The organism is Azospirillum sp. TSH64, assembly GCF_003116035.1.
Classification (GTDB): domain Bacteria; phylum Pseudomonadota; class Alphaproteobacteria; order Azospirillales; family Azospirillaceae; genus Azospirillum.
The window spans coordinates 2,028,289-2,082,891 of record NZ_LGQW01000015.1; the positions used below are offsets into that span (position 1 = coordinate 2,028,289).

Sequence of the window (54,603 nt, forward strand, 5' to 3'; positions counted from 1 at the left end):
CACCGCGACCCGTGAGCCGGCAAGCGTCAACCCAACTTTCTCCAGCTGGGCCTCGACCTTCGCGATCATCGCCGCGGCGGTGGTGTAGGCGCCGGACGGATCGGCGAAGACCGAGATCTCGAACGGCGGGACCATGGCCCGGCGCGCCGCCTCCAGCATGTCCAGCGCCGTCAGGATGTCGCGGCCGGCGATGAACAGACCGGTCCGCTTGGCGTCGCCCGGAGCGCGGGAAAAAATCATATCCTGGACAAGACCCGGCACTTCGCCAGTCTCGACATGGGTATAAGGCACGATGACGCCATAGCCGGCGTCACACGCCATGTTGATGTCGAATGGACTGACCGCCTTTACCGGAGTAATGGCGTGCATGACATAGGGCTTTTCCATGAAACGAAGTCCTCGGTTCGCTTCATGGCACTGTCTTTCACCTCATGGGTTCAAGCTGTCTTTTTTGCGACTGTTTCGTATCCGGCAGCGACTGCTTTCTGACCGGAGAAGGTCTCCACCACCGCCCCGTGATTCCGCCCCCGGCAGACGACGAAACGCAGGTTGGGCCGCGTCCGCCAGCGCGCCTGCGCGCCCTCCGCCGCCCGCTCCGCCGATGCCGCATCGCCGAAGACGGCAAAGCCGGTCGGCCCCCAGGAACTCTGCCCAACTCCCGCGGCGCCGGCCACTGGGAGCCACCGCAGAACCTCAGCCACATCCAGGCTGCTGAAGCGCCCGCCCTGGGCCGGGGCGAAATGGTCGCCGACCACGCTCTGGAGTTCGGTCACGGCGGCGCCGAACCGCATGGCATCCCCTTCCGCCAGCGCCGGCAGCCCGACCATCAACGCCAGCCGGCACAGATAGGCCGCCTTGTCCGCCGGAAAGGGGGGCAGATCGCGGAAGGCGACCGTCTCAGCCGTGCCGGACAGGCCGCGGTTGGCATCGTCGAACACCAGCAGCATGCGCCACGCCTCCGGCAGAGCCATGCGGCTGATGACGGGAGGCGGCTCGTCGAGCGCACCCTTGCCGCCGTCCAGAATGACGCCGCCCTGTTCGAACGCACCGACGCCGATGCCCGACCGCGCCCCCCGGTCCAGCAGGTTGGCGACCCGGCGCGGCGGCAGCGGCCGGCCGGTCATCGCCGACAGGGCCGCCCCGACGGCCAGCGCCAGCTGGGTGCCCGACCCCAGCCCGGAATGGGACGGGATGGTCCGGCCCAGCCGCAGGGAAAAGCGGTTTTCCACGCCCAGCGCCCCGCACAGCCGGTCGAGATACCCCGCCGCCCGGCAGTCCGGACCGACAGGAACATCGCTTCCGGATTTCCCGCGCATCAACATCAGGTCCGTTCCCAGCCCGTCGAGCGTCAGGCCCAGGCTGCCGAAGCGCCGGCCCAGCCCGCCCTCCATGTCGAGAAACCCAAGATGCAGCCGGGCGGGCACCTCCACCCGCACCGTGTCGACTGTCATGCGCTGTTCGCCGCAAATCATGGCCTACCTGTCGCAAAAGCCAAGGCGACCAGCCGCCTTTCGCACATAATAAAATTGGCGGCGGCAAAATCAATGAGAACATCAAAATAAAACAGATTATAATTCAATAATTTTCAAATATCCGCTCTGATTTGCTCGTCTCCGCAAAAGAGATAAACTGACATTTCGTGCTCAATATTATTTAATACAACTTTCTACACTCGACTTCATGCGCGGGGTTTGGGATATGGACTACGGACTCGGCGGGAGCGACCTCACACTGCCCATGAGCGATATCGTTTGCCCGTTCTGCGCAATGGCCTGTGATGACCTTGCAATCGCACACGATGGCACCGGACAGCTCAGGGTGACCGCCAACGGCTGCGCACGGGCACGCACCCTGTTCGCCCTTCCGGCATTGCCGGCCCACTGTTTCATCAAGGGTCGCGCCGCTCCGCTCGACGAAGCGCTGGACGCGGCGGCGGGTTTGCTGAGGGATGCGGTGTCGCCCGCCGTCGGAGGACTGTCCGCCGACACCGAAGGAGTCTCTGCGGCTCTGGTGCTGGCCGAACGGCTGGGTGCGGTGGTCGACCACGCCGCGTCCGACAGCCTGTTCCACGGCCTGCGCGCGCTCCAAGTGACCGGCGCCATGACCGCCACCTTCGGCGAAATTCGCAACCGTGCCGACCTGTTCGTCCTGTTCGGAACCGAGTTCGAGCGCCATGCCCCCCGCCTGTTCGACCGCATCGTCCGTCCGCCGACAGCCCTGTTCCGCGATGCCGGCGCGGCGCGCGGCTTCCTGATCGGTCCCAACGACGGACCGGTACCGGACGGGTTCGAGCGGCTTAGCGCCGACCTGACGCACGCCTCTGCCATCGCCGCCGCCCTGTCTCAGCTGGTGGCCGGCGAAACACCCCGCGGCGGCCGGGTGGGCTCCATCGCTATGGAGGAACTCGCCCGCGTCGCCGTGGCGCTGCGGGAGGCGCGCTTCGGCGTCGTCGGCTGGGTCGCCGCCACGCTGGACCCGGCGGCAGGCGATGTCGCCATCGAGGCCTTCAACCGATTGGTGGTGACCGCCAACGCCTCCACCCGCTGCGCCGGCTTGCCCCTGGGCGGCAAGGGCAACGCGCTGGGCGCCAACTACGTGTGCGCCTGGCAATATGGCGTGCCGCTGCGCTCCCGCCTGGGGGCCGGCCCGCCGGAACACGATCCGCTGCGCTATCGGCTGAAAAGCCTGCTGGCCGGGGGCGAGGTCGATGCGCTGGTATGGCTTTCGGCCCTGAACGGCGCGGAACTGCCGGACACCCGCACGCCGATGATCGTGCTGGCCCGCCCCGGACAGCCGTTGCCCCGCGACCCGGAGGTGCTGATCCCGGTCGCCATCCCCGGCCTCGACCATTCCGGCAGCATCCACCGCGGCGACGGCGTCGCCGCCCTGCCGCTGCGCCGCTTGCGAACGACCGCCATGACGCTTCCATCGGCCGCGTCGGTGCTGAGCGCCCTGCTCGACCGCCTCCCCTCCTCCCATCTCCCCATTCGGCTTCGGAAGACAGCGCATGTCTGACGCCTACACCCTGCTGCGCGGCGGTCGCGTCTGCGATCCGACCGAGAGCACCGACGGTGGCAGGTTGCGTGACCTGTACCTGAAGGACGGCCGCATCGCTGCGACGCCTCCGCAGGAAGCCCGCATCGGCGAGGTGATCGATCTGGAAGGTCGCATCGTCATGGCCGGGGCTATCGACATCCACAGCCACATCGGCGGCGGCAAGGTGAACCTCGCCCGCCTGCTTCTCCCGGAGGAGCATCGCGAGCATGCCAGCGGCCCCGACGGGCTGCGCCGCTCCGGCAGCGGCCTGTTCACCCCATCCAGCTTCGTCACCGGCTACCGCTATGCCGAGATGGGCTACACCGCAGCCTTCGAGCCTGCGATGCTGCCCTCCAATGCGCGCCACACCCATCTGGAACTGGCCGACATTCCGATCATCGACAAGGGCTGCTACGCCGTCCTCGGCAACGACGATTTCCTGCTGGAGCGGCTGGCCGCCGGGGCGACGCAGTCGGAGGTCAACGACTATGTCGCCTGGATCCTCCACGCCACCCAGGCGGTCGGCGTCAAAGTGGTGAATCCCGGCGGCATCAGCGCCTTCAAGTTCAACCAGCGCCGCCTGGATCTGGACGAGGCACATCCCCATTACGGCATCACGCCACGCCGCATCCTGACCACGCTGGCCACATCGCTGTCCGACCTCGGAGTGCCTCATCCGCTGCACATCCACTGCAACAATCTGGGCATCCCCGGCAATGAAGCGGTGACGCGCGAGACCATCGCCGCACTGGACGGGCTGCCCGCCCACCTGACCCACCTGCAATTCCACAGTTACGGGACGGAAGGCGACCGCCGCTTCTCCTCGGCCGCCGCCGAGATCGCGGAGGCGGTGAACCGCAACCCGAACATCTCTGTCGATGTCGGCCAGATCATCTTCGGCCAGACCATCACCGCCTCGGCCGACATCATGTCGCAGTTCCGCAACAGCGGCCTCGCCAGCCCGCGCAAATGGGTGTGCACCGATATCGAATGCGACGGCGGCTGCGGGCTGGTGCCGTTCCGCTACCGCGACAAGGCCTTCGTCAACGCCTTGCAATGGGCGATCGGGCTGGAGCTGTTCCTGCTGATCGAGGACCCCTGGCGGGCCTATCTGACCACCGACCATCCGAACGGCGGCCCCTTCACCAGCTATCCGCATTTGATCCGGTTGCTGATGGACCGCAGCTTCCGCAACGAGCAGCTGGCGCGGATCAATCCCGATGTCGCCGCGCACAGCCGGCTCGGTTCCATCGAGCGCGAATACACGCTCGACGAGATCGCCATCATGACCCGCGCCGGCCCAGCCCGCGTGCTGGGGCTGCGCGACCGCGGCCACCTGCGCCCCGGCGCCGTCGCCGACGTGGTGGTCTATGACGATTTGCCCGACCGCGAGGCTATGTTCGCGGCCCCCGCCTGGGTGTTCAAGAACGGTCGGCCGGTGGCACGGAACGGGGAGCTGACTGCGACCGGCTGGGGCGACACCATCGTTGTCCGGCCGGACTTCGACCCCGCCATCGAACGGCGGCTGAAACCATGGTTCGAAGATCACCAGACCGTGCGGCTCGGCAACTTCCGCATCGCGGACGGCGAGATCCTCGACCATGGCCGCGGCGGCCTGTCCATCGTTCCGATCCTGACGGCGTCCGACCCATGCTTCTGAACGGCATCCACATCGAAAACAGCTATGCCGAGGCCTTCGACATGAAGGCGACCCGGCTGATCGTGACCGCCGACACACCGGCCTGGGCGCGCCATGCCGGCATGGCTGCCACCGGTTTCGCCACCTCGGTCATCGCCTGCGGCTGCGAGGCCGGGATCGAGCGGGAACTGGCGCCGGAGGAAACCCCCGACGGGCGCCCCGGTGTCGCCCTGCTGTTCTTCGCCACCGGGCGCAGCGTGCTGGGAAAGCAGGTGGAGACCCGCGTCGGCCAATGCATCCTGACCTGCCCCGGCACCGCCTGCTTCGCCGGCGTGCCGCGCGGGGTGAAGGAGGATCTGATCCCGCTGGGCCGGAAGCTGCGCTATTTCGGCGACGGCCAGCAGATGTCGAAACTGCTCGGCGGCCGGCGCTACTGGCGCATCCCGGTGATGGACGGCGAGTTCCTGTGCGAGGAATCGAGCTGGAGCGTGCCCGCGGTCGGCGGCGGCAACCTGCTGATCCTCGCCGATGCACGGATGGCCGCGCTGGAGGCAGCGGAAGCGGCGGCGGATGCCATGCGCGCAGTGCCCAATGTGGTGCTGCCCTTCCCCGGCGGGGTCGTCCGCTCCGGCTCCAAGATCGGAGCGAAGTACAAGGGGATGCCGGCCTCCACCAACGATGCCTATTGCCCGACGCTGCGCGGCCTGCCGCGCTCCCTCCTGCCGGCCGAGGTCGAATCGGTGCTGGAGATCGTCATCGACGGGCTGACCGCCGCCGACGTCGCCGCCGCCACCACGGCTGGGCTGAAATGCCTGATCGAACGCGGCCGCGGCTCAGGCGTCTGGGGCGTCACCGCCGGCAATTACGGCGGCAAGCTGGGCCGCCATCATTTCCATCTTCACGAGCTGCTGCCATGAGCGTGCTGAGCTTCCGTCTGAAAGGCCCGCTGACCGGCCGCATCGACGCCTCCCCCCTGCTGCCGCACCGGCTGGCGGAGCTGAGTTTGGCGGAGATCGCCGGGCTGCCGTTGCGTCTCGGCCGGGGCCATGTCGCGGTGGGCGATGTGTTCGACCTGTCGGGCAGCCCCGGTGACACCGTCGAACTGGAGGGCGACGGGCGGCTCGATTTCGTCGGGGCGGGGCTGGCCGGCGGCACCATCCGGGTCGCCGGACCGGTCGGCCACCGCGCCGGCACCGGCATGAGCGGCGGCTCCCTGCTGGTGGAGGGGTCGGCAGGGCTGGCAGCGGGTGCCTCCATGCGCGGCGGCGAGTTGATCGTCCGGGGCGACGCCGGTAGCGAGCTGGGCGGCGCCCTCCCCGGCGAGCGGGCGGGGATGACCGGCGGGCGGATCCTGGTCCATGGCGCGTGCGGCGACCGCGCCGGCGCGCGCATGCGTCGCGGGCTGATCGCCGTCGGCGGCGATGCCGGCGCCTACGCCGCCCTGCACATGACTGCCGGCAGCCTGGTGATCGGAGGCAGGCCGGGTGTCTTCACTGGCCATGGCATGCGAAACGGCACCATCCTGTTCCGCGGCGAGATCGATCCGCTGCCGGGGTTCGCCGATTGCGGCCTCAACCGGCTGCCTTTCCTGTCGCTTCTGGACAATCACCTGTCAGGGCTTAACGAAGCGCCGCCCACCTGCCGGGGCCTGACCGGACAGGTACGTCGCTGGCTGGGCGACCGTGGATTCGGTGGGCGCGGCGAGATTCTGGCCTGCCTGTGAAGGCTCGCTCGCCGATGGTCGGCAAGCGGCGGCAGTCCACGCCAAGAGGGGCTACCTCATAGAGAGTGAGTGGTTGCTCCGCCGGACGGTGCTATTGTTCGTTTCACCGGATTATTTGCATGAAAAACAATCCCGACTCGGTCAACGTCGCGCTCCTTCAAGGATTATGTCCGCTTTGTTCAATGTCGCAGGGCCCCGACCTGCGTAGGCTGCTTGTCATAAAAACTTGATGGTGCGCAAAGGGATCGATCCCCGCCCATCCGAACGCGGCCGCCACTGCAAACAAGGCCGCGGGTAAACAGCGTGTTCGCCGACCATTCGCGACCCACGATACGAACAGGAAAGCGGAAGAGGGGCACGGGACAATGAAGTGCAGCGAGCAGCAATCCGGCGTTTCCCAGGCCGACACGGTCGGTTTTCTCCTGGTTCCCGATTTTTCCATGATCGCGTTCACCGCGGCGGTTGAGCCTCTCCGCCTCGCCAATCACATCAGCGGAAAGGAGTTGTATCGCTGGGTGCTGCTCTCGCCGACCGGCGGCGTTCAGCGGGCCAGCAACGGCATCGGCATCTGCGTCGACCATGCCATCGCAGACGCCATCGCCGACTGCCCGCCGTTGTCCACGGTGATGGTGTGCAGCGGCATCGGCGGCCACTGGTACGAGGATCGGGCGATGTTCTCATGGATGCGGCGTTCGGCCGCCCAGGGAATCGCCTTCGGCGCCCTCTGTACCGCCAGCCACATCCTGGCCCGCGCCGGCCTGCTGAACGGCTACCGCTGCACCATCCATTGGGAGAACATGGCCGGCTTCGCCGAAACCTTCCCGGAGATCGAAGCGACGGGCGAGCTGTTCACCATCGACCGCAACCGCTTCACCTGCGCGGGCGGCACCGCCGCCACCGACATGATGCTGCACCTGATCGCCGCCCGCCATGGCGAGAAGCTGGCGATGGACATCGCCGAGCAGCTTCTGCACACCAAGATCCGCGCGGGCAGCATCCGCCAGCAGGAAGAACTGCAAGCCAATCCGGTGCTTGACCACGAGGATCTCCACGCCGCGGTGGCGGTGATGCAGGCCAACATCGAGGAACCGCTCGATCTGCTGACGCTTGCCGCGGAACTCGGCCAATCCCGCCGTAATCTGGAACGGCTGTTCCGCAAATACATGAACTGCTCGCCGGCCAAATACTATCTCGGCCTCCGGATGAAGCGGGCGCGGCAGCTGCTGTGCCAGACCCGCATGTCGGTGATGGAGGTGTCGATCAGCTGCGGCTTCATCTCCGCCACCCATTTCAGCAAATGCTACCGCGACCATTTCGGCATCGCACCGCGCAGCGACCGGCAGAGCCAGCGGCACAGCCCGCTCGCCGCCGCGCATGAGTTCGCCGGACTGAGCTGACACCGCAGCGGGGGCGGACGGTCAAGCGGGACCGGATCGGGGGGAACGGGCATGGGGCGGCGGAAATCGCCAGATTGCTGTCGCTTTCGAGCAGATGCAGCCCTCCGGATGTCGGTAAGGTACAAATGCGGCCCGCCCGACACCAGATCCACGCTCGGCCCCGCCGGACAACAGCCAGGAGGACGGCACCGATGCTAGACGCGATTCTTTCCGCCCAATGCGCGCGTGGCCTGACCGCCGCCGGCTCCGGCCCGTCCACCATCCCCGCCGGCCTCTACGAGCTGTTCCTGGAAAACGTGGTCCTGCCTTGCCGGATCGGCGTCTTCGATTATGAGCGCGACGCGCCACAGCGGGTGCGCATCGACCTGCTGCTGCAGGTGCGCCAGGACGGCGCCCAGTTCTCCGACGACATCGGCGACGTGCTCTCCTACGACGATCTGCTGTCCGGGCTGAAGCGGATCCTGATGGACGAGCACACCAACCTTGTCGAGATGCTGGCGGAAAAGATCGCCCGCATGTGCCTTGCCCACGGACAGGTGCAGTCGGCCCGTGTGTCGGTGGCGAAACTGGACATCTATGGCGGCGTCGCGGTGCCGGGCATCCGGCTGGAGCGGACGCGTGACCAGATGCCGGGCCAACCCCTGCCGGCGTCGCGCCGCCCGCTGGCGATGGCGGACCGGCGGATCTGACCCGATGACGGCCAACGCATCGCCAGAGGACGGATCCCCACCCCCCGCGGCGCGGCCCTGGGTGATCAAGATCGGCGGCAGCCTGTCCGACTGGCACCGGCTGGGAACCTGGCTGGACCTGATCGCCCGGCCCGGCCATCTCCATCCCGTGGTCATCGTGCCGGGTGGCGGTCCCTTCGCCGACGCCGTGCGCGATGCCCAGGACAATTGGCGCTTCGACGACCGGCTCGCCCACCGCATGGCCCTGCTGGCGATGGAGCAGTTCGGGCTGATGCTGCACGGCATATGCCCGACCCTGCACACTGCGGCGACGCGCGAGCGGTTGCGCTCGCTGATCCGGGCGCGGATGCCGGCGGTGTGGCTGCCGTCCGCCATGGCGCTCGACCAGCCCGAGATTGCCGAAAGCTGGGAGGTCACCTCCGACAGCCTCGCGGCATGGCTGGCGGTGGAACTGGACGCGGCGGCGCTGGTGCTGGTCAAGTCGGGGCCCTGCCCCTGTGCGGCGACCGACGCGGCGTCGCTCGCCCGCGACGGGCTGGTCGATGCCGCTTTCCCGCTCTGGCGCGCCCGCTTCGCCGGCGAGAGCTGGTGCATCCATCGCGACAACCACCTTCTGATGGAGGAGGCGCTGGCGGGCCGCGCCGCTCCCGGCTGCGCCCTGCTGCGCTGCCCGGAGGTCGAACCCCTGCCCAGCGTGCGGGCATGAACAGCCTCGCTCCTCCGCCGGCGCCGCCGCGGCTGGCCTGGGCGCTGACCGGGTCGGGCCATTACATCAAGGAGACGCTGGACCTGATGGCGCGGCTGGCGCCGCTCGACGTCTTCCTCAGCAAGGCAGCCGAGGAGGTCATGCGGATGTACCGCCGCCGCGACGGCAACTTTCCTCCCGGCACCCGCCTGTTCCGCGACCGGGCTGCCAGCGCCCCGCAGATCGGACGGTTCTATTTCGGCGAATACCACACGCTGGTGGTGGGGCCGGCGACCTCCAACACAGTCGCCAAATGCGTGCAGGGGATTTCCGACACGCTGCCGACCAACGCCTTCGCCCAGGCCGGCAAATGCCGGGTGCCCTGCATCGTCTTCGCCTGCGACACCGCGCCGGAAATGATGACCGAGGCGCCGCACGGCATGGTGCCGGTCTATCCCCGGCGCATCGACCTGGAGAATGTCGAACGGCTGCGCGGATTCGAGGCGACCACCGTCGTCGAAACCGTTCCCGACCTCGAATCCGCGCTGAAGGCGCGCCTTGAATGTCTGACCACCTCGTCTTCGTGACCGGAAAGCTGGCGGAGCCGCGCCTGCGGGCGATGCTCGACGGGATGGCGCCCGCCCCCTTCCGCTTCGACGTGGTGCAGATCGGCGTCAGCGTCGCCGCGCTGATGACCGAGGAGCTGATCAGGCGCCGCCTGCCGCCCCCGCCCCCCGGCGCGCGCGTGCTCCTGCCCGGCCGGACGCGCTGCGATCTGGCGGCATTGTCCGCTCATTTCGGCGTCGCCTTCGAACGCGGGCCGGAGGAGCTGCGCGACATTCCCGCCTATCTCGGCGGGAGGGCGGCGCAGGCCGACCTGAGCGCCCATGCGGTGACGATCTTCGCCGAGATCGTCGACGCTCCCCGCCGTTCCGTCGACACTCTGCTGGAGACCGCCGCAAGGCTGCGCCGCGACGGCGCCGACGTCATCGATCTGGGCTGCCAGCCGGGTGAACGGTTCGAGGGGCTGGAGACCGCCGTTTCCGCCCTGGTCGCCGCCGGCCACAGCGTCAGCGTCGACAGCGCCGACCCCGACGAGCTGCTGCGCGGGGCGGCGGCCGGCGCCTCGTACCTGCTCAGCCTCAGCGAGGACACGCTGTGGGTGCTGGACCGGACGGACGCCACCCCGATCCTGGTCCCGGCCAAGCCGCGCGACCTGGAGTCGCTGTGCCGCGCCGTCGACCGCCTGCGGGCCGCCGGCCGGCGTTTCCTGGCCGACCCGGTGCTCGACCCCATCCATTACGGCTTCACGGAGTCGGTGGTGCGCTATCACGAGCTGCGCCGGCGCTATCCCGACATCGGGATGCTGATGGGCATCGGCAACCTGACCGAACTGACCGACGCCGACACCACGGGCACGACGGCGCTGCTGATGGGCATGGTGTCGGAACTGTCGATAAACGCCGTCCTCACCCTTCAGGTCAGCCCGCATGCCCGCACCGCGGTGCGCGAGGCCGACCGGGCGCGGCGGATCATGCATGCCGCATCGGAAAGCGGCAGCCTGCCGAAGGGCATCGACGACGGGCTGATGGCCCTGCGCGACCGCCGCCCCTTCGCCGTCACGCCGGCGGAGATCGCGGAGACCGCCCGCAACATCCGCGACCCCTCCTTCCGGGTCGAGGTGGCGGAGGACGGGGTCCATGTCTACAACCGCGACGGCCACCATGTGGCGACCGACCCTTACCAGCTCTATCCCCTGCTCGGGCTGGCGGACGACGGCGGACATGCCTTCTACATGGGGGTGGAGTTGCAGAAGGCCTTCCTCGCCTGGCGGCTCGGCAAGCGCTACGTCCAGGATGAGGATCTCGCCTGGGGCTGCACGGTGGAGGCGATGCCGGAAGCGGAGGCGGGCAGCGACCCCCACGGCTTCAAGGCGGCGGGCACCACCTTGCAGGAGCGGCGGCGGGCCTGTGGAAAGGCATCATGATACTCGAGACCATCGTCACCACGCTGGGCACCGACGGGACCCCGCACATCGCCCCCTTCGGGGTAACGCGGACCGCTGACGATCTGGTGATCGCGCCCTTCCGCCCGTCCGTCACGCTCAACGCGCTGGAAGCCACCGGCCGGGCCGTGATCAATTTCACCGACGATGCGCGTCTGTTCGCCGGCTGCCTGACCGGACGGCGGAACTGGCCGCTGGTGCCGGCAACCGCCATCGCCGGCGTGCGTCTGGCCGACAGCCTCGCCCACTGGGAGGTGGAGGTGGTCCGGGTCGAGCCCGACCCTGTGCGCCCGCGCTTCCATTGCCGGACCGTCCTTCGGGAGGCGCATCGCCCCTTCGAGGGCCACAACCGTGCCGCCGCCGCCGTGATCGAGGCGGCGATCCTGTGCAGCCGGTTGCACATGCTTCCCTGGGAGAAGGTGGAGCGGGAGATGGCCTACCTTGCCGTCGCCGTCGAGAAGACCGCCGGAGCCCGCGAGCGGGAGGCCTGGGGCTGGCTGTCCGACCGCGTGGCGGCCTTCAGGTCCGAAAGTCTCGCCGCGGCGGAGCCGCCCGCCGCCGGCCCCGCTGCGGACCATATGGCCAAACCACAGGTGCTCTCATGATCCGCATGCTCGCCAGCGTGACCAATCCCGTGGAAGCCGGTATCGCCGTGACGGCTGGCGCCGACCTGATCGATCTGAAGAACCCGGGCGACGGCGCGCTGGGTGCGCTGCCAGTCGGCATCATCGAGGCCTGCCTGCGAACGGTCGATGGACGCAGGCCGGTCAGCGCCACCATCGGCGATTTGGCCATGGACCCGGCAACCATAACGGCGGCGGTTTCCCGGACGGCGGCCACCGGTGTCGACATCGTGAAGATGGGCATCGGCGCCGGGGGCGATCCGCTTGCCTGCATCGCCGCGGCAGCACGGGCGCGCGGCGCCACCGCCCTGGTCGGCGTCATCCTGGCCGACCTGACCGCCCCCACCCCCGAACTGGTCCGTGCCATGGCCGATGCCGGCTTCATCGGGGTGATGCTGGACACCGGCCTGAAGGATGGCCGCACCCTGCGCGATCATCTGTCGGCCGACGCGCTGGCCGCCTTCATCGGACAGGCGCGCGGGGCCGGAGTGCTGGCCGGGCTGGCGGGGTCGCTCAGGCTTGCTGACATCGGCCCTCTGGCAGCGCTCCGCCCGTCGATCCTGGGATTCCGCGGCGCGCTTTGCCAGGGCGGCGCGCGGCGCGACGCCATCGACCCGGACAGGATCGCCGAGGTCGTCGGAAGCGTGCGCAATGCGGTTGCACCGAGCGAGTGCCTCTGACATCCGAACGTCTGCTCCGGATTTGCTGTTTTCTTGCCGCCCGTAACGGGTCCCCACGGTCGCTGGGGAGGGTTGCAGCGTGGGCGGGTTGACCCTGCGGGCAACCAATGGTCGATTGCTTGGCCCCGCCAACAAAGCCGTTCAGGTTGTTCATGACCATCGAAAGCGCCGCCGGCCGATCCGCCGATACTCCCAGCGGCGGCCCGGCGGCCACCCGGCCCGAATCCCATCGGACGGAGAAGGCCCGGACGCAACAAGCCGAGGCGAAGACTCCGGCGCTGCATAATCCGCTATTGGTCGCCGTCACCCTCGTGCTGGTGGCGCTGAACCTGCGGCCGGCGCTGTCGAGCCTTGCGCCGGTGATGGGCGATGTGGTGCGCGATGCCGGCCTGAGTTCCGGGCAGGCCGGGCTGCTGACGACCTCGCCCGTGCTTTGCCTCGGCCTGTTCGGGGTGATCGCCCCGCGTCTGGCCCAGCGCTTCGGCACGGAGCGGACGATTTTCTTCACCCTGCTGATCCTGGGCTTCGGCGTCGCGCTGCGCGGGGTCGGTAATTTCGCGGCACTGTTCGCCGGGGCGACGCTGGCGGGTGCGGGGATCGGCATCATCGGCGTGCTTCTGCCGGCCGTGGTGAAGCGCGACTTCCCCCGCAAGATCAGCCTGATGATGGGGGTCTACACCATGGCGCTCTGCGCCGGGGCGGCGATTGCCGCAGGGGCGACGGTGCCGCTGGAGCGTGCGCTCGGGCAATGGACCGGCGCCCTGGCCTTCTGGGCGGTGCCAGCGGTGGTTGCGGCGATGGCCTGGCTGCCGCTGACCCGTGGACGCCAGAGCGAGGCCGGCCCCACAAGCGCATCGGTGCGCGGCCTGTGGAGCAACCGCTTGGCCTGGCAGATCACCCTGTTCATGGGGCTGCAATCGGCTTTGGCCTACATCGTGCTCGGCTGGATGGCGCCGATGCTGCGCGACCGCGGCTTCGACCCGACGACGGCCGGACTGATCGTTTCCGGCTCGGTCATGGTCCAGGTGGTGGCGGCGCTGGTCGCCCCCATGCTGGCGACCCGCACCCCGAGCCAGAGCCTCGCCGCCGTCTCCATGCTCGGTTGCAGCCTCATCGGCATGGTCGGCTGCCTCTACGCTCCGCTCTGGACCATCGCGCTGTGGGCGGCGATCCTCGGCATCGGCCAGGGCGGGGCCTTCGCCGTCGCGCTGACCCTGATCGTGCTTCGCTCGCCCGACAGCCGCATCGCGTCGCACCTGTCGGGCATGTCGCAGAGCGTCGGCTATACCCTGGCGTCCAGCGGCCCCTTCCTGGTCGGGCTGCTGCATGGCTGGAGCGGCGACTGGCACGCCTCCGCCCTGCTCTTCGTCGTGATCGCGGTGGCGGCGGGGGTCTTCGGTTACCTTGCCGGCCGCCCGCGCCAACTCCGCCTCTGATCACGCGCTCCGCTCAGTCATACTGCGTCGGGCGGCGGCCGCGCGGTGCCGCGAAGGGCGAGATCGACCGGTGCAGGAACCGGCCATCTCCGGACTTGCCGGTCTGGACGCCCTTGTCGATGATGACGGTGCCGCGCAGCAGGACGGTTTCGGGCCAGCCCGTCACCTCCATGCCTTCATAAGGCGTGTAGTCGGCCCCGTGATGCATCAGCTCCTGGGTGATCGTCACCTTGCGGTCGGGATCCCACAGCACGAGGTCGGCGTCCGCCCCGATGGCAATGCTGCCCTTGCGCGGGGCAAGGCCGTACATCCGGGCATGGTTGGTGGATGTCAGGGCGACGAACTCCTGCAAGGAAATCCGCCCCTTCCCCACCCCTTCGGAGAACAGGATCGGCAGCCGGACCTCGACGCCGGGGATGCCGTTGGGAACCCATTTGAAGGCCGTCCGCTCGCCCTGCTTCTTCTTGCCGGCGGGGCTGTCGAAGCGGAACGGGCAATGGTCGGAGGAGAAGACCGAGAACAGCCCCGATTGCAGGCCGGTCCAGCAGGCGTCCTGGCTTTCCTTGTCGCGCGGCGGCGGGCTGCAAACGTATTTGGCGCCCTCCATGTTCAGCCCCTTCAGGTCTTCGGCCGTCAGGGTCAGATATTGGGTGCAGGTTTCGGCATAGACCTTCAGGCCGCGGCTCTGCGCCCAGCGGATCTGTTCGATGGCGTCGGCGGACGAGACGTGGACGATCATGATCGGCACGTCGACGATCTCGGCGAAGGAGATGGCACGGTGGGTCGCCTCGCGCTCCACCGGGATCGGACGGGATTCGGCGTGGTAGTAGGGATCGGTGCGGCCGGCCCGCTCCAGCCGCTCGGTCAGGAACTTGATGGCGTCGTAGCCTTCGGCATGGACCATCACCAGCGCCTTCTCGCGCCGGGCGACGTCGAACACCTCCAGCAGCTCGCGGTCGTTCAACTTCAAATCGTCATAGGTCATGAAGACCTTGAACGAGGTGTAGCCGTCCTGCACCAGCGCCGGCAGTTCCTGGCCCAGCACCTGCTCGGTGGGGTCGGAGATGATGAGGTGGAAGGAATAGTCGGTCAGGCACTGGCCTTCCGCTCGCGCATGGTAGTTCTGGACAGCAGCGCGCAGCGACTTTCCTTTGGGCTGGAGCGCGAAGGGAATGACCGTCGTGTTGCCGCCGAAGGCCGCGGACAGCGTGCCGCTGCGGAAATCGTCGGCCATGACCGTGCCGTCGTCGCCGTCCTGCGCGATGTGGACGTGACTGTCGATGCCGCCCGGCATCACCAGCCTGCCGGAAGCGTCGAGCACCTGTCCGGACGTGTCGAGCCGTTCGGCCAGCGCCACGATGCGGCCGTCCTTGATGCCAATGTCGCAGCGGCTGACATCGGCGGCCGTGACCACCGTGCCGTTGCGCACCACCAGATCGAACTCAGCCATGTGCCTGATCCTGTTCCAGATGTGATCGGTCGCTCATCCTGTGGCCGTCCTTCGGCTCACCGCCGCTGCGGCATGGCCCGGCCAAGCGCCTCGATCAGGCGGTCGACCTCGTCCAGCGTGTTGTAATGGACCAGCGACACGCGGATCACGCCGTTGACCGCGGCCAGCCCCAGCGTCTCGATCAGGCGCTTGGCATAGAAATCGCCGAAGCGGATGCCGATCATCGCCGCATCGACCGCGCCCACCACCTCGTCCGACCGGTATCCGTCCACCACGAAGCTGATGGTCGGCACCCGCAGGGAGCGGTCGGCGGCGGCATGGCCGATGACCCTCACATCGTTGCGTCCGCGCAGATAGGCGAGCAGCCGTTCGGCAAGCGCCTCCTCATGGGCGGCGATGGCGTCGAAGGCTGCCACGATTTTGGCCCGGCGCGGTCCGGCGGCACCGCAGTGCTCGCCGAGCTCGGCAAGGTAATCGACAATGCCGGTGCAGCCGACGGCGAGTTCGTAATTCACGTTGCCGGGCTGGAGCTTGTAGGGGATCACGGAACGGTCGATGAAATAATGGTTGAGGCTGGGCAGCGCCGCCAGATGCTCGTGCTTGCCGTAAAGAACGGCGAAATGGGGGCCGTAGACCTTGTAGAAGCTAAAGACATAGTAATCGACGTCCCAGCCGGCGACATCCACTGCGCGGTGCGGGGCGTAGGCGACAGCGTCGACCAGCAGCTTCGCGCCGTGCCGGTGCACCAGCCGGGCGATTTCGGCCACCGGGTTGATGGTGCCGAGGATGTTCGAGGCATGGGTGACGCAGACGAGCCGCGTGCGCCCGTTCAGCAGCGGTTCGAGATCGTCCAGCGCCAGTTCCAGGCTGTCGGGGCGGACGGCCCAGGTCCGGATCACGGCGCCCTTCTCCTCCAGCTTGCGCCAGGGGCCGATGTTGGCCTCGTGATCGGAGTTGGTGACGACGATCTCGTCGCCGGGCCGGATCTGTTCGGCCATCGCCGCCGACAGGGTGTAGAGCAGGGCCGTGGTGCTTCCGCCCATGACCACCTCGTCCGGCCGCTTGGCGCCGATCAGCTCGGCGATGTCGGCATGGGCGTCGGCGACCCGCGCGCCGGATTGCCGCGACACGGCGTAGCTGGCCCCCAGCTGCACGTTGCTGGTCAGCAGATAATCCCGGATGCGGTCGGCGACACGCGCCAGCGTCTGGGAACCCCCGGCATTGTCCATGAAGATCCAGTCACCGGCGAGCGCCGGGAACTGGGCGCGGACAAAGGACAGATCGAGCGGGGAGGTCGTCACGTTCGACACGGGTTCAATTCCTTCGGTCAGATCGCGGCGGCGTGGTCGGCGACCAGCAGCGGCACGGACAGGGAGACGACGCGGCAGTCGGCGTCGGGATCGGGGGCGCGCCACATCATCATGGCGAAGTCGGCGGTCTCGTCGAGAGCCACAAGCGGACAGTGCCAGACGCCACCGGCATAGGTAATCGCCTGATCGGGACCGGCGACGAAGGCACGGGCGGTCTCCGGATCCGGGTCGCCCCCGTCGTCGGCCAGGGCGGCCACCACCAGGAAGCGCCCGCCGGTCATCGGAACGAATGTCTGGCTGCTGAGCGGGTGCTGTTCCATCGCCGTCACGGCGAAGGGCAGCCGTGACGGGGTGATGCGGTAGAGCGCCAGCACCGGCGGCAGCGGCTCACCGGCAAAGCCCAGCCCATGCTCGGCGTCATAGCGGATGCCGCGCCCGTCATTGACCAGGGACGACCGGCCCATTCCGGCGGAAAGCACCGTGCCGAACGGGGCGAAGGTGTCGCCGGTCAGCGGCACCGCCGGGATGATCTTCGCGGCGCTCAATGGTTCAGGACCGCTTGCAGGAAGGCACGGGCGCGCTCTTCCTTGGGTGCGGAGAAGAAGGCTTCCGGCTTCGCCTCCTCGACGATCTGGCCGCGCTCCATGAAGATGACGCGGTCGGCCACGCGGCGGGCGAAGCCCATTTCGTGGGTGACCACCACCATCGTGACGCCGGTGCGGGCCAGCGACTGCATGACGTCCAGCACCTCGCCGACCATCTCCGGATCGAGTGCCGAGGTCGGCTCGTCAAACAACAGGATCTTGGGCTCCATCGCCAGCGCGCGCGCGATGGCAACGCGCTGCTGCTGGCCGCCCGACAGCTGGCCGGGGAACTTGCCGGCCTGTTCGGCGATGCCGACGCGGGTCAGCAGTTCCATGGCCCTCTCCTCGGCGGCCTTGGGCGCCAGCTTGCGCACCCGGATCGGCGCCAGCGCGACATTGCGCAGCACGGTCATGTGGGGGAACAGGTTGAAGCTCTGGAACACCATCCCGACCTCGCTGCGGACGGCAGCCAGATTGGGACCGGGCCGGACGGCGACGTCGTCCACCGTCACCGTTCCGGAATCGTAGGTCTCCAGCAGGTTGATGCAGCGGATCAGGGTCGATTTCCCCGACCCCGACGGGCCGAGCAGAACGACCACCTCGCCTTCCGCGACATCGAGGTTGATGCCGGAAAGGGCGCAGAAGCTGCCATACATCTTGCGCAGGTCGCGGATGGCGATGATCGGCCGGGCGGCCGGGCGCGCGGATGCCGCCCTGCCCGCTTTCCCCGCCTGCATATCGTTGATCTGCATGTCAACGGCGCTCCTTGGCGAAGTGTTTTTCCAGCGTGCCCACGGCGCGCACCATCGGCAGGAGCAGCAGCACATAGAGCGCGGCGGCGCCGATCAGCGGCGTCGGGTTCGCCGCCAGCGCCTGGGCCTGCGTCGCCTGCTTCAGAAGGTCCGGCATCGCGACGACGGAGGCGAGTGCGGTGTCCTTCATCACGTTGATGCAGTTGCTGGTCATCGGCGGAATGACGATGCGGACGGCCTGCGGCAGGACGATGTCCCCCATCATGCTCCAATAGGACAGGCCGAGCGCTTGGCTGGCCTCGAACTGGCCGCGAGGGATCGCCTGGATGCCGGCCCGCAGGATTTCAGCGCTGTAGGCGGCGCTGACCAGCGACAGGGCGGTGGTGGCCGATGCGAAGGGGGAAAGCCGGATGCCGACGAACGGCAGGGCGTAATAGACGATGACCAGAAGCACCAGGATGGGAATGGCGCGGAACAGGTCGATGTAGAGCACCCACAGCCCGCTCAGGGCAGGCGGGCCGTAAAGACGCAGAAGAGCGAGGACCAAACCTCCGACCAGGCCGAGCACGATGCTGAGAATCCCCAGCGACAGCGTGGTTCCCAACCCCATCAGCAGGAGCGGCAGCGAATCCCACAGCACCCTTCCATTGAAGAAGGTGTCGATCAAATCCATGAGAGAATGTCCAGGCATGGGCCGGGCACGCGCAACTCAGGCGCCGTGTGCCCGGCCATGGCATCCGATGACGGAGTTTCCAATGGCGGTAAGTCAGTCCGCGCTCAGGACTTCTTCGGGATGTCGAGAACCTTGGCGGTGCTGCCATCGGCATCCGGCTTCACGCCGAACCACTTCTCATGCAGGGCGGCCAGGGTGCCGTCCTTCTTCATCGCGGTGATCTGGTCGTTGACGGCGGGCAGCAGCGGGCTGTCCTTGGCGAACATTACGGAATAGCGCTCGCCGGTCGGGATGCGCTGGACCACTTTGAACTGCGGCTTGTCCTTGGTGTAGTAGAGCAAGGCCGGAATGTCGCTGATGTAGCCGTCCAGGCGCCCGGCCCCGAGGTCGAGCATCGCCGGTTGCAGCCCTTCATAGCGGCGGACATCGCCGAAGCTGTATTTGGCCTGGTTCTGGTTCACCCACATGTCGCCGGTGGAACCGGTATCGACGCCCAGCGACTTGCCCTTCAGATCGTCGACGCTCTTGATCGGGGTGTTCGCCCGCACGGTCAGCGACTGGTCGCTGTCATAGTAGGGCTGGGCGAAGGACACCGAGTCCAGCCGCTTGTCGGTGATGGTGATCGACGAGATCGCCATGGCGATCCGGCCCGACTGGACGGCGGAGAACAGGCCGTTGAAGGGGATGTTGACGATCTCCACGGTCTTACCCAGGCGCTTGGCCGCCTCGTTGACCACATCGATCTCGAAGCCGACGAACTTGCCGGTCGCGTCCTGGAACTCCCACGGGACGTTGCCGATGTTGGCGCCGACGGCGAGGTCGGCGGCGCGGGCCGGTGCGAAGCCGCCCCAGACGGTGGCGGAGGCCGCGGCGAAGAGAGCGAGTTTGAGGATCTGTCTGCGCATGGCTGTACCTGCGTCTCCCTGCATGGGTGGGTGAATGCCTGACGCGAATCCCTGAAAGCCGGTTTTGTCGTTTTCTTTGGTCTGAGAGGCCATACCGGTCTGACCAGTTGGATTGCACGCCCTTTCTGGGCTATTGTCAAGGCGTCGCGTGGGGCACCCCGGCAAGAGCAACGACAGACAGGGATCGGCAGGATGCGTGGACGGCTGTTGGTGCCACAGGCGGCGGTCGAGAAGATCCGCCGGATCATCGACGAACAGGGGCTGCGTCCGGGCGACCAGCTGCCGCCCCAGCGCGAGCTTGCCGAGAGGCTGAGCATCAGCCGGGCATCGCTGCGCGAGGCGCTGTCGGCGCTGGAAACGCTCGGCATGATCCGGATTGAGGTGGGGCGCGGCGTCTTTCTCACCGACGGCAAGCCGCCGGACCCGGTCGCCGCCTGGCGGTTCGCCGACCTCTACTCACCGCGTGAAGTCTACGAGGCGCGTCTGGCGTTGGAGCCCCACGCCGCCCAGCTTGCCGCCATCGCCCTGCCCGCGGCCACGCTTGAAACGCTGGCCAGCACGCTGGTGCGGATGCGCAGCGCCTTCGAGTCGCACGACTTCGCCCAGGCCGGGGTGGAGGACAGCAAGTTCCACCACCTGATCGTCGAAGGCTGCGGCAACCGTATGGTCCTGGACCTGTTCCGGACGGTCGATGCGGTGGTCACCGAGATCCAGACGCTTCCCTTCGCCCAGGAGGACCGCATCTGGGAAACCCTGGAGGAGCACGAGCGGATTTTAAAGGCCTTGCAGACACGCGACAGCGCCCGCGCAGCACAGGCGATGTCCGACCACATCACCGGTGCCGCGGGGCGCCTGGGCATCCTGCTGGGTGCCGGGAGAGCTGCCGAACCCGTGGCCGGCAGCTCCCTGTAGGGGATCGGCTCAGCCCGCGAACCAGCGGGCCGGCACCATCACCAGCGACGGGAACAGCACCAGCAGGGTCAGCACCAGAAGCTGCGCCAGCAGGAAGGGCCAGACGCCGCGCATCAGGCTGCCCATGTTCAGCTTCGCCACGCCGGCCACCACGTTCAGCACGGTGCCGACCGGCGGGGTGATCAGGCCGATGGCGTTGTTGATGATGAACAGCACGCCGAAATAGACGGGGTCGATCCCGGCCTGCTTGATCACCGGCATCAGGACCGGAGTCAGGATCAGGATGGTCGGCGTCATGTCCATCGCCGTCCCGACGATCACCACCAGCACCATGATAGCGGCCATCAGCAAGGTCGGGCTGCCCATGAAGGGCTCCAGCATCTCGCCGACCTGGGCCGGCAGATTGGCGATGGTGATCATCCAGGCCGACACCATGGCGGCGGCGACCAGGAACATCACCACCGCGGTGGTGGTGGCCGCCGAGGCGAACAGGTCGAACAGTTGCGACGGCTTCAGTTCGCGATAGACCACCACGGCGACGAACAGCGCATAAACCGCCGCGACCACAGCCGCCTCGGTGGGCGTGAAGATGCCGAACTTCAGGCCGAAGATGATGATGCCCGGCAGCATCAGCGCCCAGAAGCCATCCTTCACCGCCGCCGCGACCTCGCCCTTCGTCGCACGCGGCGGCGGGGCCAGGTCCTCGTGACGGACCACCAGCCACCAAGCGGCGACCAGCCCCAGACCCAGCATCAGGCCCGGGAAGATGCCGGCCAGGAACAACTTGGTGATCGACACGTTGGCCGCGACGCCAAACAGGATGAAGCCGATGCTGGGCGGAATGATCGGCGCGATGATGCCGCCGGCTGCGATCAGCCCGCAGGAGCGCGCCTTGTCATGGCCGGCCCGCACCATCATCGGCACCAGCAGGGCCGACAGGGCGGCGGCATCGGCCACCGCCGACCCGGACAGGCTGGCGAGGATGCAGGAGGCGAGAATCGCGACGTAGCCGAGCCCGCCGCGGATATGGCCGACCAGCGCCATCGCCACGGCGACGATGCGCCGTGACAAGCCGCCGGCATTCATCACCTCGCCCGCCAGCATGAAGAAGGGCACGGCGACCAGCGGGAAGCTGTCGGCGCCGTTGATGACGTTCTGGGCGACGATCTGGGCGTCGAACAGGTCGAGATGGAACATCAGCGCCACGCCGCACAGCAGCAGCGCGAAGGCGATCGGCGTGCCGATGGCCATGGCCCCCAGCAGCGAGCCGAGAAAGACGGTGACGGTCATGGCAGAAACTCCTTGCCGCTCGGGCTATCTGGGGATCAGGCCGGCCGGCCGGTGGGCGCATGCGTGGCGTCGGCCGTTTCCTCGGACTCCGTCACCGTGATCAGCTCGCCGTCCTTGAGGCGGCCGGTCAGAGCGCGAAGGAGGTTGAAGACCAGGATCACCAGCGCCAGGACGCCGAACACCACGCCGGAACCGTAGAAGAACCCCATCGAAAGGCCGGTGGCCGGCGCCGTCACCGACAGGTTGATCAGCGTCTGGTCCCAGCTGCCGCCGAGCAGCAGCCCGGTGGCGTAGATCATCAGCAGGTGGCTGAGGCAAAAGCAGACCAGCCGCCCCGTCCTGGGCAGCAGGGCGACCATGGTGTCCATGCCGAGATGGCCGTGCTTGTGCAGCGCCACCACCGCCCCCATGAAGGTCATCCAGACGAAGAGAAGCCGCGACAGCTCCTCCGACACCGTGATGCCGCTGTTGAAGCCGTAGCGCAGCACCACGTTGCCGAAGACCAGCACCAGCATGCCGGCCAGACAGGCCACGATCGCGACCTTCAGAACGAAGACATACCCGTCGATGAAGCGGCCCATCCGTTCCTCCCCTAAAGCTCTTTTCGTTCAGGACCCCGTCAGGTCATTCGGCCGGCAGGGCCGCGATCTTGGCGCGGAAGGCGTCGGTGCCGGCGACCACCTTGTCGAGCACCGCGTCGAGCGCCCAGAAGCGTTCGCGCACGTCATACTGGATCACGCGGCAGCGGATCGACCCGAAGGTGCCGAGGCGCTGGTGGTACATCTTGGCGAAGGCCGGATAGCCCAGGCTTTCCGACACTGCGGCCACCACCAGGAAGGTCGCCAGCTCGTCCGCCAGTTCGGGATGGCGGTCGCCATGCAGCCGCATCCAGCGGTAGAGGTCGGGGTGAATGTTGGTGAAGACGCCGGTGAAGCCCGGCGACCCGGCCCGCATGGCGTCGCGCGCGATGGCGGCGTTGGCGTTGATGATGGCGAGGCCGGAGCCCTCGGCGATCTTCAGCCGGCGCTCGACCGTCGGCAGATCGCAGCTGACGTCCTTCAGCAGGACGAAGCGGCCGCTGTCGATGCACAGCCGCAGCTCCTCGTCACTCAGCAGCCGGCGGTAGGGCGCCGGGCATTCGTACAGCCCCAGCGGCATATCGCTCGGCAGACGCTCCAGCAGATGGGACAGGTGGCGGCGGAACGCCTCGGTTCCCTCGTTCTTCGGGTCGAGGTGGTTGGTCACCAGCACCAGCGCGTCGCCGCCGGTGGCGGCCATCGCCGTCAGTTCCTCGACCTGGGTGTCGAGGTCGTCGCTGATGTGGCCCGACACCACCACCGGGACCCGGCCGGCGACGGCGGCGACGACGAACTTCGCCAGATCGACCCGCTCGGCCAGCGACAGGAACTGCATCTCGCTGGACTGGCAGACGGCGAACAGGGCATCGGCGCCGTTGGCCAGATACCACTCGATCAGGCGGGCCAGCCCCGGATAATCGATCTCGCCGGCATCGGTGAAGGGGGTCAGCATCACCGGAATGATGCCGTCAATGCGCTGCGCCATGGGAAGACTTCCAATCGGGAGGGAATGCGAAAGCAAGGGAATGGACGGGTGGCTGTCAGGCGACCGCCAGCCCGCCGAGTGCTCCGTCGGTTTCCGCCGCCGCCGGCAGGCTGGCCTGACCGCCGGCCCGCGTGCAGGACAGCGAAGCGGCGCAGGCGGCGCGGCGGATCGCCGCGGCGAGCGGCCGGCCGCGGTCCAGTTCGGCCGCCAGCACCCCGACGAAGCAATCGCCGGCTCCGGTGGTGTCGCGCACGGCGACGGTGGGAGCCGGCTGACGGCCGCTGCCCTCCACCGCGCTGCCGTCGACAGACGACCATTCGACACCGTCGCCGCCCAGCGTGCGGATCACCGTGCCGCCCAACAAGGAGCGGAGCGACGCCGCGTCGCCGGCACATCCGAGATCGCCGGCCAGCCATGCCGCCTCATCCTCGTTCACCACAAGGATGTCGACGGACTTCAGCACCGGCAGCGGCAGCGGGGCGGCCGGTGCGAGGTTCAGGATCACCCGTGCGCCCAGCCGGCGGGCGCGCAGGATCAGCGCCGCGGTCTCGCCGGGATCGGACTCCATCTGCACGATCAAAGTCGTGCCGGACGACAGAAGCGCGTCCTCGACCTGATCGGCGCGCGCCTGCAGGTTGGCCCCGCCGGCAACGACGATCTGGTTGCGGCCCGCCGCATCGGTGCAGACGGCGGCGGTGCCGGTCGCCCGGTCTGTCACCGCAACGCGGGACAGATCGACACCGGCGCCGCGCAGCCCGCTCAGCGCGGTTTCCTTCAGCCCGTCGCCGCCGACGGCCCCGACCATCGTCACCGTGGCGCCATCGCGGGCGGCGGCGACGGCCTGGTTGGCCCCCTTGCCGCCGGGATGCAAGTCCAGCGACCGCGCCAGCAGGGTCTGCCCGGCAAGGGGCAAATCCTCCATGGCGAAGATCATGTCGAGGTTGATGGATCCGAAGACGACGATCATGGCTCTGCTCCGCTGCCTTACCGCATCGTCACTGGGCGGCGCGCGCCTTGGCGATCTCGGCCTGGGCCTGCGCCATCAGGGCGGGATCGACCTTCTGCGAGAACTTCTCGACCACCGGGCGGATCTTGGCACGGAACTTCTCGACCTCCGCCGGAGCCAGTTCGGTGACGGTCATGCCCTTCGCCTTCAGCTCGTCCACGGCCTTGCTCGCCTGCTCGCGCGAGACGCGGCGCTCGTAGTCGCGGGCCTCCAGCGTGGCGTCCTGGATCAGCTTGCGCTCGTCCTCGTTCAGCTTGGCCCAGAACTTGGCGCCGACCAGCACGGCCTGCGGGTTGTACATGTGGTTGCTGAGCGTCAGGTACTTCTGCACCTCGTTCAGCTTGGCGGTCAGGATGCTGGGGGCCGGGTTCTCCTGGCCGTCCACCGTCTTGCTCTCAAGCGCGGTGTAGACCTCCGGGAAGGGCAGCGGCACGGCGTTGGCGCCCAGCGTGTTGAACAGGTCGATGTAGATCGGCGACTGCACGACGCGGATCTTCAGGCCGGCAATGTCCTCCACCGTGGCGATCGGACGGCGGCTGTTGGTCAGCTGACGGAATCCCAGTTCCCAATAGCCGAGACCGACCAGCCCCTTGGCCGACAGCTTGTCCAGCAGCGTCTTGCCCACCGGGCCGTCCATCACGGCATCGGCCACCTTCGGCGAGTCGAACTGGAACGGCAGGTCGACCATGACGAAATTGTCGTCCAGGCTGGACAGCAGCCCGGCATTCAGCACCGTCATCTCGACGATGCCGCCCTGCAGCGCGGAGATCATCTGCACGTCGCCGCCCAGCACGCCGTTGGTGAAGAGCTGGACCTTGATCTTGCCGCCGCTCCTTTCCTTCACGATCTCGGCGAACTTCGCCATGCCCAGGGCCAGCGGCGAGCCGTCGGCACCGGCGCTCGCCAGCTTCATGGTGTGCGCGCCGATCTCGGCCGCGTTGCCCATGCCGCTGAACAGCAGCATGCCTGCCGTGACGGCGCTCGCCAGAACCGACTGAAGACCGTAGCGCATACCATTCCTCCTGATGTGGCCCGTTCGTCGGCGGGCCTTCGCGGGTTGCCATGGGAAAAACGGGCCGGAAAACGTGAGAGCGTCACAGGGCCGGCACCATTGATGTAAGCGCTTACATAGATCGCATCACGGACTGATGCAACAACAAACTTGACGTAACAATGAGGATGTGTAACCGCTTTCAATGAAACGGTTCCGCACAACCTTATGGAGATGCCGGCGATGTCAGAGCGCGATCCGAAGACCGGACCTGCGCCCCGCGCTCCCCGTGCCGTGGATGTTGCCGCGGCGGCGGACGTGTCGATCGCCACCGTATCGCGCGTCTTCAACAATCCGGAAAAGGTCGCTCCGGCGATCCGCGAACGCGTGCTGGCGACCGCCAAGGCGATGGGCTGGATGCCGCATGCCGCCGGCAGCGCGCTGGCCCGCCGCCGCACCTCCATCGTCGGGGCGGTGATCCCCACCCTCGACAACGAGGTGTTCGCCGCCCAGGTCGGGGCGATGCAGAAGGCCTTCGCCGAGCGCGGCATCACTCTGCTGTTGAGCTGCTTCAACTACGACCAGGATCAGGCGGTTCACGACGTGCAGGCGATGCTGGCCCGTGGGGTGGAGGCGCTTGCCATCGTCGGCGAGGCCCACCGGCCCGATCTGTTCGCCGGCATCCAGGCCCGGCACATTCCCTATGTCGTCACCTACAGCCACCGGCCTGACAGTCCACATCCCTGCATCGGCTTCGACAACCGGCAGGCATTCCACAGCATCGCCAGCCACCTGCTCGACCTCGGCCACGAAACCATCGGGGTGATCATCCAGCCGACGGCCGGCAACGACCGCGTCGCCGCACGCCTGGACGGGGTGCGCGCGGCTTTGGCCGAACGCGGCCTCGGCATCCGCCCGCAGCATCTGTGCGAAGGGGAATGGAGCATCGATTTCGGCCGGCAGAGCGTGCGCGCCATGCTGGCGACCGATCCGCCGCCGACCGCGGTGATCTGCGGCAACGACTACCTCGCCCTCGGCGCCCTGCTGGAGGCGCGGGCGATGGGGCTGACGGTGCCGCAAGGCCTCAGCATCACAGGCTTCGACGACATCGCCATCAGCCGCCAGCTCGACCCGCCGCTGACCACCATGCACGTCGACAATCACGAGATCGGCCGGCGCGCCGCCGACTATCTGCTCGCCTGCATGGAGGGGAGCCGGCCGGCCGCGATGCCGCCGCTGGTGCCGACCCTGATCCGCCGGGGAACGACGGCGGCTCCGCACACTTAACGCGGCGCCGCTCCTCCTTGCAGGGACGCGAGGTGGCGCTCCTCCCACTGGCGGCAGGCTTCCAACTCGTCGAACAGCCAGTCGCGGAAGAGCCGGACCTTCGGCAGGTCGAAGGACGACTTCAAGGTTACGAAGCCATGCCCCTGCGCCTTGAGCGGCCGGGGCGGGAACGGGATCACCAGCCTGCCCGACTCCAGTTCCCGCCGGGCGAGCAGCAGGCTGTCCAGGCAAACCCCCATCCCGTTCACCGCGGCGTTGATCGCCATGAAGGACCGGTCGAAGCGCAGACCGCGCTCCATGTCCAGCTGCACGCCGCGATGCCGGCGGGCCCAGTCGCGCCAGCCGACGATGTTGATTTCCGAATGGATCAGGATATGGCGGCTCAGATCCTGCGGCCGGCGGATCGGGTTCAGGCCATTGGCCAGTTCCGGAGCGCACATCGGCACGATGGTGTCCTCCGGGAACTGGGCCATCACGCAGCCGGACGGCGGCGGACCGGGTTTGTAGCGGATGTCGATGTCCACCGCCCCCGTCGTCAGGTCGATGGGTGAGACCGAGGCCTGCAGCCGGATATCGATGGCCGGGTGAAGCTCCTTCACGCGGTTGAGCCGCGGCATCAGCCATTGCGTGGCAAAGCTCGGCATCGAGCGCACGGTCAGGATGGTGGTGCCGACGCCTGCGGTGGTGGCGTTGCGCGTGGCGGTGTCGATGCGGGCGAAGGCGGCGATGATTTCCGCGGCATAGGCCCGCCCCGCATCGGTCAGCGTCACCGACCGATGCACCCGGTGGAACAGCGGAAAGCCCAGTTGTTCCTCCAGAATCTTCACCTGATGGCTGATCGCCGACGGCGTCAGGCCGAGATCCTGCGCTGCGGTTGCAAAGGATTGCAGCCTCGCGGCAGCCTCGAACGCTTGCAACGCCTTGATTGAGACCCGCTTCCGCATCGCAGCATTTCGGTGAATTCAATTCATGTGATTGCGATCTTATTCGTTTGTCAGGCTCATCTCAAGAACATAGTATTTCCTCAACGGTCTGCCCAGCAAACCATCGGCTGACCACGCTAAACATCCCGATAGCCCGACCAAACCCCCTACAAATCCGATGCTCCGTCGCGGCACCCGCATGGCCGCCACGGCGGAGCCTGCTTCGAGAAGAGGAAGCGACCATGCTGCTGTCCAACAAGGTCTGCGTGATCACCGGGGCGGCGTCGCGCCGCGGCATCGGCCGGGCGACCGCCAAGCTCTTCGCGCTGCACGGCGGACGCGCGATCATCCTGGACCTCGACGGTGCCCAGGCCGCCGAAGCCGCCGCCGAACTGGGCGAGGCGCACCGCGGCTTCGCCTGCGACGTGACCGACCGCGACGCCTGCTTCGCCGTCGCCGACCGCGTGATGGAGGAGTTCGGCCGCATCGACGTGCTGGTCAACAATGCCGGCATCACCCAGCCGCTGAAGTTCATGGACATCGGCCCGAAGAATTACGAGGCGGTGACCGACGTCAGCCTGCGCGGCACGCTTTACATGAGCCAGGCGGTCGTCCCCCACATGCGGGAGCGAAAGTCCGGCTCCATCGTCTGCATCTCGTCGGTTTCGGCGCAGCGCGGCGGCGGCATCTTCGGCGGCCCGCATTACAGCGCGGCAAAGGCCGGCGTGCTGGGGCTGGCCAAGGCGATGGCGCGCGAACTGGGGCCGGACAATGTCCGCGTCAACTCGGTCACGCCCGGCCTGATCCAGACCGACATCACCGGCGACAAGCTGACCCCGGAGCTGCGGACGGAAATCCTCAAGGGCATTCCGCTGAACCGCCTGGGCGACGCCGACGATGTGGCCCGCTCCTGCCTGTTCCTGGCGTCCGAGCTGTCCTCCTACGTCACCGGGGCTACGCTCGACGTCAACGGCGGCATGCTGATCCACTGATCCCGAAATGCTGGAGACACCTCCCGTGGACACCGCACTCGACACCACTCCGCTGGGGCACAATGTGCCGCTGGCCGAACGCGCCTACCGCATCCGCCGCAACGCCCTGCTGATGGGCGAGGTGCAGGGCCAGGGCTATATCGGGCAGGCGCTGGACATCGCCGACGTGCTGGCGGTCTCCTATTTCCACGCCATGACCTACCGGCCCGAGGATCCGCACTGGGAGGGGCGCGACCGCTTCCTGCTGTCCAACGGCCATTATGCCATCGCGCTCTACGCCGCCCTGATCGAGGCCGGCATCATTCCGGCCGAAGAGCTGGAGACCTACGGCAGCGACGACAGCCGCTTGCCGATGTCGGGTATGGCCGCCTATACGCCGGGCATGGAGATGTCGGGCGGTTCGCTCGGCCTCGGCCTCGGCATCGCGGTCGGCATCGGGCTGGGGCTGAAGCGCAAGAACTCCGATGCCCGTGTCTACACCCTGTTCTCCGACGGCGAGCTGGACGAGGGCTCCGTCTGGGAAGCCATCATGTCGGCCGCCCATTACAAGCTCGACAATGTGATCGCCATCGTCGACGTCAACAACCAGCAGGCCGACGGCCCGTCGACCCAGGTGATGGCGTTCGAGCCGCTGGTGGACAAGCTGGAGGCCTTCGGCTGGTTCGTCCAGAGGGTCGACGGCAACGACATGGACGCGGTGGTCGCCGCCTTCGACGCCGCCAAGACCCACCCGGAGCCCAAGCCGCGGATGATCGTCTGCGACACCAGGATGGGCAGGGGCGTGCCCTTCCTCGAAGCCCGCGAAAAGAACCACTTCATCCGCGTCGACGCGCACGAATGGCAGCTGGCGCTGGACGCGCTCGACGCTGGGAGGACCGCATGAGCACCGCAACCGCCACTGGCACCGACACTGCCTCCAAGCCGCGCCTGAAGACCTCCGCCATGATCGCCTCCATCGCGGCGGAGGGGCAGCGGACGAAGCCGGCCCCCTTCGGCCATGCGCTGGTCGAGCTGGCGAAGCAGCGGCCGGAGATCGTCGGCATGACCGCCGACCTCGCCAAATACACCGACCTGCACATCTTCGCCCAGGCCTTCCCGGACCGCTTCTATCAGATGGGGATGGCCGAACAGCTGCTGATGGGGGCGGCGTCGGGCATGGCGCACGAGGGCATGATGCCCTTCGTCACCACCTACGCCGTCTTCGCCTCGCGCCGCGCCTACGACTTCGTTCACCAGACGATTGCGGAGGAGAACCGCAACGTCAAGATCGCCTGCGCCCTGCCGGGCCTGACCTCCGGCTATGGCCCGAGCCATCAGGCGGCCGAGGATCTGGCGCTGTTCCGCGCCATGCCGAACATGGTGGTGATCGACCCCTGCGATGCGCACGAGATCGAGCAGGTGGTGCCCGCCATGGCCGCGCACAACGGCCCGGTCTATATGCGCCTGCTGCGCGGCAACGTCCCGCTGGTGCTGGACGAGTACGACTACAAATTCGAACTCGGCAAGGCCAAGCTGCTGCGCGACGGCGCGGACGTGCTGGTCATCTCGTCCGGCATTATGACGATGCGGGCGCTGGAGGTGGCGCAGCGGCTGGAGGCCGACAAGGTCGGCGTCGGGGTGCTGCACGTTCCCACCATCAAGCCGCTCGACACCGAAACCATCCTGCGCGAGGCGGCACGCACCGGCCGCATGGTGGTGGTGGCGGAGAATCACACGGTCATCGGCGGGCTGGGCGAAGCGGTGGCCGGCACCCTGCTGCGCGCCGGCGTCGCCCCGGTCTTCCGCCAGATCGGCCTGCCCGACGAGTTCCTGAAGGCCGGCGCCCTGCCGACCCTGCACGACCTCTACGGCATCTCCACCGATGCGATGGCGGCCAGCATCAAGGGCTGGCTGTAAGGGCCTCCGGGACGCGGGGAGGCCGCCTCCCCGCCCCTGCAACCGGTCCCTGCCGCCCAAAAAGGCCAAACCCCAAAGAAGCCGAACCATAGAATTCCGGAGAGGAAACCATGCTCAAGATGCCGCCCTTCCGCGCCACCTCCTTCCGTCCCAGCCGCCGCGCCGTTCTGGCCGCCGCCGGCGCCATGCCGCTGGTCACCATCCTGAAATACCCGGCGGACGCCGCCGAGTTCCAGTTCAAGTATGCCACCGGCCAGGACCCGACCCATCCCGTCAACATCCGCGCCCAGGAAGCGATCGACCGCATCCGCGAGGCGACCTCCGGCCGGCTGGACATCAAGCTGTTCCCGGCCAACCAGCTGGGCAGCGACACCGACCTGCTGGGCCAGGTGCGCAATGGCGGGGTCGAGATCTTCAATCTCAGCTCGCTGATCCTCGCCACCTTCGTCCCGGTGTCCGGCATCACCAGCATGGGCTTCGCCTTCAACGACTACAATGCCGTCTGGCAGGCGATGGACGGCGACCTCGGCAAGCACATCCGCGCCGAGATCGCCAAGACTCCGATCATGACGCTCGGCAAGATCTGGGACAACGGCTTCCGCCACATCACCTCCTCCACCCGCGTCATCAAGACCGCCGACGATATCAAGGGCTTCAAGATGCGGGTGCCGCCGGCGCCGGCTCTGACCTCGCTGTTCAAGGCCATCGGCGCCGCTCCCGCCCCGATCAATTTCAACGAGCTGTATTCGGCACTCCAGACCGTGGTGGTGGAGGGGCAGGAAAATCCGCTGGCGATCATCGCCACCGCCCGCCTGTACGAGGTGCAGAAGACCTGCAGCCTGACCGGCCATGTCTGGGACGGCTACTGGGTGCTGGGCAACAAGCGCGCCTTCGCCAAGCTGCCGGCCGATGTCCAGGGCATCGTCGGCCGCGAACTGGACCGCTCCGCCGACGATCAGCGCGCCGACATCGCCGCCCTGAACGACAGCCTCCAGAAGGATCTGGCCGCCAAGGGGCTGACCTTCCACACCGTCGATCGCGAGCCGTTCCGCAAGGCGCTGTCCTCGACCAGCTTCTATCAGGAGTGGAAGGACAAGTACGGCGCCACCGCCTGGGAACTGCTGGAGAAGGTGTCCGGCAAGCTCGGCTGAGACCGTCCGGGCTGAGACTGCCGTCCATTGAGACTGCCGTCGATTGCGACCCGGCCGATCCGCACCCCCGCCCTCAACCCGGTCCCAATGGCACCGGCCTCAGGGGCGGCGGGTCCAGGTCGGCCGTCCCGTCCACCGATCGTCCTTCCGAAGGGCTGGCCTCATGAACACTCCCATCAATGCGGCGGCCACGGCCGCTCACGATTCCGGCGCTCACGGTTCCGGGCAGCGGTCCGGCATCCAGGCCCGCTGGCTGGGTCAGCTCGACCGGGGCATCGGCTTCCTCGTCGAACTTCCGGCGGCGCTGCTGGTGCTCGCCGAGGTCGGCGTGCTGCTGGTCGGCGTCATCTGGCGCTATCTCCTCCACAGCCCGATCATCTGGTCGGACGAGCTGGCGTCCATCCTGTTCCTCTGGCTCGCCATGTTCGGCTCGGTCGTGGCGTTGCGCCGGGGCGAGCATATGCGGATGACGGCGCTGGTCGGCATGCTGGGGCCGCGTGCCCAGGCCTTCCTCGACGTGCTCGCCGTGACGGCGGCGCTGGCCTTCCTGCTGCTGATGGCCGAACCCGCCTATGAATTCGCCTCGGAAGAGGTGTGGGTCACCACCCCGGCGCTCGACATCGCCAATTCCTGGCGCGCCTCGGCGCTGCCGGTCGGCATCGTCCTGATGATCTCGGTCGCCCTGCTGCGGCTGGCCCGGGTCGGCCGGGCCGCCGACGTGCTGTGGGCGGCGCTGGCGGTGGCCGCGACCATCGGTGCGGCGGTGCTGGCCGGTCCGGTCTTCGCCGGACTCGGCAACCTCAACCTGCTGCTCTTCTTCGTCGTCGGCGTCGGCGTGATGGTGTTCCTCGGCCTGCCCATCGCCTTCTCCTTCGGGCTCGCCACCTTCGGCTACCTGTCGCTCGCCACCTCGACCCCGGCCATCGTCATGGTCGGCCGCATGGACGAGGGGATGAGCCACCTGATCCTGCTGTCGGTTCCGCTGTTCGTCTTCCTCGGCCAGTTGATCGAGATGACGGGGATGGCCCGCGCCATGGTCGGCTTCCTCGCCAGCCTGCTCGGCCATGTGCGCGGCGGCCTGTCCTATGTGCTGATCGGTGCCATGTATCTCGTGTCCGGCATCTCAGGCTCCAAGGCGGCGGATATGGCGGCGGTGGCGCCGGTGCTGTTCCCCGAGATGAAGGCGCGCGGCGCCAAGCCCGGCGATCTGGTCGCCCTGCTGTCCGCCACCGGCGCCCAGACCGAGACCATTCCGCCGTCGCTGGTCCTGATCACCATCGGTTCCGTCACCGGCGTGTCCATCGCCGCCCTGTTCACCGGCGGACTGCTGCCCGGCATCGTTCTCGGCGTGGCGCTCGCCGCCCTGGTCTGGTGGCGCTACCGCGACGAGGATTTGTCCCATGTCCGCCGCGCCAGCCGGGGCGAGATCGGCAAGGCGTTCCTGATCGCCCTGCCCGCCATCGCCCTGCCCTTCATCATCCGCGCCGCGGTGATCGAAGGCGTGGCGACGGCGACCGAGGTGTCGACCATCGGCATCGTCTATGCCGTGATCGCCGGGCTGCTGGTCTACCGCCAGTTCGACTGGCGCCGCATCTATCCGATGCTGGTCGATACCGCGGCCCTGTCCGGCGCCATCCTGCTGATCATCGGTGCCGCCACCGGCATGGCCTGGGCGCTGACCCAGTCGGGCTTCTCCAACACCCTGGCGACGGCGATGCGCGAGCTGCCCGGCGGCGTGCCGGTGTTCATCGCGGTGTCCATCGTCGCCTTCATCATCCTGGGCAGCGTGCTGGAAGGCATCCCCGCCATCGTGCTGTTCGGACCGCTGCTGTTCCCCATCGCCCGCCAGATCGGTGTGCACGAGGTCCACTATGCGATGATCGTCATCCTGGCGATGGGCATCGGCCTGTTCGCCCCGCCCTTCGGTGTCGGCTACTACGCCGCCTGCGCCATCAGCCGCATCAGCCCGGACGAGGGCATGAAGCCCATCCTGGGATATCTGGCGGCGCTGGCGGTCGGGCTGATCGTCGTCGCGGCGTTCCCGTGGGTGTCGATCGGCTTCCTCGGCTGACCCGCTCCGGCACCGGCTTCTCCCTCCTTCATAGTCTCCGTATCCAAGGAAACCGGACAATGACGACCGTCGGATTCATCGGCCTCGGGTCCATGGGAATGCCCATGGCGAACAATTTGCTGGCCAAGGGCTTCGCCGTGCAGGGCTTCGATGTCCGCGCCGACAGCGTCGCCGCCCTGGCGTCGCGCGGCGCCCGGCCGGCGGCCAGCGCCGCGGCGGCAGCGGCCGGTGCCGATGCGCTGGTGCTGATGGTGGTGAACGCCGCCCAGGCCGAGCAGGCGCTGTTCGCCGACGGCGCGCTGGAGGCCTTGCCGGACGGATCGGCGGTGGTCCTGATGGCGACCTGCCCGCCGGGAGCGGTCGCTGCCCTGGCGGCGCGGGTGGAGGCGGCGGGCCGCCGCTTCGTCGACGCGCCGGTGTCCGGCGGCGTGGTGGGCGCGGTCGCCGGCACCCTGTCGATCATGGCGGCGGCACCGGCCGCGGTGGTGGAGCGGCTGCGTCCGGTGCTGGCGGCGATGGGGGACAAGGTCTTCCATGTCGGCGAGCGGCCGGGCCAGGGCGCCACGGTGAAGACCGTCAACCAGTTGCTGTGCGGCGTCCACATCGCCGTGGTCGCCGAAGCCTTCGCGCTCGCCGCCAAGGTCGGCGTCGATCTCGACATCCTGCTGGAGATCATGGGCGGCTCCGCGGCGTCCAGCTGGATGCTGAAGGACCGCGGCCCGCGCATGCTTCAGGCCGATCCCGGCATCACCAGCGCCGTCGACATCTTCGTCAAGGATCTCGGCATCGTGCTGGAGGCCGGCCGCGACACCAAGGCGGCCTTGCCGCTGGCTGCCGTCGCCCACCAGATGTTCCTCGCCACCTCCGGCCGCGGAGAGGGGGCGATGGACGACAGCCAGGTGATCCGCAGCTATCACGCGCTCAATGGAACAGGCCAGGCTGCGGAACCGATTGGAAATCCCGGCCAGACCGGTTGATCCCGGCGGAAAGGAATGCGATCCTGCGCCCTCATCAGCGGGCGGGCAGGATGTCATCGAACACGTCACCGAATGGCGGCAGGCGTCTGACGATCGGGATCGTCGACGACGATCCCGATGTCCTCCAGATGGTCGCCGACCTGCTCGCCGGGGAAGGGTACGAGACGGTCCGCTGTCCCGACGCGGCGACGCTGATGACGGTGCTCGGCGCTGGACGGCTCGACCTGATCGTCCTGGACCTGCGGCTGCCCGACCGCGACGGCATTTCCATCGCCGCCCAGGTGCGGGGCACGATGGATATCCCGATCATCATGCTGACCGGCCGCGGCGACGACATCGACCGCATCATGGGGCTGGAGGTCGGCGCCGACGACTACATCGTGAAGCCGTTCAACAACCGCGAGTTCATCGCGCGGGTAAAGGCGGTCCTGCGCCGCACAGCCCGCGAGAGCGTTCCCGTCCCCGCCCCCTGCAAGCGCGGCTACCGCTTCGCCGGCTTCACCCTGGACGAGGACGGGCGGCGGCTGTTCGACCCGGCCGGCAAGCCGGTGCCGCTGACGGTGGCAGAGTTCGATCTGCTGGTGGCGCTGGTCCGCGCCCATGGCCGGGTGCTCAGCCGCAACCAGATCCTCGACCTGACCCACCATGACCGGGACGACGTCTTCGACCGGACCATCGACGTGCTGATCCTGCGCTTGCGCCGCAAGATCGAACGCAACCCGCAGCAGCCCTGGCTGATCCGCACCGAGCGCGGGCTGGGATATGTCTTCGACTGCGACATCGAGGCGTTCGGTCACTGACCGCCCCTCCCAAGCCGGTCTCTGTTAACAAAGTTACAGCCACTCCCTTGAAGCGTGACATCCGCCGTTCACCCTGGCCGCTTACGCTGGGGAAGCGAACAAATGTGCGATCGTCAAAAATCAACCCGAACTCCAAGGGAGGAGTGTTCCGTGACATCCGCTGGCAACTGGATCAAGTCGGTCGGCCTCGGCATCCTGGCGGCCGGCTCCGTGATCGCCCTGACGGCGACCCCGGCCAAGGCGCAAGGCCCCCTCACCGTTCTCTGCGGCGTGCAGGAGGAATGGTGCAAGGCGATTGCGGTCGCCTTCGAGAAGAAGACCGGCACCGCCGTCGCCATGAGCCGCAAGAGCGCCGGCGAGGCGCTGGCGCAGATCCGCGCCGAGTCCGCCAACCCGAAGACCGATGTCTGGTGGGGCGGCCCCGGCGACCCGCATCTGCAGGCGGCCGAGGAAGGGCTGACGCTGGCCTACGAGAGCCCGCAGTTCGCGGACCTCCAGCCCTGGGCACAGAGCCAGTACAAGCAGTCGCAGGGGCGCAGCGTCGGCATCTATGCCGGTGCGCTCGGCTTCGTCTACAACACCGAGCTTCTGGCCAAGCGCAAGATCAGCGCGCCGAAATGCTGGGCCGACCTGCTGCGTCCGGAATTCAAGGAAGAAATCCAGATCGCGAACCCCAACGCGTCGGGCACCGCCTACACCGCGCTGGCCACCCTGGTCCAGGTTCTGGGCGAGGATGGGGCGTTCGATTACCTGAAGAAGCTGAACGACAACGTCAACCAGTACACCAAGTCGGGCAGCGCCCCGGCGGCGGCGGTCGCGCGCAGCGAAACGCTGGTGGGCATCATCTTCATGCATGACGGCATCAACCAGAAGGTGAACGGCTTCCCGGTCGACGTCGCCGCCCCCTGCGAGGGCACCGGCTACGAGATCGGCTCGGTCAGCATCATCAAGGGCACGAAGAACCTCGACACCGCCAAGGCCTTCTACGAGTTCGCCCTGTCGCCGGAAGGTCAGGCCACCGGCGCCGAGACCAAGCAGTTCCAGATGCCGTCCAACCGCAAGGCGGCGATCCCGCCCGAGGCGCCGAAGCTGGAGGCGATCCGCATGATCGACTACAATTTCCAGAAATTCGGCACCGCCGAAGAGCGCAAGCGCCTGCTGTCGCGCTGGGACGCCGAAATCAAGGCCGTCGCCAAGTAACGGTTGCCGAATGGCGGTTACAGCCTAACCGCCTCCGCGCCTTTCATCCGATCGGGACATCCGTCGTCCCCCTCCCCCGTCACGGGGGAGGGAAGGGGCGGTCATGCCCGGACCGCAAAAATTCGCAGGTGACGTGATGCGTCCTCGTTCAGCAGTCTGGCTGGCGCTGGGGTGGGTGGGCTTCGCCCTGCTGCCCTGGTTCGCCGGCAGCGGCACCCAACCCGCACTTGCACCACCGTCTCCAGGCCCGGCCGGCTCCGCCCTGATCGACGGGCTGACCAACGGGCGCTGGTGGCTCCTGGCCGCCGCCCTGCCGCTGATCCTGGCGCTCGTCGCCACCGCCCTGCCCCGCCTTCACGCCCGGCAACCGGCGATCCTGCTGGCGAGCGGAGCCTTCGGGCTGGCCTGGGTCGCCGCACAGGGCTTCGCCATCGGGCTCAACGGCTGGGCTTGGGGTTGGCTCGGCGCCCTGTTCGGCCCGCTGCCGCTGGGTCAGGGCGGCTTCGGCGCTGGCGCGGCACTGACCGCGCTGTCCTTCCTGTTCCTGATGACCAACGGCTTCGCCGGTCTGGGCTTCATGAAGGGCGACCGCTTCACGGCGGGGGCCATCGGTCTGGTGCTGGCCGCCATCGCCGCCTTCGTTTTCCTGCCGGTCGGCTATGTCCTGAGCGGGGCTGGCGACACCGGCAGCGGCGCCTTCTCGGCCGCGGCGCTGTGGTCACGCCTCGCCGCTCCCGACATCTGGCGCCTGTCCTGCCTGACCGAAGCGAAAGCCTGCGGGGTGGTGTGGAACAGCGTCTTCCTGGCGGTGATGACCGGCATCGCGACGACCCTGCTCGGGCTGGCCTTCGCCCTGGTGGCGGTGCGCACCGGCTTCCGCGCCAAGAAGCTGCTGCGCGTTCTGACCGTGCTGCCGATCATCACGCCGCCCTTCGTCATAAGCCTTGCCGTGATCCTGCTGTTCGGGCGCAACGGCACCGTCACCCTGGCGCTGGCCGACTGGTTCGGCATCCCGGTCTCGCGCTGGATCTACGGGCTTCCCGGCGTGCTGCTGACCCAGACGCTGGCCTTCACGCCGATTTCCTTCCTGGTGATGATCGGCGTCGTGCAGGGCATCGGCCCCTCGCTGGAGGAGGCGGCGCAGACCCTGCGCGCCAGCCGCTGGGTCACCTTCCGCACCGTCACCTGGCCGCTGATGCGTCCGGGCGTCGCCAATGCCTTCCTGATCAGCTTCATCGAGAGCCTGGCCGACTTCGGCAACCCGCTGATCCTCGGCGGCAATTTCGAGGTGCTGTCGACCAAGATCTATTTCGCGGTCGTCGGCGCCCAGAACGATCCCGGCCGTGCCGCAGCACTCGGCATCATCCTGCTCTGCATGTGCCTCGGCGCCTTCTGGGTGCAGCGGCAATGGCTCGGCAAGAAGTCCTACGCGACGGTCGGCGGCAAGGGCGACAACGGCATCCCGTCGCAGCTTCCGCGCGGCATCAAGATCGCCGCCTATGCCACCGCCCTGCCCTGGGCCGCCTTCACCTTCGTGCTCTACGGCCTGATCCTGTTCGGCGGCTTCACCGAGAACTGGGGCCGCAACAACAGCCTGACCCTGCGCCATTACCTGGCCGCCTTCGATCTCAGCTGGGGTCCGGGCGGGTTGATCTGGTCCGGCCGGGCCTGGGGTTCGCTGTTTACGACCATCGAGGTCGCCGCCCTGTCGGCGCCGCTGACCGCCGCCGTCGGTCTGCTGACCGCCTATCTGCTGGTCCGCCAGCGCTTCAAAGGCCAGGGCGCCTTCGAGTTCCTGACGATGCTGAGCTTCGCCATCCCCGGCACGGTGATCGGCATCAGCTACATCCTCGCCTTCAACCAGCCGCCGATCGAGCTGACCGGCACCGTCACCATCCTGATCGTCTGCTTTGTCTTCCGGAACATGCCGGTCAGCATCCGGGCCGGCGTCGCCGCCATGTCGCAGATCGACCGCAGCCTCGACGAATGCTCGCTGACGCTGGGGGCCGGCAGCGTTCAAACGATCCGCCGGGTGATCCTGCCGCTGCTGCGCCCGGCCATCGTCGCCTCGCTGGTCTACAGCTTCGTCCGGGCCATCACCTCGATCAGCGCGGTGATCTTCCTGGTCAGCCCGAAATACGAGCTGGCCACCGCCTACATCGTCGGCCGCGTCGAGCAGGGCGATTTCGGCCTCGCCATCGCCTACAGCTCGGCACTGATCGTGCTGATGTCGGTGGTCATCGCCCTCATCCAGTTGCTTGTCGGCGAACGCCGCATCGGCCGCCGCACCGCCACCCCCGTCACGCTTCAGGAGAAGCCGGTATGAGCATCGCCAGCAAGCCCGCGGGCGTCGAATTCCGCAACGTCAGCCGCCGCTACGGCAACACGGCGGCCGTCGACAATGTCAGCTTCACCATCGATCAGGGCACCCTCGTCACCCTGCTGGGCCCGTCCGGCTGCGGCAAGACCACCACGCTCCGCATGATCGCCGGGCTGGAGATGGCGAGCAGCGGGACCATCCTGATCGGCGGCAAGGACGTCACCCGGCTGTCGGCGACCGACCGCAACGTCACCATGGTGTTCCAGTCCTACGCGCTGTTCCCGCACATGAGTGTGGCCGACAACGTCGCCTACGGGCTGGTGGTCAGCGGCGTGCGCAAACGCGACGCCGCCGCCAAGGCGGCGGAGGGGCTGGAACTGGTCGGGCTTGGCGGCTACGGCCAGCGCCTGCCGAGCGAGCTGTCCGGCGGGCAGCAGCAGCGCGTCGCCGTCGCCCGCGCCCTGGTGCTGGAGCCGGAGGTTCTGCTGTTCGACGAGCCGCTGTCCAATCTCGACGCCAAGCTGCGCCGCAAGATGCGCGACGACATCCGCGAGCTTCAGCAGAAGCTCGGCCTGACCTCCGTCTACGTCACCCACGACCAGGAGGAGGCGCTGGCCGTCTCCGACCGGATCATCGTGATGAACAAGTCGGTGATCGCCCAGACCGGCACGCCGGACGAGCTGTACCGCCGGCCGAAGAACCGCTTCGTCGCCGACTTCATCGGCGGCGCCAACCTGATCGACGGCGAACTGGTGGGCCGCAGCGGCGGCATGGCCACGGTGGCGCTCGGGGCGCTGACCCTGTCGGTCCCCGACCCGGGGCTGCCGGCCGGCGAGGTGCTGCTGGCTGTCCGGCCCAACGCGATCCGCCTGCGGACCGTATCGGCCGGCGGGAGCGGTGGAGAAAATGGCGACGGCATCCCGGTGACGGTCCGCAAGGCCACATATCTCGGCTCGCACATGGAGTATGGGCTGGTCAGCGAGTTCGGCGACCTGTTCGTGGTCGATCCGAACGTCGCCAGCCCAGTGCCGGCGGGAGCGAGCGCGCTCGCGACCTTCACCGGCGACGGCATCGCTGCCGTCGCGCGCTGACGCCTTCCACCCCGTCTCCTACCGCCCCGTCTTGCGCCGGCCGCCGCTTTTACCGCTGGCGTCGGTGGGGCGGCCGGCGCTAGCCTCCAACCCGATGGTCAGACGCATGCTGTCCCCCGTTAGTGTTCGCGGTCGGCTGCTCGCCGCCTTCGGAGCCATGGTGGTCCTGACGACAGCGGTCGGCGGGGTCGGCTGGTTCGGGCTGGGGGAGACGGAACGCGCCCTGCTCTCCCTCCAGCGCGAGGGGTTGGGCAACATCGCGCTGGCGATGCGGATGGCGGAGCTGAGCACCGGCCTCGCCGCCCGCGCGCCCTTCATCGCCGCCATCGAGGCGACGCCCAGCCTGGACGAAGAGCGCAGCCAGCTCGAACTCAAGCTCGCCGACCTGACCGGGCTGGTCAACCGCCTGCCGGGGCTGGAACGCGCCTCGCTGCATGTCCCGTCCGACGTGCCGTCGCTGGTCCGCCTCGCCGGCCGGCTCGACGGCACGCTGCGCAACCTGATGGACGTCACCGGCGAGTCCATCGCGGTGCGGGCGGAGGCGTCGGCGATCCGGCTCGGGCTGGAACGCCAGCGCATCCTCGGCGAGACGTTGGCCGGGGCTGCAGCCAGGACCTTCGAGCATCCCGGCTTTCCCGGCATCGAGGGAACCGGTACGCCGCCCCTGCCCTTCTCGGTCCTGCGGCTGGCCGACCGCACGCGCGACGCCGTCTCCGCCGCCCTGACGACCACCAGCCCGCCCGACCTCGTCCGCTGGTACGCCGGCTTCGACGCCGACCGGCAGAGCCTGCGGGCAATCGACACCACCGCCCCGGCGCTGGCGATCATGGCTCCTTCGCTCGACCAGCTTCTGACCGTGCTGGACAGCCAGGCGGCCGTCTTCGACATCCGCACGCGCCAGCTCGGCATCGAACAACGCAGCCGCTTCCTGGTCGCCGCCGCCAACACCCTGTCGGTCCAGTTGAACCGCGAGGTCGAGAGCGTCACCAGCACGATGCAGACGGCCGCGCGCAGCCGGGGCGACGCGACCTTCTCCGCCCTGTCCTCGGGCAAGGCCAGCATCCTCGCCCTGGGCGCCCTATGCGCGCTCGCCGCCATCGCCGCGGCGGTCTATGTCATGCGCGACGTTGCCGGCAACCTGCGCGCGGTGACGCGGGCGATGTCGGCGCTGGCCGGCGGCGACCGGCTGGTCAGCGTTCCCGCCACCGGCCGGCCGGACGAGATCGGCGACCTTGCACGCGCCTTCAGCGTCTTCAAGGAGAATGTCGCGGAGCGCGACGCGCTGGCCCGCAAGCTCGGCGAAAACTCGCGGATGCTGGAAGCCGTTTTCGTCAACATGAACGACGGGCTGTCGGTGTTCGACGAGAAGGGCCGGCTGGTCACCTGGAATCCGCGCTTCCTCGACCTCAACGGCTTCACCCCGGCCGAGGTCGCCGGCCGCGAGCTGGCGGAACTGCAACGCAGCCTGCTGCGGCGCGGGGTCGGTATCCGCATGCTCGACGGCAGCAGCGTCGATCTCGACGCGCTGACCCGGCTGCGCACGGAACAGGCGGTCCGCTGCGAGCATCACTTCCCCGACGGACGGGTGGTGGAGCTGCACAGCAGCCCGATGCCGTCCGGCGGCTTCATCACCACCTATTCCGACCTGACCGAACGCAAGGACATCGAGAAGCAGCTGCGCCATGCCCTGAAGATGGAGGCGGTCGGCCAGTTGACCGGCGGCATCGCCCACGACTTCAACAACCTGCTCGCCGCGATCATGGGCAATCTGCAGATGATCCACGACGAGTCGCCGGAGCAGGATCCGGTGCGCGGCAAGGCACTGCGGGCGCTCGACGCCGCAGAGCGCGGCGCCACGACGATCCAGCGGCTGCTGGCCTTCTCGCGGCAGCAGGCGTTGCAGCCGCAGGCCGTCGACCTGAACGAACTGGTGGAGGGCATGCTCGACCTCCTGGCTTATGGTCTGGGCGGCGGCATCGTCCTGAAGACGGCGCTGACGCCGGGGCTGCCGCCCGCCCTGGTCGATCCCGGCCAGTTGGAGAACGCGCTGCTCAATCTCGTCGTCAATGCCCGCGACGCCCTGCCCGACGGCGGCACCATCGTCATCGCCACGGAAGCCGCCACGCCGGATTCCGGGCAGGATGGAAGCGACGCCATCGTCCTGTCTGTCCGCGACGACGGCAGCGGCATGCCGCCCGCCGTGCTGTCGCGCGTCTTCGAGCCCTTCTTCACCACCAAGCGCTTCGGCCGCGGCAGCGGTCTCGGCCTGTCGATGGTCTACGGCTTCGTCCGCCAGTCGGGCGGCAAGGTCGACATCCAGAGCGAGGCCGGCGTCGGCACGCTGGTGGCGATGGCCTTCCCGCGCGCCCGAATGCTGCCGGAAACACTGGTCCTGCCGCGCGACCTCGGCCCGGTCGAAGGCGGCCCCGAGCGCATCCTGGTGGTGGAGGACGATCCCGCCGTCCGCACGACCACCGTCGACATGCTGACGGCGCTGGGCTACCGGGCGGTACCGGCGGCCTCGGCGGAAGAGGCGCTGGTCCTGTTGGAAGGGGCGGCGTTCGATCTCCTGTTCACCGACGTCATCCTGACGGGCGGCATGAACGGCCCCGCCCTGGTCGCCGTCGCCAAGGTCCGGCAACCGACGCTCCAGATCCTCTTCTGCTCCGGCTATGCGAGGGACTTCCTGGTGGAAAGTGCCAGCCTGCCGCTCGACATCCACTTCATCCAAAAGCCCTACCAGAAGCCCCTGCTCGCTGCCCAGATCCGGAACGTCCTGGCTGGCGCCCCGCCCGCGGCCCGCGGCCGGGTGGAAACCTCGGCCCTGCCGGGACAGGCCTGACGCCGAACGAAATCCCGATTACGGAAAAGCCCGCCTCCCCCGGCATGGGGGAAACGGGCTCATCGAAGCCGGGCCGCCTGCTCAGTTGGCGGCGGACTTGATCTCGGAATCCCAGCGGCCCAGCAGCCGCTTGCGCTCCTCGGCCATGCCGTATTTCTGGAAATTATAGTCGATCAGCCGGACATCCTCGAATTTCGGCGCGTCGGGCGGCAGCACAGACTGCTTGTTGGACGGCGTCATCTGGAAGTTGGTGGCACCGTAGTCCTGTGCTTCCGGCGTCAGGGCGAAGTCGTAAAACTTCTTGGCAGCCTCAAGATTCTTGGCGCCCTTCAGGATGCTCATCGAACCGATCTCATAGCCGGTCCCCTCGCAAGGAGTGGAAATTTCCACCGGGAATTTGTTCACCTTCTGGATCACGCTGTCATTGACCCAGGAGATGCCGACCAGCGTCTCGCCCCGCGCCACCGCCGCCGCGGGTGCGGCACCGGACTTGGTGTATTGGTTGATGCTCTCGTTCAGCTTCTTCAGATAGTCGAAGCCGGCATCCTCCCCGAAGATCTGCACCAGGGTCGCCACCGCGGTATAGGCTCCCCCTGACGAATTGGGGTTGGGCATCTGAATCTCGCCCTTGAATTCCGGACGCAGCAGGTCGGCCCAGCATTTCGGCGGCTGGATGCCCCGCTTGGCAAGCATCTCGGTGTTGTAGACGAAACCGAGCGCACCGGCATAGATGCCGACGCTGCGTCCCTGCGACTGCTTGTACTGGCTCTCCGCCCAGGATTGCAGGTCCTTCATCTGCCCGCTCTCGTAGGCGACGCTCAGGCCTTCCTCGGCCGCCTGGAGATGCGGGTCGCCCGAGCTGCCCCACCAGATGTCGATTTTCGGATTGGCCGCCTCGGCACGGATCTGGGCCAGAGCCTCGCCGGCGCTCTTGCGGGTCATGGCGACGCTGATGCCGGTCTTCTTCTCGAAGGCGACGACCATGGCCTTGCACCATTCCTCCTGCACACCGCACATGACGGTGACGCTTCCCTGCGCATAAGCCGGGATCGCGGCAAGCGCAACCAGTGCGCCGATGCCGACACCGACAGACTTCATCTTGGCAACCGCACCAACCATGAGAAGAATCCTCCGAGTGAACTTGTGTTCTTGTTTTCTCTGACGATACCGCGCCACCCAAAAGCTTTGGCACATCAGGGAAAGGCTGGTATCAATGGCGAGGAAAGGCAAAGGCAACTTCCCGTCTTCCTTCTGCCTCTCCATATTTGCGCATGCCGCATTGTTTGCCGGCACCATTGTTTCCAATTGTTCATACAAGGGCCGGATGAATGGCGGATGTCACCGTTATGGGAAATCGGCGAAACACTGTTAACCGAAGGCTCCCGGAGGCCGGCGACCTTGAGTGACCCCCTCGTCGCCGCCAACCGGGCGCGCGGATGCGCCGGCTTCCTGCCGGTCGAGGCGGTGGCAGCGCTCGCCGACGACGGCATTCTGGTGCTCGATCCGTTTTCGACCCTGGTCTCGCCGGGCGTCACCCTGGCGGCCGGCGTAACGCTCTGGCCCGGCACGATCATCCAGGCGACGGAGGGAGGCGAGGTGACGGTCGGCAGCGGCACCCGGCTCTTTCCCGGCACTCGCATCGTCGCTGTCGGCGCGCGTGTGACAATCGGTGCCGACACCGAAATCGGCGAAGAGGGTGGCTTCACCATCAAGGCCGATCACACCGACGGCCTGATCGAGATCGGCAGCCGCGTCCGACTGCTCGGCGCCGGTTCGCTCGCACTCGAAAACCACATCGGCGACGGAGCCCAGGTCCTCGGCGCGATCCGGATGCAGAATTGCAGGCTCCAGGCCGGCGGCAGTCACCGCGACCCGGACCCGGACCGGCGGGGTGGCGTCCTCAAGGGGAGCGGCGTCGCCCGCGGCCTCACCGTACCGACCGGAATGGTCATCCAGGCTTTCGGCCTGTTCAACGAAGCCCCTCTGCGCCCTCAGTCCTTCTTCCATCCGAAACATCGGACATGACGCCACATGAATCGACCCCGGTTTTCCTGACGGCGAGTTGCCGGTTTCAGGGGCGGTCCGGCGAAACCGGACCGCTCAATGCGGCACGCATGATTTCGATATATCGCTGTGGATGAAGATGACGCCACACCCACTCCCCGGCCGTTGCGTCGCCGAATTGGTCGAGCCATCGCTCCAGATTTCCCTGCTCGCGCACCTCGTCCCAGCGGTCCACGACGACCACCGGCAATGAGTCGAACAGAGGATTTATCGAGGACGACAGCGTGATGACGATTGCCCCCAGGTAAAGGGCCTCCCAGGTTCTGTGGCAATCGATCCCGTTTCCTTTCGCGCTCAGCACGAACGGAAATCTCGTGTAATGCCTCCACAGGTCGATTTGGGGCACCCGCGTCTTCAGGCCAAGAACATTCGGGCAGTGCGACAGGCTGCGGTACGCATCCAGCCGCTCCGGCGTGTTCGGGTTGAAATCGCACAACACCTTGGGAGGTTGCGTCCTAGCCGGTGCGCGGGCGGCTCGCAGCGCGACGATGTCACGGACAAGACCAGCCGCGGATGCCGAGGGGCCGGGGGTATGGAGATCGAGCCCGATTGGAACCGGTCGTATCCGGGGGGACTGCGTTCCGTCGTGGTTCTGGGTATACCAGGCCTTCAACCAGGGACAGGACAGGAGGCTTTTGACCGTTTCCGGCTTGAGATCGAAAGGAACCGTCGCGTCGCCATCCGTCGTCACAAGGACGAATGGCGAGTCGATCGTGGAAAGGACCGAATTTGCGAAGTGATCCAGATCGCAAGGCAGACCGTCGCGTGCCTTTGTGCCCAGCCGGATCCAGACGATCCCTTGTGCATTCCCGTAATGACGGCTGAAGAAATCCTCATTCTGGACGGATTCCGTATCTGCCCTCCAATACCAGTCAGGGCCGCTGACGTCGCAGAACCGGCTGATCCCCTTCGACCAGAACACGGGCAGCTTCTCGGGCTCTCCGGCGCCCGGAGACACGTCTCCAAGGATCGATTGCAGGTCCGGGGACAACATCAATGATGACCTCTGCAAAGCGGAAGAGCGGAACGGACTGCCATCATGCGGGCCCATCCCGTCGGATGCGCTGTGCGACCAATTGTCCCAATCGGCAGAACGCTTCCGTTTCACCGTCCTCAAGCAACCTCAGGAAGGAAGGCCGCAACGGCTTTCTCCTCCATTCGAAATAGCGGGAATATTCGGCCTCGTCTCTCGCCAGATCGGTGAGATAAGCCGCGAGCGCCTTCGGGCCTGAGAATTTCCTTACATCGATATAGCAATGATCTCCTGGAGAGAATTCATCGATGTTGGGAGCTCCCATATAAATCGGAACAGACCCACAGAGGAGAGGCTGAAAAAACTTCTCGGTCACATAATCATTTTCTATAGTATTTTCAAAAGATATGCTGAATTTGTATTTGGATACCACATCCATTTTTGTAGAAAATCCTCTGTCTTCGACAGATAGATGTTTGTTTCTGAGGAAATTACCAAATGAATTCACAGACATATACTTCATAAACTCCGCAGCATAGGCATTGCGGCCACTCAGGTCACTCGGCGCGGACTGGAACATCACAGCCTCGGCGGTTCCGGTCTTGAGGGGGATCGGCTTCGACACTGCCGCCTCCCACTCTTCCCGCTTGGGCAGGTAGGAGCACCAGACATCGGCCGAGCGCTCGAAGGTCATCTGGACATCGAAAAAGCGCATGATCGCAGGATCGTTCCGAACAGGCGTGTGCCCACGGCTTTCCATCGACCATGCCACCCAGATCTGACCGCGGCGCTTGGGGACCGTCCCAATCTCGTTCCATTGCGGCAGATGGAAGACGACAGCATCCGCGTTGCCCAGGAGCTCCCGGTTGTTGGTGAAACGATACTCCGAAGAGCAGGGGAAGCTGGCCCAGTCCGGATAGGAACCGAAAAAGCTATTGTAGAACAATATTATAGCTTTTCGCCCCGCTGCTGCGCCATCCAGCGACATGTCATTCCGCTCCGTTCAAGCCGAGGGAGAGCCATCACAAAACGCTTTCCCTACAGACTCAATATAATATATGGCTATGACATCCTAGAAATACCTATAAGGCACCGCCATAAACCGCAAAAAGCGGAATTGAATTTTGAGAAAGAACATCCAGAGTGGAGTTGCTGGAAACCTTTGACTTCTGGATTATTAGGATTGAAATACAAATTGTCACTTAAAATATCTGCGCAATCCTTGACGCCCGTTAGGCAAGTTTAATATTTTTGGAATCCGTCTTGAGCCCTTTCATCAGACTCCATCGATGTGATTTTTCCTTCTGCTCCGCCTTGACGATATCTGGAAGGACATGAGCGACTTGGACCTCGTCATCCCGTCTGTGATCCACCAGACATGGAAGAGCCAGGAGATTCCGAGCGAGTTCCTGGCCCTTCAACGAAGCTGGATCGACCACAATCCAGGCTTCGCCTATCGGTTCTGGACCGACGATGACATCGAGCGTTTCGTTGAGGCCGAGCATCCGGCGCTGCTCCCGGTCTTCCGCGGCTATGCCGATCCGATCGCGCGGGTCGATCTGGCACGCTATCTGATTCTGCGCCGGTTCGGCGGGGTGTATGCCGATCTCGATTTTGAATGCCTTCGCCCGATCGGCGGGCTGCTGGACGGTCGGAGCTTCGTCGTCGGGCTGGAGCCGGAGGAACATGACGGCTTGACGAAGGCAGTCGAACGCGGGCTCTCCCGCATCCTCTGTCCGTCCTTTCTCGCATCCGTTCCCGGTCACCCGTTCTGGGATCATCTGATTGACCGGCTGGTCGAAGCGCGCCACTGCGCGGATGTGCTCGACGCGACCGGCCCGTTCCTGCTGACACGCGCCCATGCGTCCTACGAAGCCGCCCATCCGGGCGGGACGGAGGCTGCGGCCGCTGTGACGGTGCTGCCGCCGAGCCAGCTCTATCCGGTCACCAAGGACGATTGCTGGAGCGGCAGGCTGTTCGATCTCGTCTTCTGGGAGCAGGCGACGCGAAACGCCTACGCCATCCACTATTGGGAAGGCACCTGGTTCCGCGGCGATGCCGAACGCAAGCCGAAATTGCCGGATCGGGTCACGGCGGTGGTGTCGAACGGTTCTGCCGCCCCGCCGGCCGGCTCCGCGGCGACCGCGGAAGATGCGGGCGGTCCGCCGCTCATCTCATGCCTCATGGTCACCAAGGGCGGGGATGGCGGACGGACGGGCATGCTGGCCCTGGCGATCGACAGCTTCGCGCGGCAGAGCTGGCAGAACAAGGAACTCGTCATCGTCTGCGACGCAGCCACCTGCGATGGAGATGGGCCGGACGCTCCGCTGGACGCGCTGGACGCCATGATCCGGGCCGCCGGCAGGACGGATATCCGCCTTGTCCGGGTCGACGGGCCGGGCCGGGCGCTCGGGGAGCTGCGCAACATCGCGGTCGACAGCGCAAAGGGCCGCTACGTCTGTCAATGGGACGACGACGATCTCTACGACCCGATGCGGCTTGAGGTCCAGCACATGGCCCTCGCCCGGACTGGTGCCCATGCCTGCCTGCTCGGGCGGTGGATGATCTGGTGGCCGGGCCGGCAGAAGCTCGCGGTTTCCTGCGAAAGATACTGGGAAGGATCGCTGCTGTGCGAGAAGGCGGTAATGCCCCGCTATCCGCATCTGCGGCGCGGCGAGGACACCCCGCTCGTCGACCAGCTCCGGCAGACCGTGCGCGTCGTCCGCCTGGACATGCCCCGGCTCTACACCTACGTCGTGCATGGCGCCAACACCTTCGCCACCGACCATTTCGACGAGCATTGGCAAGTCGCCACCAGCCGTTTCACCGGCGACCGCTACGAGTCGGTGCTGCGGGAGATGGCCAAGCGGCTGCCGATCGACGCAGTCCGGCGACAAGCCGCGGAGATATCCGGGCCGGGCCCTGCCTCCCAGCCCCCTCCCCCATCGGATCGGACGGGCCACGCCCCCGCGGCCCCCATAGGGTCCACAGGGGCGTTCCGAACCGCCAAGGTCCTGGTGTTGACACCGGTCAAGGATGCGCGCAGCCATCTGCCGCGCTATATGCAGCTGCTCGACCAGCTCGACCATGACCCCGGCTGCCTGTCTCTCGGTTTCCTGGAAAGCGACAGCGTGGATGGGACCCATGCGTGGCTGGCCGAACGTTTGCCGGCCCTGCGCGACCGCTACCGCCGCGTGACACTGCTGCGCCAGGATTACGGGTTCCATCCGGAGGGACCGCGCTGGCTGCCGGCGGTGCAGCGTACCCGCCGCGAGATCCTCGCGCGTTCGCGAAACCGCCTCCTCCAGGCCGCCCTTGCCGACGAGGACTGGGTGTTGTGGCTGGATGCGGACCTGATTCACTATCCGCCCGATTTCCTGGGGCGTCTGCTGGCGGCGGGGCGGGACATCGCGACGCCGCATTGCGTCCTGCCGAACGGCACCACCTTCGACCTCAACAGCTTTGCCCTGGAACCGGATGGCGAACGGCCAGAGCATCTGATCGACGGCCTGTTCCAGCCGCCGAGAGGCATCGGGCGCCGCTACCTCGACTCCTTCCCGGACAAGGACGCCGTGGCGCTGGACGGTGTCGGCGGCACGGCGCTGCTGGTGCGGGCCGACCTTCATCGGGAGGGGCTTTGCTTCCCGCCCTACAGCCATCGGGGCTACATCGAGACGGAAGGGCTGGCAGCGATGGCGAAAGACATGGGGATCACCTGCTGGGGGCTCCCGGCGGTGAAGATCGTCCATGCCGACCATTGACGCGGCGGTTATCCAGTTCCGCTCGTCGGGCCACGGCAGTGGCGGCAGCCGGCGCTTCGGCCCCGACAACTGCTCATTCAAGGGATGACTCCAGTGTTAGAACCCGAACCGGCCCAATCGGGCCCTTCGCCGGCCGCGGGCGGCCCGGCACTGCCCGCCTTCGCGGCGAGCATCGTCATCTGCACCTATCGGCGTCCCGAGCTGCTGGATGCCTGTCTGGCCAGCCTGCTGGATCAGCAGCTCCCGGACGGTTTCCACGAAATTCTGGTGGTCGACAATTCAACCGGCTGCGAAGCCCGCCCGGTCGTGGAACGCTGGCAACCCTTCTTCACCTTGCGGCGCACCCCGCTGCGCTATTTGCTGGAAGAGCGCAGCGGGGTCGCCTTTGCCCGCAACCGGGGGGTGGCGGAGGCGGTGTCGCCGCTGATCGTCTTCATCGACGATGACGAAACGGCCTGCGACGGCTGGCTTGGGCAGATGGTCGAACCCTTTATCCGCTTCGGCGACGCGGTGGATATCGTCGCTGGAGAGGTCGAGCCGGATTTCGGCGACCAGCCTCGGCCCGACTGGCTGAGCGACGACCTGCTGCAATTCTTTTCATGCCGTTGGGGTTGGGACACCCAGCCACGCTTTCTCCAGCTGCCGGAATGGTTCGGTGAAGGGAACTGCGCCTTCCGCAAGGCTCTGATGGCCGGCCGGCAATTCCCGACCGACATGGGGCGCAAGGGCGGCGGACTGATGTCCAACGAAGGCATCATCTTCCAGGACATGCGGCGGGAGGGAGCCAGCGCCTATTACGTGCCAAGCGCCTTCGTGCTGCACCATATCCATCCCGACCGGCTGAACCGCAGCTGGCTCATGCGGCGCATGTTCTTCCAGGGCGTGTCCAACCGCAAGACGGTGGACCGCATGGGCGTGGACGTTCCGCAGGCCGACTTCATGCTAAATCTGGCCAAGCTGGCCACGCTGGATGTCGAGGCGCTGGAAGGCGAGAGCATCCGCGCCGTCGCAGGGCTGTATCACCAGATCGGCTACGCGATGGGAAGCGTGCTGCATGGAGACGGCTGAGGACGGATTGCTCCGCCGACACCGTCCCAATTCCCCGGCCTGCCCGATCCCCGCCCCGAAGCCGCGAAAGAAATGGCAACGGGCCAAGACCTAAAACATCTCAAGCCGGCCGCTTATTCATACGTTGTCACAGCATTGCACGAATTTCAGTCTCGTGAAATATCGTTGTTTAAACCTGATACAATTGGTTCGTTGATAACGACACTGATCTTTTGATATGGCGGAGCGGGAAGGTTCGGCGTGCCTAAAAGGCAGGTCCTTTTCGTGAATTGAATGTTACCAGAAAGTTAACTGGTTTTCGCTTCGCGCGAATTGCAAGGAGATCGACGTGGCCGGCACACTTGACCTGAATAATCCAAATGATATGTATGGATCGACGCAGACCGTTGGTCAGTATTCTACGATCATTGGTAGTGGTAGCGTCGACGTAATTACTTTCGGCTCCAACGGGAATACTGTATCGATCTCCTTGCTGGAAACTCTGATCGGTAGCGCCGGGACCGATTTCGCTACGGTGAATTCCCAGGGCATCACCCTGATGATCGGCGCGCTCGAGACGCTGACAGGCGGTGCCGGCCAAGACGTCATCAGCGTGATGCCGACCGGCATCACCACGCAGGTCGGCGCGATCGAAACGCTGACCGGCAGCAACAGCAGCGATGTGATCAGCCTGGGCTCGGCCGGCAACACGATGCTGGTGATCGATCTCGAGACGCTGACCGGCGGCGCCGGCACCGACGTCATCACGGTGGACTTCAACGGCACCACGATGGCGGTCTCGGGGCTCGAGACCCTCGTTGGCAGCGGCAACAACCAGGATCTGATCACGCTGGCGGGCACGCTCGGCAGCACCCTGCAGATTTCGCTGCTCGACACGCTGCTCGGCAGCATCGGTACCGATGTCGTCAAACTGGGCGCGGGCGGCAACACCCTGCGGGTGATGGACGTCGAGACGCTGACGGGCGGAACCGGCCGCGACGTCGCCACCTTGATCGGCACGCTCGGCAGCACGCTGCAGGTCTCGCTTCTGGAGACCCTGGTCGGCGGCGTGGGCAATGACCTGGTCAGCCTGGGCACCGCCGGCAACACCATGCTGGTCAGCAACGTCGAGACGCTGACTGGTGGCGCCGGCACAGACGTGATCACGCTGACCGATGTCGACAACACGACGACGGTCAGCGGGATCGAAACGCTGTTCGGCGGCACCGATAGCGATGTCATCATCCTGGCCGGGACGAGCGGCAACACGCTGGCGGTCGCGAGAATCGAGACGCTGACCGGTAGCGCTGCCAACGACGTGATCACGCTGTCCGCTACCGGCAACACGACGACGGTCAGCGGGATCGAAACGATATTCGGCGGTACCGGCAGCGATGTCATCATCCTGGCCGGGGCGGGCGGCAACACGCTGGCGGTCACGGGGCTCGAAACGCTGACTGGCAACAGCGGCACCGATGCGGTCACCCTGGGCAACGTCGGCAACACCATGCTGGTGAGCAGCATCGAGACGCTGACCGGCGGCACCGGTCGCGACGTGGTCACGCTGGGGGGCACGCTCGGCGCGACGCTGCAGGTTTCGCTGCTGGAGACCCTGGTCGGCGGCGCCGGCAACGACGTGGTCAACCTGGGCGCGGCCGGTTCGACAATGCTGGTCAACGGCATCGAGACGCTGACCGGCGGCGGCGGCAGCGACGTGGTCACGCTGGGGGGCACGCTCGGCGCGACACTGCAGGTTTCGCTGCTGGAGACTCTGGTCGGCGGCGACGGCAACGACGTGGTCAACCTGGGCGCGGCCGGTTCGACCATGCTGGTCAGCGGCATCGAGACGCTGACCGGCGGCGCCGGCAGCGATGCCATCACCATCGGCACGGCCGGTGCAACCCTTCTGGTGAGCGGCATCGAGACGCTGATCGGCGGCGTCGGCACCGAAATCGTCACCTTGGACGCAGGCGGCAACACGCTGCTGGTTTCCGCCATCGATACGCTGATCGGCGGCGCGGGCAACGACGTCGTGACGTTGGCCAACACGGCCGGCAACACGGTTTCGCTTGCCGGCATCGAGACGCTGACCGGCAGCATCGGCACCGACGTGCTGACGCTGGGAACCGGCGGCGGCACGGTGACGGTCTCGCTGTTTGAAACGGTGAGCGGCGGCATCGGCATCGACGTGGTCGGCCTTGGCGATCTGGGCAACACCGTGTTCGTGTGCGCCGTGGAGACGCTGACCGGCGGTGCCGGCAACGACGTCGTCACCCTCTGCTCGAACGGCACGACCCTGCTGGTGAACGGCATCGAGACGCTGACCGGCGGCGCGGGCATCGACATCGTCACGCTGGGCGGGACGCTCGGCGCGACGCTGCAGGTCTCGCTGCTGGAAACGCTGGTCGGCGGCGCCGGCAATGATGTCGTCACGCTGGACGGGACCGGTTCGTCCATCCAGGTCTCGCTGCTGGAGACGGTGATCGGCAGCGTCGGGACCGACATCATCACGCTGGGCGGAACTCTCGGCACGACGCTGCAGGTTTCGCTGTTGGAAACCCTGGTCGGCAGCGCGGGCAACGACGCGATCAACTTCGGCAGCGCCGGCAACACCTTGGTGGTTGCGGGTCTGGAAACGTTGACCGGCGGGGCCGGCACCGATGTCGTCACCATCGGCTCGGCCGGTTCGACCCTGGTTGTCGGCGGCATCGAGACGCTGATCGGCGGCTCCGGCATCGAAGTCGTCACACTGGCCGCTACCGGCAACACGCTGGTGGCTTCGGCGATCGACAGCCTGATCGGCGGGGCCGGCATCGACGTGGTGACGCTGGCCAATACGGGCGGCAATACGGTGACGCTGGCCGGCATCGAGACGCTGATCGGCGACGTCGGCAACGACGTGCTGGCGGTCGGCACCGGTGGCGCCACCGTGACGGTTTCGCTGTTCGAGACGCTGACAGGCGGCGTGGGCATCGATGCGATCAGCCTGGGCAGCACCGGCAACACCTTGGTGGTCGCGGGTCTGGAAACGCTGACCGGCGGGGTCGGCACCGATGTCGTCACCATCGGCTCTACCGGTTCGACCTTCCAGGTCAGTGGAATCGAGACGCTGATCGGTGGCATCGGCACCGACATCGTCTCCATCGGCACGGCCGGTTCGACCATGCTGGTCAGCGGCATCGAGACGCTGGTCGGCGGTATCGGCACCGATGTCGTCACCATCGGCTCCGCCGGCAGCACGCTGGCGATGACCGGCATCGAGACGCTGATCGGCGGTGTCGGCACCGACATGGTCTATCTGGCGACCACCGGCAGCACCGTCACGCTGACGAGCATCGATATTGTGATCGGCAGCACCGCCAACGACGTGGTGACGCTGGCCAATACGGGCGGCAACACCGTTCAGATGCTCGGGATCGAGACTCTGACCGGCAGCATCGGCGTCGATGTTCTGACGCTGGGCAGCGGCGGTGGGACGGTCACGGTCTCGCTGTTCGAAACGGTGAGCGGCGGCGCCGGCCTTGACATCGTCAACATCGGCACGGCCGGCAGCACGCTGGCGGTGTGCGCCGTGGAGTCGCTGACCGGCGGCCTTGGCACCGATGTCATCACCCTCTGCCCGAACGGCAACACCATTCTGATCGCGGCTGTCGAAACGCTGATCGGCAGCACGGCCACCGACGCCGTCACTCTGGGCACCGCCGGCAACACCATCCTGGTGTCGGCGCTGGAGACGCTGACCGGCAGTGTCGGCACCGATGTCGTCACCCTCGGTTCGGCTGGCAGCACGATGCTGGCGACCGGGCTTGAGACCCTGACCGGCGGCGCCGGCACCGATCTGGTGTTCATCGGCCTGACC

At 67.1% G+C, this 54,603-nt stretch carries 46 protein-coding genes (1 of these 46 only partly in view); 29 read left to right on the top strand and 17 right to left on the bottom strand.

Going from position 1 to position 54,603, the window contains the following annotated elements; translation table 11 throughout:
• Together TSH64_RS10805 and TSH64_RS10810 are read right to left on the bottom strand one after the other, a co-directional pair.
• On the bottom strand, window positions 1-387 hold the 5' end (the start) of the coding sequence (locus tag TSH64_RS10805) for an NAD(P)-dependent methylenetetrahydromethanopterin dehydrogenase (protein WP_109096741.1). Its footprint begins 516 nt before the window's first position; 387 of the gene's 903 nt are visible here — the first part of the coding sequence; its start codon is at window positions 385-387; the stop codon falls past the left edge of the window.
• Between the two features lie 50 nt (window positions 388-437).
• Window positions 438-1,451, bottom strand: a complete 1,014-nt coding sequence (locus TSH64_RS10810) for a beta-ribofuranosylaminobenzene 5'-phosphate synthase family protein (protein WP_247872865.1) — start codon at window positions 1,449-1,451, stop codon at window positions 438-440.
• A 367-nt stretch (window positions 1,452-1,818) separates the two neighbouring features.
• Between TSH64_RS10810 and TSH64_RS10815 the strand changes: the two genes are divergently transcribed.
• From TSH64_RS10815 to TSH64_RS10870, 12 genes are all read left to right on the top strand, one after another.
• Window positions 1,819-3,015 (top strand): formylmethanofuran dehydrogenase, encoded by a 1,197-nt coding sequence (locus TSH64_RS10815; protein WP_247872866.1) that lies wholly within the window; start codon window positions 1,819-1,821, stop codon window positions 3,013-3,015.
• Complete coding sequence (locus tag TSH64_RS10820; RefSeq protein ID WP_109096744.1) at window positions 3,008-4,696, top strand: formylmethanofuran dehydrogenase subunit A; 1,689 nt, start codon at window positions 3,008-3,010, stop codon at window positions 4,694-4,696. The genes TSH64_RS10815 and TSH64_RS10820 overlap by 8 nt, the downstream gene beginning before the upstream one ends.
• A complete protein-coding gene (fhcD, locus tag TSH64_RS10825; RefSeq protein WP_109096745.1) occupies window positions 4,687-5,592 on the top strand; it encodes a formylmethanofuran--tetrahydromethanopterin N-formyltransferase in 906 nt (301 codons plus the stop codon). The genes TSH64_RS10820 and fhcD overlap by 10 nt, the downstream gene beginning before the upstream one ends.
• Window positions 5,589-6,398, top strand: a complete 810-nt coding sequence (locus tag TSH64_RS10830; RefSeq protein ID WP_109096746.1) for a formylmethanofuran dehydrogenase subunit C — start codon at window positions 5,589-5,591, stop codon at window positions 6,396-6,398. The genes fhcD and TSH64_RS10830 overlap by 4 nt, the downstream gene beginning before the upstream one ends.
• Before the next feature lie 440 nt (window positions 6,399-6,838).
• Window positions 6,839-7,795: a GlxA family transcriptional regulator gene (locus TSH64_RS10835; protein WP_247872867.1), complete on the top strand. Its 957-nt coding sequence runs from the start codon at window positions 6,839-6,841 to the stop codon at window positions 7,793-7,795.
• 191 nt (window positions 7,796-7,986) lie between these two features.
• A complete protein-coding gene (locus TSH64_RS10840) occupies window positions 7,987-8,484 on the top strand; it encodes a dihydroneopterin aldolase (RefSeq protein WP_109096748.1) in 498 nt (165 codons plus the stop codon).
• 4 nt (window positions 8,485-8,488) lie between these two features.
• On the top strand, window positions 8,489-9,190 hold the full coding sequence (locus TSH64_RS10845; protein WP_247872868.1) for a uridylate kinase: 702 nt from the start codon (window positions 8,489-8,491) through the stop codon (window positions 9,188-9,190).
• Complete coding sequence (locus TSH64_RS10850; RefSeq protein ID WP_109096750.1) at window positions 9,187-9,756, top strand: flavoprotein; 570 nt, start codon at window positions 9,187-9,189, stop codon at window positions 9,754-9,756. Before TSH64_RS10845 ends, TSH64_RS10850 begins: the two co-directional genes overlap by 4 nt.
• Window positions 9,732-11,156: a DUF6513 domain-containing protein gene (locus TSH64_RS10855; RefSeq protein ID WP_109096751.1), complete on the top strand. Its 1,425-nt coding sequence runs from the start codon at window positions 9,732-9,734 to the stop codon at window positions 11,154-11,156. The genes TSH64_RS10850 and TSH64_RS10855 overlap by 25 nt, the downstream gene beginning before the upstream one ends.
• Window positions 11,153-11,779 (top strand): DUF447 domain-containing protein, encoded by a 627-nt coding sequence (locus tag TSH64_RS10860; RefSeq protein WP_109096752.1) that lies wholly within the window; start codon window positions 11,153-11,155, stop codon window positions 11,777-11,779. The genes TSH64_RS10855 and TSH64_RS10860 overlap by 4 nt, the downstream gene beginning before the upstream one ends.
• Complete coding sequence (locus TSH64_RS10865; RefSeq protein WP_109096753.1) at window positions 11,776-12,477, top strand: (5-formylfuran-3-yl)methyl phosphate synthase; 702 nt, start codon at window positions 11,776-11,778, stop codon at window positions 12,475-12,477. Before TSH64_RS10860 ends, TSH64_RS10865 begins: the two co-directional genes overlap by 4 nt.
• A 152-nt stretch (window positions 12,478-12,629) precedes the next feature.
• Window positions 12,630-13,913: a CynX/NimT family MFS transporter gene (locus TSH64_RS10870; RefSeq protein WP_109452505.1), complete on the top strand. Its 1,284-nt coding sequence runs from the start codon at window positions 12,630-12,632 to the stop codon at window positions 13,911-13,913.
• Window positions 13,914-13,926: 13 nt separating this feature from the next.
• On the opposite strand, the gene hydA is transcribed toward TSH64_RS10870, so the two are convergent.
• From hydA to TSH64_RS10900, 6 genes are all read right to left on the bottom strand, one after another.
• Window positions 13,927-15,363: a dihydropyrimidinase gene (hydA, locus tag TSH64_RS10875; RefSeq protein WP_109096754.1), complete on the bottom strand. Its 1,437-nt coding sequence runs from the start codon at window positions 15,361-15,363 to the stop codon at window positions 13,927-13,929.
• Window positions 15,364-15,419: 56 nt separating this feature from the next.
• A complete protein-coding gene (locus TSH64_RS10880; RefSeq protein WP_199237525.1) occupies window positions 15,420-16,673 on the bottom strand; it encodes a cysteine desulfurase-like protein in 1,254 nt (417 codons plus the stop codon).
• A 17-nt stretch (window positions 16,674-16,690) separates the two neighbouring features.
• Window positions 16,691-17,218 carry an ureidoglycolate lyase gene (locus tag TSH64_RS10885; RefSeq protein WP_109096755.1) on the bottom strand — a complete coding sequence of 176 codons (528 nt, stop codon included), beginning with the start codon at window positions 17,216-17,218 and terminating at the stop codon, window positions 16,691-16,693.
• Window positions 17,215-17,913, bottom strand: coding sequence for an amino acid ABC transporter ATP-binding protein (locus TSH64_RS10890; protein ID WP_247873363.1), 699 nt, complete (start codon window positions 17,911-17,913; stop codon window positions 17,215-17,217). Before TSH64_RS10890 ends, TSH64_RS10885 begins: the two co-directional genes overlap by 4 nt.
• A 97-nt stretch (window positions 17,914-18,010) precedes the next feature.
• A complete protein-coding gene (locus tag TSH64_RS10895; protein WP_109096756.1) occupies window positions 18,011-18,682 on the bottom strand; it encodes an amino acid ABC transporter permease in 672 nt (223 codons plus the stop codon).
• Between the two features lie 104 nt (window positions 18,683-18,786).
• The gene (locus TSH64_RS10900) at window positions 18,787-19,587 is read right to left on the bottom strand and encodes a transporter substrate-binding domain-containing protein (protein ID WP_109096757.1); all 801 of its coding nucleotides are present in this window, start codon (window positions 19,585-19,587) and stop codon (window positions 18,787-18,789) included.
• Window positions 19,588-19,779: 192 nt separating this feature from the next.
• Here TSH64_RS10900 and TSH64_RS10905 point away from each other — a divergent pair, with 192 nt between their 5' ends.
• On the top strand, window positions 19,780-20,499 hold the full coding sequence (locus tag TSH64_RS10905; RefSeq protein WP_109096758.1) for an FCD domain-containing protein: 720 nt from the start codon (window positions 19,780-19,782) through the stop codon (window positions 20,497-20,499).
• A gap of 9 nt (window positions 20,500-20,508) precedes the next feature.
• On the opposite strand, the gene TSH64_RS10910 is transcribed toward TSH64_RS10905, so the two are convergent.
• From TSH64_RS10910 to TSH64_RS10930, 5 genes are read right to left on the bottom strand one after another with little or no spacing between them, the layout of a single operon-like run.
• Window positions 20,509-21,789 carry a TRAP transporter large permease subunit gene (locus tag TSH64_RS10910; protein ID WP_109096759.1) on the bottom strand — a complete coding sequence of 427 codons (1,281 nt, stop codon included), beginning with the start codon at window positions 21,787-21,789 and terminating at the stop codon, window positions 20,509-20,511.
• 35 nt (window positions 21,790-21,824) lie between these two features.
• Complete coding sequence (locus tag TSH64_RS10915; RefSeq protein ID WP_109096760.1) at window positions 21,825-22,370, bottom strand: TRAP transporter small permease; 546 nt, start codon at window positions 22,368-22,370, stop codon at window positions 21,825-21,827.
• Window positions 22,371-22,413: 43 nt separating this feature from the next.
• Window positions 22,414-23,352, bottom strand: coding sequence for a dihydrodipicolinate synthase family protein (locus TSH64_RS10920; RefSeq protein WP_109096761.1), 939 nt, complete (start codon window positions 23,350-23,352; stop codon window positions 22,414-22,416).
• 55 nt (window positions 23,353-23,407) lie between these two features.
• Complete coding sequence (locus TSH64_RS10925) at window positions 23,408-24,319, bottom strand: ribokinase (protein ID WP_109096762.1); 912 nt, start codon at window positions 24,317-24,319, stop codon at window positions 23,408-23,410.
• A gap of 28 nt (window positions 24,320-24,347) precedes the next feature.
• Entirely contained in the window at window positions 24,348-25,370 is a 1,023-nt protein-coding gene (locus TSH64_RS10930) for a TRAP transporter substrate-binding protein (protein ID WP_109096763.1), read from the bottom strand.
• A 222-nt stretch (window positions 25,371-25,592) separates the two neighbouring features.
• On the opposite strand from TSH64_RS10930, the gene TSH64_RS10935 reads away from it, so the two are divergent.
• Window positions 25,593-26,636, top strand: coding sequence for a substrate-binding domain-containing protein (locus tag TSH64_RS10935; protein WP_109452511.1), 1,044 nt, complete (start codon window positions 25,593-25,595; stop codon window positions 26,634-26,636).
• Here the strand turns inward: TSH64_RS10935 and TSH64_RS10940 are convergent.
• Window positions 26,633-27,580, bottom strand: coding sequence for a LysR substrate-binding domain-containing protein (locus TSH64_RS10940; protein ID WP_109096764.1), 948 nt, complete (start codon window positions 27,578-27,580; stop codon window positions 26,633-26,635). The genes TSH64_RS10935 and TSH64_RS10940 overlap by 4 nt on opposite strands.
• Before the next feature lie 221 nt (window positions 27,581-27,801).
• Between TSH64_RS10940 and TSH64_RS10945 the strand changes: the two genes are divergently transcribed.
• From TSH64_RS10945 to TSH64_RS10995, 11 genes are all read left to right on the top strand, one after another.
• Window positions 27,802-28,551, top strand: a complete 750-nt coding sequence (locus tag TSH64_RS10945; RefSeq protein WP_109096765.1) for an SDR family oxidoreductase — start codon at window positions 27,802-27,804, stop codon at window positions 28,549-28,551.
• A gap of 25 nt (window positions 28,552-28,576) precedes the next feature.
• Window positions 28,577-29,434, top strand: coding sequence for a transketolase (locus TSH64_RS10950; RefSeq protein ID WP_109096766.1), 858 nt, complete (start codon window positions 28,577-28,579; stop codon window positions 29,432-29,434).
• Window positions 29,431-30,447 carry a transketolase family protein gene (locus TSH64_RS10955; protein ID WP_199237532.1) on the top strand — a complete coding sequence of 339 codons (1,017 nt, stop codon included), beginning with the start codon at window positions 29,431-29,433 and terminating at the stop codon, window positions 30,445-30,447. Before TSH64_RS10950 ends, TSH64_RS10955 begins: the two co-directional genes overlap by 4 nt.
• A 110-nt stretch (window positions 30,448-30,557) precedes the next feature.
• Window positions 30,558-31,598 (top strand): TRAP transporter substrate-binding protein, encoded by a 1,041-nt coding sequence (locus TSH64_RS10960; protein ID WP_199237533.1) that lies wholly within the window; start codon window positions 30,558-30,560, stop codon window positions 31,596-31,598.
• Window positions 31,599-31,761: 163 nt separating this feature from the next.
• The gene (locus tag TSH64_RS10965) at window positions 31,762-33,669 is read left to right on the top strand and encodes a TRAP transporter large permease subunit (RefSeq protein ID WP_109096768.1); all 1,908 of its coding nucleotides are present in this window, start codon (window positions 31,762-31,764) and stop codon (window positions 33,667-33,669) included.
• 59 nt (window positions 33,670-33,728) lie between these two features.
• Complete coding sequence (locus TSH64_RS10970) at window positions 33,729-34,646, top strand: NAD(P)-dependent oxidoreductase (protein WP_109096769.1); 918 nt, start codon at window positions 33,729-33,731, stop codon at window positions 34,644-34,646.
• Window positions 34,647-34,696: 50 nt separating this feature from the next.
• Complete coding sequence (locus tag TSH64_RS10975; RefSeq protein ID WP_109096770.1) at window positions 34,697-35,446, top strand: response regulator transcription factor; 750 nt, start codon at window positions 34,697-34,699, stop codon at window positions 35,444-35,446.
• Between the two features lie 150 nt (window positions 35,447-35,596).
• Window positions 35,597-36,646, top strand: a complete 1,050-nt coding sequence (locus TSH64_RS10980; RefSeq protein ID WP_247872870.1) for an ABC transporter substrate-binding protein — start codon at window positions 35,597-35,599, stop codon at window positions 36,644-36,646.
• Window positions 36,647-36,782: 136 nt separating this feature from the next.
• Window positions 36,783-38,972, top strand: coding sequence for an iron ABC transporter permease (locus tag TSH64_RS10985; protein ID WP_109452515.1), 2,190 nt, complete (start codon window positions 36,783-36,785; stop codon window positions 38,970-38,972).
• Window positions 38,969-40,057 (top strand): ABC transporter ATP-binding protein, encoded by a 1,089-nt coding sequence (locus TSH64_RS10990; RefSeq protein WP_109096772.1) that lies wholly within the window; start codon window positions 38,969-38,971, stop codon window positions 40,055-40,057. The genes TSH64_RS10985 and TSH64_RS10990 overlap by 4 nt, the downstream gene beginning before the upstream one ends.
• Window positions 40,058-40,163: 106 nt before the next feature.
• Window positions 40,164-42,899 carry a PAS-domain containing protein gene (locus TSH64_RS10995; protein ID WP_158285366.1) on the top strand — a complete coding sequence of 912 codons (2,736 nt, stop codon included), beginning with the start codon at window positions 40,164-40,166 and terminating at the stop codon, window positions 42,897-42,899.
• 81 nt (window positions 42,900-42,980) lie between these two features.
• On the opposite strand, the gene TSH64_RS11000 is transcribed toward TSH64_RS10995, so the two are convergent.
• Window positions 42,981-44,018 carry an ABC transporter substrate-binding protein gene (locus tag TSH64_RS11000; protein WP_247872871.1) on the bottom strand — a complete coding sequence of 346 codons (1,038 nt, stop codon included), beginning with the start codon at window positions 44,016-44,018 and terminating at the stop codon, window positions 42,981-42,983.
• Between the two features lie 216 nt (window positions 44,019-44,234).
• Here TSH64_RS11000 and TSH64_RS11005 point away from each other — a divergent pair, with 216 nt between their 5' ends.
• Window positions 44,235-44,924, top strand: coding sequence for a hypothetical protein (locus TSH64_RS11005; RefSeq protein ID WP_199237535.1), 690 nt, complete (start codon window positions 44,235-44,237; stop codon window positions 44,922-44,924).
• Window positions 44,925-44,970: 46 nt separating this feature from the next.
• Here the strand turns inward: TSH64_RS11005 and TSH64_RS11010 are convergent, their stop codons facing one another.
• Entirely contained in the window at window positions 44,971-45,957 is a 987-nt protein-coding gene (locus tag TSH64_RS11010) for a hypothetical protein (RefSeq protein WP_109096775.1), read from the bottom strand.
• A gap of 43 nt (window positions 45,958-46,000) precedes the next feature.
• Window positions 46,001-46,924, bottom strand: coding sequence for a glycosyltransferase family 10 fucosyltransferase (locus tag TSH64_RS11015; RefSeq protein ID WP_109096776.1), 924 nt, complete (start codon window positions 46,922-46,924; stop codon window positions 46,001-46,003).
• 346 nt (window positions 46,925-47,270) lie between these two features.
• Between TSH64_RS11015 and TSH64_RS11020 the strand changes: the two genes are divergently transcribed.
• From TSH64_RS11020 to TSH64_RS11030, 3 genes are all read left to right on the top strand, one after another.
• Window positions 47,271-49,697: a glycosyltransferase gene (locus TSH64_RS11020; protein ID WP_109096777.1), complete on the top strand. Its 2,427-nt coding sequence runs from the start codon at window positions 47,271-47,273 to the stop codon at window positions 49,695-49,697.
• Window positions 49,698-49,790: 93 nt separating this feature from the next.
• Window positions 49,791-50,765, top strand: coding sequence for a glycosyltransferase family A protein (locus tag TSH64_RS11025; RefSeq protein ID WP_247872872.1), 975 nt, complete (start codon window positions 49,791-49,793; stop codon window positions 50,763-50,765).
• 469 nt (window positions 50,766-51,234) lie between these two features.
• Window positions 51,235-54,603, top strand: a 3,369-nt coding sequence (locus TSH64_RS11030) for a calcium-binding protein (RefSeq protein WP_199237537.1), incomplete at its 3' end; no start/stop codon positions are given.

Coding starts and splice junctions, on each gene's coding strand:
- TSH64_RS10810 (WP_247872865.1), bottom strand. CDS start 1,451: ATGACAGTCGACACGGTGCGGGTGGAGGTGCCCGCCCGGCTGCATCTT.
- TSH64_RS10820 (WP_109096744.1), top strand. CDS start 3,008: ATGTCTGACGCCTACACCCTGCTGCGCGGCGGTCGCGTCTGCGATCCG.
- fhcD (WP_109096745.1), top strand. CDS start 4,687: ATGCTTCTGAACGGCATCCACATCGAAAACAGCTATGCCGAGGCCTTC.
- TSH64_RS10830 (WP_109096746.1), top strand. CDS start 5,589: ATGAGCGTGCTGAGCTTCCGTCTGAAAGGCCCGCTGACCGGCCGCATC.
- TSH64_RS10835 (WP_247872867.1), top strand. CDS start 6,839: ATGATCGCGTTCACCGCGGCGGTTGAGCCTCTCCGCCTCGCCAATCAC.
- TSH64_RS10840 (WP_109096748.1), top strand. CDS start 7,987: ATGCTAGACGCGATTCTTTCCGCCCAATGCGCGCGTGGCCTGACCGCC.
- TSH64_RS10845 (WP_247872868.1), top strand. CDS start 8,489: ATGACGGCCAACGCATCGCCAGAGGACGGATCCCCACCCCCCGCGGCG.
- TSH64_RS10850 (WP_109096750.1), top strand. CDS start 9,187: ATGAACAGCCTCGCTCCTCCGCCGGCGCCGCCGCGGCTGGCCTGGGCG.
- TSH64_RS10855 (WP_109096751.1), top strand. CDS start 9,732: ATGTCTGACCACCTCGTCTTCGTGACCGGAAAGCTGGCGGAGCCGCGC.
- TSH64_RS10860 (WP_109096752.1), top strand. CDS start 11,153: ATGATACTCGAGACCATCGTCACCACGCTGGGCACCGACGGGACCCCG.
- TSH64_RS10865 (WP_109096753.1), top strand. CDS start 11,776: ATGATCCGCATGCTCGCCAGCGTGACCAATCCCGTGGAAGCCGGTATC.
- TSH64_RS10870 (WP_109452505.1), top strand. CDS start 12,630: ATGACCATCGAAAGCGCCGCCGGCCGATCCGCCGATACTCCCAGCGGC.
- hydA (WP_109096754.1), bottom strand. CDS start 15,363: ATGGCTGAGTTCGATCTGGTGGTGCGCAACGGCACGGTGGTCACGGCC.
- TSH64_RS10890 (WP_247873363.1), bottom strand. CDS start 17,913: ATGTATGGCAGCTTCTGCGCCCTTTCCGGCATCAACCTCGATGTCGCG.
- TSH64_RS10895 (WP_109096756.1), bottom strand. CDS start 18,682: ATGGATTTGATCGACACCTTCTTCAATGGAAGGGTGCTGTGGGATTCG.
- TSH64_RS10900 (WP_109096757.1), bottom strand. CDS start 19,587: ATGCGCAGACAGATCCTCAAACTCGCTCTCTTCGCCGCGGCCTCCGCC.
- TSH64_RS10905 (WP_109096758.1), top strand. CDS start 19,780: ATGCGTGGACGGCTGTTGGTGCCACAGGCGGCGGTCGAGAAGATCCGC.
- TSH64_RS10910 (WP_109096759.1), bottom strand. CDS start 21,789: ATGACCGTCACCGTCTTTCTCGGCTCGCTGCTGGGGGCCATGGCCATC.
- TSH64_RS10915 (WP_109096760.1), bottom strand. CDS start 22,370: ATGGGCCGCTTCATCGACGGGTATGTCTTCGTTCTGAAGGTCGCGATC.
- TSH64_RS10920 (WP_109096761.1), bottom strand. CDS start 23,352: ATGGCGCAGCGCATTGACGGCATCATTCCGGTGATGCTGACCCCCTTC.
- TSH64_RS10925 (WP_109096762.1), bottom strand. CDS start 24,319: ATGATCGTCGTCTTCGGATCCATCAACCTCGACATGATCTTCGCCATG.
- TSH64_RS10930 (WP_109096763.1), bottom strand. CDS start 25,370: ATGCGCTACGGTCTTCAGTCGGTTCTGGCGAGCGCCGTCACGGCAGGC.
- TSH64_RS10935 (WP_109452511.1), top strand. CDS start 25,593: ATGTCAGAGCGCGATCCGAAGACCGGACCTGCGCCCCGCGCTCCCCGT.
- TSH64_RS10940 (WP_109096764.1), bottom strand. CDS start 27,580: ATGCGGAAGCGGGTCTCAATCAAGGCGTTGCAAGCGTTCGAGGCTGCC.
- TSH64_RS10945 (WP_109096765.1), top strand. CDS start 27,802: ATGCTGCTGTCCAACAAGGTCTGCGTGATCACCGGGGCGGCGTCGCGC.
- TSH64_RS10955 (WP_199237532.1), top strand. CDS start 29,431: ATGAGCACCGCAACCGCCACTGGCACCGACACTGCCTCCAAGCCGCGC.
- TSH64_RS10960 (WP_199237533.1), top strand. CDS start 30,558: ATGCTCAAGATGCCGCCCTTCCGCGCCACCTCCTTCCGTCCCAGCCGC.
- TSH64_RS10965 (WP_109096768.1), top strand. CDS start 31,762: ATGAACACTCCCATCAATGCGGCGGCCACGGCCGCTCACGATTCCGGC.
- TSH64_RS10970 (WP_109096769.1), top strand. CDS start 33,729: ATGACGACCGTCGGATTCATCGGCCTCGGGTCCATGGGAATGCCCATG.
- TSH64_RS10975 (WP_109096770.1), top strand. CDS start 34,697: ATGTCATCGAACACGTCACCGAATGGCGGCAGGCGTCTGACGATCGGG.
- TSH64_RS10985 (WP_109452515.1), top strand. CDS start 36,783: ATGCGTCCTCGTTCAGCAGTCTGGCTGGCGCTGGGGTGGGTGGGCTTC.
- TSH64_RS10990 (WP_109096772.1), top strand. CDS start 38,969: ATGAGCATCGCCAGCAAGCCCGCGGGCGTCGAATTCCGCAACGTCAGC.
- TSH64_RS10995 (WP_158285366.1), top strand. CDS start 40,164: ATGCTGTCCCCCGTTAGTGTTCGCGGTCGGCTGCTCGCCGCCTTCGGA.
- TSH64_RS11000 (WP_247872871.1), bottom strand. CDS start 44,018: ATGGTTGGTGCGGTTGCCAAGATGAAGTCTGTCGGTGTCGGCATCGGC.
- TSH64_RS11005 (WP_199237535.1), top strand. CDS start 44,235: ATGTCACCGTTATGGGAAATCGGCGAAACACTGTTAACCGAAGGCTCC.
- TSH64_RS11010 (WP_109096775.1), bottom strand. CDS start 45,957: ATGTTGTCCCCGGACCTGCAATCGATCCTTGGAGACGTGTCTCCGGGC.
- TSH64_RS11015 (WP_109096776.1), bottom strand. CDS start 46,924: ATGTCGCTGGATGGCGCAGCAGCGGGGCGAAAAGCTATAATATTGTTC.
- TSH64_RS11020 (WP_109096777.1), top strand. CDS start 47,271: ATGAGCGACTTGGACCTCGTCATCCCGTCTGTGATCCACCAGACATGG.